52 protein-coding genes and 1 tRNA gene (2 of these 53 running past the window's edge) are annotated in these 56,427 nt (G+C 64.9%); 22 read left to right on the forward strand and 31 right to left on the reverse strand.

The window, feature by feature from the left end; genetic code table 11:
- Positions 1–1,188, reverse strand: the 5' portion of a protein-coding gene (locus AC1DT7_RS06585) for a TonB-dependent receptor (RefSeq protein WP_478035043.1). Its footprint begins 1,002 nt before the window's first position; only the first 1,188 of its 2,190 coding nucleotides appear in the window; its start codon is at positions 1,186–1,188; its stop codon lies beyond the left edge, outside the window.
- Positions 1,189–1,329: 141 nt separating this feature from the next.
- A complete protein-coding gene (locus AC1DT7_RS06590; RefSeq protein WP_478035045.1) occupies positions 1,330–2,640 on the reverse strand; it encodes an amino acid permease in 1,311 nt (436 codons plus the stop codon).
- Between the two features lie 75 nt (positions 2,641–2,715).
- On the opposite strand from AC1DT7_RS06590, the gene AC1DT7_RS06595 reads away from it, so the two are divergent.
- The 3 genes from AC1DT7_RS06595 to AC1DT7_RS06605 all read left to right on the forward strand — a co-directional run bounded on the left by AC1DT7_RS06595 (position 2,716) and on the right by AC1DT7_RS06605 (position 10,974).
- A complete protein-coding gene (locus AC1DT7_RS06595) occupies positions 2,716–4,332 on the forward strand; it encodes a tetratricopeptide repeat-containing sulfotransferase family protein (RefSeq protein WP_478035046.1) in 1,617 nt (538 codons plus the stop codon).
- 116 nt (positions 4,333–4,448) lie between these two features.
- Positions 4,449–7,028: a TonB-dependent receptor gene (locus tag AC1DT7_RS06600; protein WP_478035047.1), complete on the forward strand. Its 2,580-nt coding sequence runs from the start codon at positions 4,449–4,451 to the stop codon at positions 7,026–7,028.
- A gap of 205 nt (positions 7,029–7,233) precedes the next feature.
- On the forward strand, positions 7,234–10,974 hold the full coding sequence (locus tag AC1DT7_RS06605) for a LamG-like jellyroll fold domain-containing protein (RefSeq protein ID WP_478035351.1): 3,741 nt from the start codon (positions 7,234–7,236) through the stop codon (positions 10,972–10,974).
- Positions 10,975–11,334: 360 nt separating this feature from the next.
- Here the strand turns inward: AC1DT7_RS06605 and AC1DT7_RS06610 are convergent, their stop codons facing one another.
- Positions 11,335–12,237, reverse strand: coding sequence for a LysR family transcriptional regulator (locus tag AC1DT7_RS06610; RefSeq protein ID WP_478035048.1), 903 nt, complete (start codon positions 12,235–12,237; stop codon positions 11,335–11,337).
- Between the two features lie 105 nt (positions 12,238–12,342).
- Here AC1DT7_RS06610 and AC1DT7_RS06615 point away from each other — a divergent pair, with 105 nt between their 5' ends.
- Complete coding sequence (locus AC1DT7_RS06615; protein WP_478035049.1) at positions 12,343–13,959, forward strand: family 43 glycosylhydrolase; 1,617 nt, start codon at positions 12,343–12,345, stop codon at positions 13,957–13,959.
- A gap of 5 nt (positions 13,960–13,964) precedes the next feature.
- Here the strand turns inward: AC1DT7_RS06615 and AC1DT7_RS06620 are convergent, their stop codons facing one another.
- From AC1DT7_RS06620 to AC1DT7_RS06650, 7 genes are all read right to left on the reverse strand, one after another.
- Entirely contained in the window at positions 13,965–14,960 is a 996-nt protein-coding gene (locus tag AC1DT7_RS06620; RefSeq protein WP_478035050.1) for an alpha/beta hydrolase, read from the reverse strand.
- 75 nt (positions 14,961–15,035) lie between these two features.
- The gene (locus tag AC1DT7_RS06625) at positions 15,036–17,993 is read right to left on the reverse strand and encodes a TonB-dependent receptor (protein ID WP_478035052.1); all 2,958 of its coding nucleotides are present in this window, start codon (positions 17,991–17,993) and stop codon (positions 15,036–15,038) included.
- A 269-nt stretch (positions 17,994–18,262) separates the two neighbouring features.
- Positions 18,263–19,819 (reverse strand): carboxylesterase/lipase family protein, encoded by a 1,557-nt coding sequence (locus AC1DT7_RS06630; protein WP_478035054.1) that lies wholly within the window; start codon positions 19,817–19,819, stop codon positions 18,263–18,265.
- Entirely contained in the window at positions 19,806–20,813 is a 1,008-nt protein-coding gene (locus AC1DT7_RS06635) for a sugar kinase (protein WP_478035056.1), read from the reverse strand. Before AC1DT7_RS06635 ends, AC1DT7_RS06630 begins: the two co-directional genes overlap by 14 nt.
- A 106-nt stretch (positions 20,814–20,919) precedes the next feature.
- Complete coding sequence (gene kduD, locus AC1DT7_RS06640; RefSeq protein WP_478035058.1) at positions 20,920–21,675, reverse strand: 2-dehydro-3-deoxy-D-gluconate 5-dehydrogenase KduD; 756 nt, start codon at positions 21,673–21,675, stop codon at positions 20,920–20,922.
- A 137-nt stretch (positions 21,676–21,812) separates the two neighbouring features.
- Complete coding sequence (gene kduI / locus AC1DT7_RS06645; protein WP_478035060.1) at positions 21,813–22,652, reverse strand: 5-dehydro-4-deoxy-D-glucuronate isomerase; 840 nt, start codon at positions 22,650–22,652, stop codon at positions 21,813–21,815.
- Positions 22,653–22,746: 94 nt separating this feature from the next.
- The gene (locus AC1DT7_RS06650; RefSeq protein WP_478035352.1) at positions 22,747–23,766 is read right to left on the reverse strand and encodes a LacI family DNA-binding transcriptional regulator; all 1,020 of its coding nucleotides are present in this window, start codon (positions 23,764–23,766) and stop codon (positions 22,747–22,749) included.
- Between the two features lie 145 nt (positions 23,767–23,911).
- Between AC1DT7_RS06650 and AC1DT7_RS06655 the strand changes: the two genes are divergently transcribed.
- Positions 23,912–24,706, forward strand: coding sequence for a 2-keto-4-pentenoate hydratase (locus AC1DT7_RS06655; protein WP_478035062.1), 795 nt, complete (start codon positions 23,912–23,914; stop codon positions 24,704–24,706).
- A gap of 22 nt (positions 24,707–24,728) precedes the next feature.
- A complete protein-coding gene (locus tag AC1DT7_RS06660; protein ID WP_478035063.1) occupies positions 24,729–26,018 on the forward strand; it encodes an MFS transporter in 1,290 nt (429 codons plus the stop codon).
- Positions 26,019–26,061: 43 nt separating this feature from the next.
- Here AC1DT7_RS06660 and AC1DT7_RS06665 read toward each other — a convergent pair whose 3' ends face one another.
- Positions 26,062–27,258 carry a nucleotidyltransferase domain-containing protein gene (locus tag AC1DT7_RS06665; RefSeq protein WP_478035353.1) on the reverse strand — a complete coding sequence of 399 codons (1,197 nt, stop codon included), beginning with the start codon at positions 27,256–27,258 and terminating at the stop codon, positions 26,062–26,064.
- A 165-nt stretch (positions 27,259–27,423) separates the two neighbouring features.
- Here AC1DT7_RS06665 and AC1DT7_RS06670 point away from each other — a divergent pair, with 165 nt between their 5' ends.
- The 9 genes from AC1DT7_RS06670 to AC1DT7_RS06710 all read left to right on the forward strand — a co-directional run bounded on the left by AC1DT7_RS06670 (position 27,424) and on the right by AC1DT7_RS06710 (position 35,754).
- On the forward strand, positions 27,424–27,735 hold the full coding sequence (locus AC1DT7_RS06670; protein WP_478035354.1) for a TrbC/VirB2 family protein: 312 nt from the start codon (positions 27,424–27,426) through the stop codon (positions 27,733–27,735).
- Positions 27,736–27,738: 3 nt separating this feature from the next.
- Entirely contained in the window at positions 27,739–28,023 is a 285-nt protein-coding gene (locus AC1DT7_RS06675; RefSeq protein WP_272627477.1) for a VirB3 family type IV secretion system protein, read from the forward strand.
- Positions 28,002–30,374 carry a VirB4 family type IV secretion/conjugal transfer ATPase gene (locus AC1DT7_RS06680; RefSeq protein WP_478035065.1) on the forward strand — a complete coding sequence of 791 codons (2,373 nt, stop codon included), beginning with the start codon at positions 28,002–28,004 and terminating at the stop codon, positions 30,372–30,374. Before AC1DT7_RS06675 ends, AC1DT7_RS06680 begins: the two co-directional genes overlap by 22 nt.
- Positions 30,374–31,639, forward strand: a complete 1,266-nt coding sequence (locus AC1DT7_RS06685) for a type IV secretion system protein (protein ID WP_478035067.1) — start codon at positions 30,374–30,376, stop codon at positions 31,637–31,639. Before AC1DT7_RS06680 ends, AC1DT7_RS06685 begins: the two co-directional genes overlap by 1 nt.
- Entirely contained in the window at positions 31,636–32,493 is an 858-nt protein-coding gene (locus tag AC1DT7_RS06690) for a VirB8 family type IV secretion system protein (protein WP_478035069.1), read from the forward strand. The genes AC1DT7_RS06685 and AC1DT7_RS06690 overlap by 4 nt, the downstream gene beginning before the upstream one ends.
- Positions 32,490–33,185, forward strand: coding sequence for a TrbG/VirB9 family P-type conjugative transfer protein (locus tag AC1DT7_RS06695; protein ID WP_478035070.1), 696 nt, complete (start codon positions 32,490–32,492; stop codon positions 33,183–33,185). The genes AC1DT7_RS06690 and AC1DT7_RS06695 overlap by 4 nt, the downstream gene beginning before the upstream one ends.
- Positions 33,185–34,306, forward strand: coding sequence for a TrbI/VirB10 family protein (locus AC1DT7_RS06700; RefSeq protein WP_478035072.1), 1,122 nt, complete (start codon positions 33,185–33,187; stop codon positions 34,304–34,306). The genes AC1DT7_RS06695 and AC1DT7_RS06700 overlap by 1 nt, the downstream gene beginning before the upstream one ends.
- Positions 34,303–35,301: a P-type DNA transfer ATPase VirB11 gene (gene virB11 / locus AC1DT7_RS06705; RefSeq protein ID WP_478035074.1), complete on the forward strand. Its 999-nt coding sequence runs from the start codon at positions 34,303–34,305 to the stop codon at positions 35,299–35,301. The genes AC1DT7_RS06700 and virB11 overlap by 4 nt, the downstream gene beginning before the upstream one ends.
- Before the next feature lie 93 nt (positions 35,302–35,394).
- Complete coding sequence (locus AC1DT7_RS06710) at positions 35,395–35,754, forward strand: hypothetical protein (RefSeq protein ID WP_478035075.1); 360 nt, start codon at positions 35,395–35,397, stop codon at positions 35,752–35,754.
- Positions 35,755–35,806: 52 nt separating this feature from the next.
- Here AC1DT7_RS06710 and AC1DT7_RS06715 read toward each other — a convergent pair whose 3' ends face one another.
- Positions 35,807–36,127: a hypothetical protein gene (locus tag AC1DT7_RS06715; RefSeq protein WP_478035077.1), complete on the reverse strand. Its 321-nt coding sequence runs from the start codon at positions 36,125–36,127 to the stop codon at positions 35,807–35,809.
- 183 nt (positions 36,128–36,310) lie between these two features.
- Here AC1DT7_RS06715 and AC1DT7_RS06720 point away from each other — a divergent pair, with 183 nt between their 5' ends.
- Complete coding sequence (locus tag AC1DT7_RS06720; RefSeq protein ID WP_478035079.1) at positions 36,311–36,976, forward strand: DJ-1/PfpI family protein; 666 nt, start codon at positions 36,311–36,313, stop codon at positions 36,974–36,976.
- Positions 36,977–37,016: 40 nt separating this feature from the next.
- Entirely contained in the window at positions 37,017–37,220 is a 204-nt protein-coding gene (locus AC1DT7_RS06725) for a hypothetical protein (RefSeq protein WP_478035081.1), read from the forward strand.
- Positions 37,221–37,254: 34 nt separating this feature from the next.
- On the opposite strand, the gene AC1DT7_RS06730 is transcribed toward AC1DT7_RS06725, so the two are convergent.
- On the reverse strand, positions 37,255–37,689 hold the full coding sequence (locus AC1DT7_RS06730; RefSeq protein WP_478035083.1) for a hypothetical protein: 435 nt from the start codon (positions 37,687–37,689) through the stop codon (positions 37,255–37,257).
- A gap of 92 nt (positions 37,690–37,781) precedes the next feature.
- Positions 37,782–39,086 carry a nicotinate phosphoribosyltransferase gene (gene pncB, locus AC1DT7_RS06735; RefSeq protein ID WP_478035085.1) on the reverse strand — a complete coding sequence of 435 codons (1,305 nt, stop codon included), beginning with the start codon at positions 39,084–39,086 and terminating at the stop codon, positions 37,782–37,784.
- A 62-nt stretch (positions 39,087–39,148) separates the two neighbouring features.
- Between pncB and AC1DT7_RS06740 the strand changes: the two genes are divergently transcribed.
- Together AC1DT7_RS06740 and AC1DT7_RS06745 are read left to right on the forward strand one after the other, a co-directional pair.
- On the forward strand, positions 39,149–39,733 hold the full coding sequence (locus AC1DT7_RS06740; RefSeq protein WP_478035086.1) for a cysteine hydrolase family protein: 585 nt from the start codon (positions 39,149–39,151) through the stop codon (positions 39,731–39,733).
- Positions 39,734–39,859: 126 nt separating this feature from the next.
- Positions 39,860–40,342, forward strand: coding sequence for a hypothetical protein (locus AC1DT7_RS06745; protein WP_478035088.1), 483 nt, complete (start codon positions 39,860–39,862; stop codon positions 40,340–40,342).
- 45 nt (positions 40,343–40,387) lie between these two features.
- Here AC1DT7_RS06745 and AC1DT7_RS06750 read toward each other — a convergent pair whose 3' ends face one another.
- Genes AC1DT7_RS06750 through AC1DT7_RS06760 form a run of 3 tightly spaced genes read right to left on the reverse strand, consistent with a single transcriptional unit; the run spans position 40,388 to position 42,181 of the window.
- Positions 40,388–40,954 carry a transcriptional regulator gene (locus AC1DT7_RS06750; protein WP_478035089.1) on the reverse strand — a complete coding sequence of 189 codons (567 nt, stop codon included), beginning with the start codon at positions 40,952–40,954 and terminating at the stop codon, positions 40,388–40,390.
- Positions 40,955–40,984: 30 nt separating this feature from the next.
- Entirely contained in the window at positions 40,985–41,170 is a 186-nt protein-coding gene (locus tag AC1DT7_RS06755; RefSeq protein WP_478035091.1) for a hypothetical protein, read from the reverse strand.
- An 18-nt stretch (positions 41,171–41,188) separates the two neighbouring features.
- On the reverse strand, positions 41,189–42,181 hold the full coding sequence (locus AC1DT7_RS06760; protein ID WP_478035093.1) for a DUF2252 family protein: 993 nt from the start codon (positions 42,179–42,181) through the stop codon (positions 41,189–41,191).
- Between the two features lie 146 nt (positions 42,182–42,327).
- On the opposite strand from AC1DT7_RS06760, the gene AC1DT7_RS06765 reads away from it, so the two are divergent.
- Positions 42,328–42,795, forward strand: a complete 468-nt coding sequence (locus AC1DT7_RS06765) for a hypothetical protein (protein WP_478035095.1) — start codon at positions 42,328–42,330, stop codon at positions 42,793–42,795.
- A gap of 16 nt (positions 42,796–42,811) precedes the next feature.
- Here the strand turns inward: AC1DT7_RS06765 and AC1DT7_RS06770 are convergent, their stop codons facing one another.
- The 8 genes from AC1DT7_RS06770 to AC1DT7_RS06805 form a co-directional block, all read right to left on the reverse strand.
- Entirely contained in the window at positions 42,812–43,342 is a 531-nt protein-coding gene (locus tag AC1DT7_RS06770; RefSeq protein ID WP_478035097.1) for a dihydrofolate reductase family protein, read from the reverse strand.
- A gap of 233 nt (positions 43,343–43,575) precedes the next feature.
- Positions 43,576–47,157: an ABC transporter permease/M1 family aminopeptidase gene (locus AC1DT7_RS06775; protein ID WP_478035099.1), complete on the reverse strand. Its 3,582-nt coding sequence runs from the start codon at positions 47,155–47,157 to the stop codon at positions 43,576–43,578.
- Between the two features lie 13 nt (positions 47,158–47,170).
- Positions 47,171–48,049, reverse strand: coding sequence for an ABC transporter ATP-binding protein (locus AC1DT7_RS06780; RefSeq protein ID WP_478035100.1), 879 nt, complete (start codon positions 48,047–48,049; stop codon positions 47,171–47,173).
- An 84-nt stretch (positions 48,050–48,133) separates the two neighbouring features.
- Complete coding sequence (locus AC1DT7_RS06785) at positions 48,134–48,643, reverse strand: hypothetical protein (protein ID WP_478035102.1); 510 nt, start codon at positions 48,641–48,643, stop codon at positions 48,134–48,136.
- A 35-nt stretch (positions 48,644–48,678) separates the two neighbouring features.
- Positions 48,679–49,092 (reverse strand): hypothetical protein, encoded by a 414-nt coding sequence (locus AC1DT7_RS06790; protein WP_478035103.1) that lies wholly within the window; start codon positions 49,090–49,092, stop codon positions 48,679–48,681.
- Positions 49,093–49,215: 123 nt separating this feature from the next.
- Complete coding sequence (locus tag AC1DT7_RS06795; RefSeq protein WP_478035105.1) at positions 49,216–49,857, reverse strand: hypothetical protein; 642 nt, start codon at positions 49,855–49,857, stop codon at positions 49,216–49,218.
- On the reverse strand, positions 49,854–50,156 hold the full coding sequence (locus tag AC1DT7_RS06800; RefSeq protein ID WP_478035355.1) for a PadR family transcriptional regulator: 303 nt from the start codon (positions 50,154–50,156) through the stop codon (positions 49,854–49,856). Before AC1DT7_RS06800 ends, AC1DT7_RS06795 begins: the two co-directional genes overlap by 4 nt.
- A 210-nt stretch (positions 50,157–50,366) precedes the next feature.
- Positions 50,367–50,443 (reverse strand) — tRNA-Arg (locus AC1DT7_RS06805).
- An 85-nt stretch (positions 50,444–50,528) separates the two neighbouring features.
- Between AC1DT7_RS06805 and AC1DT7_RS06810 the strand changes: the two genes are divergently transcribed.
- The gene (locus AC1DT7_RS06810) at positions 50,529–51,272 is read left to right on the forward strand and encodes a queuosine precursor transporter (RefSeq protein WP_478035107.1); all 744 of its coding nucleotides are present in this window, start codon (positions 50,529–50,531) and stop codon (positions 51,270–51,272) included.
- Positions 51,265–51,603 (forward strand): hypothetical protein, encoded by a 339-nt coding sequence (locus tag AC1DT7_RS06815; protein ID WP_478035109.1) that lies wholly within the window; start codon positions 51,265–51,267, stop codon positions 51,601–51,603. Before AC1DT7_RS06810 ends, AC1DT7_RS06815 begins: the two co-directional genes overlap by 8 nt.
- A 406-nt stretch (positions 51,604–52,009) precedes the next feature.
- On the opposite strand, the gene purQ is transcribed toward AC1DT7_RS06815, so the two are convergent.
- The 6 genes from purQ to AC1DT7_RS06845 all read right to left on the reverse strand — a co-directional run.
- Positions 52,010–52,678: a phosphoribosylformylglycinamidine synthase subunit PurQ gene (gene purQ, locus AC1DT7_RS06820; RefSeq protein WP_478035111.1), complete on the reverse strand. Its 669-nt coding sequence runs from the start codon at positions 52,676–52,678 to the stop codon at positions 52,010–52,012.
- Positions 52,675–52,905 carry a phosphoribosylformylglycinamidine synthase subunit PurS gene (purS, locus tag AC1DT7_RS06825; RefSeq protein WP_478035113.1) on the reverse strand — a complete coding sequence of 77 codons (231 nt, stop codon included), beginning with the start codon at positions 52,903–52,905 and terminating at the stop codon, positions 52,675–52,677. Before purS ends, purQ begins: the two co-directional genes overlap by 4 nt.
- Positions 52,906–53,488: 583 nt before the next feature.
- Positions 53,489–54,268 (reverse strand): phosphoribosylaminoimidazolesuccinocarboxamide synthase, encoded by a 780-nt coding sequence (gene purC / locus AC1DT7_RS06830; RefSeq protein ID WP_478035115.1) that lies wholly within the window; start codon positions 54,266–54,268, stop codon positions 53,489–53,491.
- Between the two features lie 99 nt (positions 54,269–54,367).
- Positions 54,368–55,261, reverse strand: coding sequence for a DUF4349 domain-containing protein (locus AC1DT7_RS06835; protein WP_478035117.1), 894 nt, complete (start codon positions 55,259–55,261; stop codon positions 54,368–54,370).
- Between the two features lie 88 nt (positions 55,262–55,349).
- Positions 55,350–56,243 carry an alpha/beta hydrolase family protein gene (locus AC1DT7_RS06840; protein ID WP_478035119.1) on the reverse strand — a complete coding sequence of 298 codons (894 nt, stop codon included), beginning with the start codon at positions 56,241–56,243 and terminating at the stop codon, positions 55,350–55,352.
- 38 nt (positions 56,244–56,281) lie between these two features.
- Positions 56,282–56,427, reverse strand: partial view of a hypothetical protein gene (locus tag AC1DT7_RS06845; RefSeq protein ID WP_478035121.1) — the 3' portion only. Its footprint extends 37 nt past the window's final position; only the last 146 of its 183 coding nucleotides appear in the window; its start codon lies beyond the right edge, outside the window; the stop codon is at positions 56,282–56,284.

Here is a 56,427-nt window from a genome sequence, read left to right on the forward strand (position 1 = left end):
GATGAGCAGTTGCGCCGTATTGTCGGACAGGGCGTCGAGACCGGCGGTGAGCGTCAGGGCCTCGAGTCCGGGGACGGCGCGCTCGTAGGAGATTTTCGCCCCGATCTTGCGCGACCGGTTCTGCGACTGGTCGAGCAGCTGCAATGTCGGATCGATCTTGGGATCCTGGAAGGTCGCGATCGGCGTGAGCTCGCCGCCAAAGGTATCGCGGCTGCGGTTGAAGAAGACCTGGCTGACGAAGTTGCCGCCCCAGAGCGAAGTGTCGGTATAGGAAAGCGCGACGCTCTCGGTGCGGCTGGCGGCGGAGAGGCCCGGCGGGTCGCCCCGCACCGCGCTGGTGGGCAGGCCGGTCAGTCGGTTGCCGGGCACCGCGACATAGTCGCCGTCACCCTTCAGTTCGAAACGGCTCGCGATCAGGTCGATTCGGCCGGTCTCGCCGACCTGGTAACCCAGCCGCGCGAACAGCGAGAGAGTCCTGGAATCCTGCGATTCGCCCTGGGTCAGGTTCAGGCCGATCCGGCGGCCGTCGCCGTCATAGAAGACGCCGCGCTTCTCATAGGCGGCGCCGAATGTCGCATCGAACTTCCCGACCTTGTACTGGATGAGCCCGGCGGCCTTGCCGCCGATGCCGTCACTGCTGAAATCATTGTCGGCATTGGCCTGCAGCAGCGCGCGGCCGCTGAAGCCTTCCTTGCGCGGTGCGCCGACCGTCACCTGGTTGACGATGCCGCCGGTGCCGCCGACCCCCTGAAGGGCGTTCGAGCCATAGATCAGCTCGACCCGGTCTACGAAGAAGCCGTCGATGGTGAAGCCGTCCCGGCTGCCGTCACGTAGCGGCGTCGACTGGGGAATGCCGTTGATCGCGTAGAGCGGGGAACGCCCCCGCAAGGTCTCGCCGGCGCCGGAGAGCTTCTGCCGCGTCGGGGAGAAAGAGGGGGTCAGGTTGGCGACGGCGTCCGTGATCGAGCCCGAAATGGCGATTTGCTGGTCGAGTGTCGCCTTGTCGATCAGGTCGATCGTCAGCGGCAGCGCGTTGGGCGGCAGCACGGTACGGGCGGCGGTGACGGTGACCTCGCCCGCGGCATCGGCTTCATCGGCCGGTGCAGCCTCCTGTGCAAAGGCAGGGGTGATGGGCGCTGCGATCGCGAGCGCGACTAGAGACAGCGAAAAAGGCGACCGAAGCGACATGATGTTCCCCTCGCCCGTCTGGCAACGCGCCGCGGGCAGTTGCGGGCCGGCTAGCAGGGGGCAAATTATAATGCAAGTCACTCGCAGTAGCGTTGCGGATCGCTCCTCAGCGTCGAGCGGCGCTCTGGACGATGTGCGAGATCACGGCGTGGCGAGGGTGCCCGCGACCTGTTCGCGCCTTACCAGCCAATAAACCGGAAGGCCCAGCAGCAGCAGCGCCAGTCCCCAAAGGTCGGCCTTGAGGCCGAGGCCATAGACCATCCAGACGACGAACGCCGCGGCGATGGCGGCCGCGATGCGGAGCGGGATATCGCCGGGCAGCAGCCGGATCGCGGCGAGCGCGCAGGCGAGATAGGCAAGCATGCCGGAGGCGAGCGAGATCGAGGCGATGTCCTGGAAGAGCTGCCCCATCGAGCTGCTATAGTTCATCAGCGCGACGATGGTGACCAGTACGCCGGAGACGAGATGGGCGCGGGCCGGGGTGCCGCGCTTGCTCTCCTTCGCCAGCCAGCGGGGAAAGACGCCGCCCCGCGCCATTGCCCAGGGCACCTCGCCTTGCAGCAGGATGAAGCCGTTGAGCGCGCCGAACGCGCTGATCGCGGCGAACAGGGCGACGACCTCGGCGGTGCCCGATCCAAAACCGCGGCCCAGGAATTCGGCGATCGGCGAGGGAGAGGCGGCGGTGATCGCGGCCGGCATCAGGAACATCGTCGCGGCGGAGACCAGCACATAGACGAGGCCGGTCAGCATGGTGCCGATCAGCGTCACGCGCGGCACGACATAGGCTGCGTTCTCGACCTTGTCGGCCGGGACGGTCGCCGATTCGACGCCCAGAAATCCCCAGAAGGTGATCGCGGCTGCACCGGCGATGGCGCCCGCGCCGAGCGGCACCGGTGTGCTCGGCGCGATGGCCGCGCTGCCGTCGCGCAGCAGCAGCCAGGCGGCGAGCAGGATGACGGCGACCAGCGGCAGAAGTTTCAGCACGGTGGTGACGAACTGCACCTTGCCGGCCAGCGCCACACCGCGAATGTTGACGGCGATCAATAGCCAGATCGCCGTCAGCGCGGCGATGGCCGGGAGGCCCTGGGTCGATCCGAGTGCGGGGAAGATCAGGCTGAGCGCGCTGACCAGCGCGACGGCGACGGCGGCATTGCCGCACCAGATCAGCACCCAATAGCTCCACGCCACGGCAAAGCCCGCTACGGGGCCGAAGGCAGCCCGGGTAAAAGCATAGGGTCCGCCGGCGCAGGGCAATTTCGCGCCGAGCCGGGCGAAGACGAAGGCGAGGCACAGGGCGCCGCCGATGGTGACGAACCAGCCGATCATGCCGTTCCAGCCGAGCGGGGCGAGCGTCGCCGGCAGCATGTACACGCCCGATCCGATCATGTTGCCGACGACGAGCGCGAGACAGGTCCAGAAACCGAGTGCGGCGCGTGACGGCGATGCTGACATAAGGCCTGTTCTCCCCTGTTTCGTCACTCTACGGCTTGATCGGCGGCGCGCACCATGTTTCTTGGTGCCACCCACATGGCAAGCATCACCCCCTCGCAATCCGCCTGGCAGCCGCAGAGCAATCGCTGGCCGCCGCGTCTTATCGAGGCAGCGCTGGCGCTGCACGACAATGAATTGTCGGTCGCCGAGCCGCTGCTGCGCGCGCACCTGAAGGAAGATCCGTTCGACGTCGCCGCGATCCGTATGCTCGCGGAGCTGGCCGGGCGGATCGGGCGGTACAAGGACGCCGAAACGCTGCTGCGTCGCGCGCTTGAACTGTCGCCGGACTTCACCGCGGCGCGCGCGAACCTCGCCATCGCGCTCTACCGGCAGAACAGGCCGGCCGAGGCGATCGCCGAGCTCGATCTCGTCCTGGAGGACGAGCCGGACAATCCCGGCCATGCCAATCTGAAGGCGGCGGCGCTGGGGCGGATCGGCGGGTTCGACGAGGCGATCGAACTCTATGAGTCCGTGCTGAAGGACGCGCCGAAACAGCCGCGCGTCTGCATGAGCTACGGACATATGCTCAAGACCGTCGGCCGCCAGGCGGACGGCATCGCCGCCTATCGCAAGGCGCTGGCACTGGCGCCCGAACTGGGCGAGGCGTGGTGGAGCCTCGCCAATCTGAAGACGGTGAAGTTCGACGAGGCCGACATCGCGGCGATGCAGGCCGCTCTGGCGCGCGACGACATCTCGGACGAGGACCGGTTTCATCTCGATTTCGCGCTGGGCAAGGCGTTCGAGGACCGGAAGAACGCCGCTGCCGCGTTCGGTCATTATGCCGTCGGGAATGCCCTGCGTCGGACGAAGATCGTCTATGAGGCGGACGAGACCGAAGCATTTGTCGACCGCAGCATCAGGCTCTTCACACCTGACTTCTTTGCGGTGCGTGCAGGGCAGGGGAGCACCGCGCCAGATCCGATCTTCATCCTCGGCATGCCCCGCGCCGGGTCGACCCTGGTCGAGCAGATCCTGTCGAGTCATCCGCTGGTCGAGGGGACGTCCGAACTGCCGGACATTCCGGCCCTGGCGCTGCGCATCGCCGATTATCCGCTGGGCGTAGAAACCCTGTCAGCGTCGCGCCTGCGCGAGCTTGGGGAGGAATATCTGCGCCGGGCGAGCGTGCAGCGGCGCACCGACCGGCCCTTCTTCATCGACAAACTGCCCAACAACTGGGCGCATCTGCCCTTCATCCACCTGATCCTGCCCAATGCGAAGATCGTCGACGCCCGGCGCCATCCGCTCGGTTGTTGCTTCTCCAACTATAAGCAGCACTTCGCGCGGGGGCAGGCGTTCAGCTACGCGCTCGACGATATGGGGCGCTATTATCGCGACTATGTGCGGCTGCTGGCGCATGTGGACACGGTCCTGCCTGGTCTGGTCCACCGCGTGATCTATGAGCGCATGGTCGACGATACCGAGCAGGAGGTGAGGGATTTGCTCGCCGCCTGTGGGCTGGAATTTGACGCGGCGTGCCTCGATTTCCACAAGACCGAACGCGCGGTACGCACCGCCAGCTCGGAGCAGGTGCGCCAGCCGATCTTCCGCGAAGGCACCGAAAGCTGGAAGTCGTTCGAGCCGTGGCTCGATCCGCTGAAAGCCGCGCTCGGTGATGTCCTCACCAGCTATCCGGAAGTGCCGGACGCCATCTGAACGTTGCAAAACTGTCACGATCCGGTGGTGAAATGATTTTGCGCGCCGCACCCGATTGACGGATGTTGCGAGTGCGAACAGCATCCGTCCCAGACACATAATATCGGGGGCCTACGATGCTCGTTACCAAGCGTAAACTCGCCGTCGCCGCCTTGCTCGCGTCCGTCGCCAGCATCGGCACACCTGCCTTTGCGCAGTCCGCCGATACGCAGGAAGCGGCCGCATCAGGCCAGGATGACATCATCGTCACCGCGCAGAAGCGCGAAGAGAATATCCAGAACGTGCCGATCAGTATCCAGGCGATCGGCACGAAGAAGCTGGACCAGCTCAACATCGGCAACTTCGCCGAATATTCGCAGCTTCTGCCGTCCGTGTCCTTCCAGGCGATCGGCGGGACGCCGGGGACCAATGTCGTCTATATGCGCGGCGTGGCATCGGGTGGCGACGGCAACCATTCCGGTTCGCTGCCCTCGGTCGGCGTGTATCTCGACGAACAGCCCGTCACCACGATTGGCGGCAATCTGGACGTCCATGTCTATGACATTGCGCGTATCGAGAGCCTCGCCGGGCCGCAGGGCACGCTTTACGGCGCCTCGTCGGAAGCCGGCACGATCCGCATCATCACCAACAAGCCCGATACGAGCGGTTTCTACGGCCGCATGGATGGGGAGGTGAACACGGTCCACAAGGGCGGCGTCGGCGGCAAGCTGGAGGGTATGATCAACGTGCCGCTCTCGCAGGATATCGCCTTCCGCGCGGTCGGCTTCTACCAGCGCGACGCCGGCTATATCGACAATATCCCCGGCTGCCGCAGCTTCCTGCCGGAAACCAATCCGCTCGGCTGCACCGCGACCAACGGCGGCATCGTCGTCAACAATTCGAAATTCGTCGAGAAGAACTATAATGATACCGAGCTATGGGGTGGCCGTGCCGCGCTGAAGATCGACCTCGACGACAATTGGACGGTCACGCCGACTGCGATCTACCAGGATACGCGCTCGCACGGCAGCTATGGCTATGATCCCAGGCTCGGCGACCTGAACGTCCAGCATTTCTTTCCGGAATATCGGCGTGATCGCTTCATCCAGGCGGCGCTGACGATCGAGGGCAAGCTCGGCAATTGGGACCTGACCTATGCCGGCGCCTATCTCGACCGGAAGACCTTCTCCTCGACCGATTACACCGATTATGCCGAGCAATATGACAATCTTTATTCGTCGGTCGGCGGCATCGCGAGCTATTTCTATTTCAACAACGCGGCTGGCAACAGGATCGACCCGCGCCAGAATGTGATCGGCAGCGATCACTTCAAGAAGATGAGCCAGGAATTTCGGGTATCCTCACCGCAGAGTGAGCGTTTCCGCGTCACAGCCGGCGCATTCTATCAGCGGCAGAGCAACCTGATCCATCAGGACTATCAGGTGCCGGGCCTCGCCCCCGAACTTTCGGTAAACGGTTCCCCGGGCACCTTGTGGCTGACGCAGCAGCATCGCGTCGACAAGGATTACGCGATGTTCGGGGAGGCGGCGTTCGACATCCTGCCGAACCTGACGCTGACCGCCGGCGGGCGTGCCTATATCTACGACAACTCACTGATCGGATTCTTCGGTTTCGGACGTAACCCGGGCAACGGTTTCTCCGATGGGCCGCCCAACGCGGCGGGCAGCAACCGCACCGGCGTCGCGCAGTGCTTCACCACTGCCGGCGACCGGCTGTATGACCGCGACACCGATACCTATAGCAGCTCGCGCACGCTGCTTCCGGCGGCGGTGGCGGGCAGCCCCTGCACCAATCTGGCGGTCTATGCCGCCGGGCGTGGGCTGCAGCCGGTCAATACCCAGGGCCAGGGCTTCACCCACAAGCTCAACCTGACCTGGAAGCCGGTTCAGGACGTGCTGCTCTATGGCACATGGTCGCGCGGCTTCCGGCCGGGCGGCATCAATCGCCGCGGCACCATTCCGCCCTATGCGGCCGATTTCCTGACCAATTACGAGATCGGCTGGAAGACGACGCTGGCCGGTGGCAAGCTGCGCTTCAACGGCGCGATCTATCAGCAGGAATGGAAGGCATTCCAATTCTCCTTCCTCGGCCAGAACAGCTTCACCGAGATCCATAACGGACCGGATGCGCGCATCCGCGGCGTCGAGATGGATGCCAACCTCAACCTCGGGCCGCTCGTGCTGACGGCGGCAGGTTCCTACACCGACGCGAAGACCAAGAAGAATCTGTGCCTGTTCGACGATCCCAGCTTTGCCTGCACCCTGCCGGGGCCGGGAGGTGAGTCCAATCTTGTCTCGGCGCCGGCGGGCACGCGGTTGCCGGTTACGCCGCAGGTCAAGATCAACGGGACGGCGCGCTACACCTTCGATGTCGGTACGCTGAAGCCCTATATCCAGGCGCTGGTCGCGTATCAGAGCTCGGCATCGTCGGATATCCGCACCGCGGTCGTTCAGACGGGTACGTTGACGGTGGTCAATCCGGCCGCGCTGCAAGGGCGCCTGCCGGCGTTCACGACGGCCAATTTTGCGGTGGGCACCGAATTCTCCAACTACTCGCTGGAGGTCTTCATCCAGAACGCATTCGACGAGCGCGGTCAGCTGTCGCGCTTCCAGGAATGCGGGAGCTGCTCGCAACGCCCCTATGTCGTGCCGGTCACCCCGCGCACGATCGGCATCAGGGCCGGCGCGAAGTTCTGATCTGGCATGATGAAATGGGGCGGCCCGCACTGCCGGTCGCCCTTTTTCATACGTCGGTCGACAGCGTACGTCCGAGCTTAAAACGCACATTGATACCGGTGTCACCCGCTGCCATACTGACTTGAAGGAAGGCTGACATAATCGCCTCCCATGCAGGAGAGAGCGCGTGACATTGGCCCTTCGCACGTCTTGGATCGCCTTGGGGATGGCATTGGCGGCCGGCAGCGCGCACGGCGAGACGCCGCCCGACTCGACCGGGCTGTTGTTCCGCGCCTCGGCAGACAAGAGTCTGGTCGCCGACCGTGCGGGCGGCGACGCCGAGCCCAACTTCCAGAGCAATGTCGCGATCGTGCCGACCGGCAAGTCGGGTGGAGCGATCCAGTGGGAAGATGACGGCTATGTCGCCTGGCGTGCGCCGGGCAACATTTATGCCCAGCGCGGTACGCTCTCCTTCTTCTGGCGGCCGCGCACGCCGGTGGGCGAAGCACCTTTTGTAATCTTCCGCGTCGGTTTCGCCGATCATTCGAGCTGGGACATGGCGTTCCTGCGCATCGACTGGAACGGGCACGGCTTCGACGCCTTCGTGACGGATGCGAACCTCGCGCGTAGCCGAGTGTCGTTCCGCATCGATCAGCTGCCTGCCGCCGACCAATGGAAGCATATCGCTTTTTCCTGGGACGAGGGCGTCGGCGTCCGGCTGTTCGTCGACGGCAGGGAAGTCGCCCGCAAGGATGGCAAGGCAAACCTCGATTCAGGGCTCGACCAGTTCGGTCTGGCCGGGCGGATCATCTCGCCGCACCAGGTGCAGAGCCGGTATCACTTCATGCGCGGCAGCGATCTCGACGAGATCCGCGTGTACGATCATATGCTCGGCGCGACCGATGTGGCGGCACTGGCCGCCAATCGGGAGCCAGCCGCCGCACCCGGTGGTTCCGATGCATCGCGGAGAACGGCATGGCTGCATCGTTTCGGCTGGGACACGGCGTCGCCACCGGGGCTGACCAGCGACATCACCAGCATCCGCAAGGTCGAGTTCGCCGATGCGAAGGACCTGAAGCAGCGGAACTGGAAGGGGATCGACGGCATCCCGGAAACGACCTGGCCGGGCGTCTACAACCGGTCGCGGTTGTCGGGGCGGACCGACTATTTCATCCTGCCCGACTGGAACACCTATGTCGACGGCGGCAAGGCTTATGACCTGACCATACCCGTCGGCGTGCCGTTCAACCGGGTCGAGATCCGCGGCGCCGCCTATGGCGCGCTGACTTGGTCGGGCGACGGCACGTCATACACGACGCTGAGCCGGCGACCGCAGGGCGAGGCGCGGAGCTTCGACAGTTTCGGGCGCAAGACCGGGGGCACGCTGCGTTTCGCCAACACGGCGCAGGAAACGCCGATCCAGGAAATCTGGGCCTATGATATCGGCGACACGCCCGAGCCCGAGGGCAGCTTCAAGCTGAGCTATTCGGTGCAGGCCAATGCCGCGCCGGCCTTTGCCGCCCTGTCGTCGCTCAACGCCTATATCGCCGGCCGCTATGCGCCTGACGAGCGCACCACCGTGGTCGCGCTGCCTGCCGGGGCATCGGCAGGACGTGCCGCCGCGGGCGCCGGCAATGCCGCCGCGACGGCCGCGGCCCAGCGTGTCGAGGGCGCGGCGCCGATCGTCCATGTCCTGATCCCGTCGGGCTTTGGCGAGGCCTTTGCCGGCAAGCCTTCGGCGCGGTCGTGGAATTATGGCTGGGAGAATGCCCATGACGGGCTCGATGGCATCGCGCTCGACATCCCGGCGCTGAAGGCGACAGCCGGTGCCGACGGCCTGATTCCGCTCAACATCCGGGTGAAGGACCCGATCTGGCCTGGCCGCGACATGATCGATGTGTCGGTCTCGGTACGGCCGGGGCAGAAACGGACATTGTGGCTCGACCTGCGCGACCGTATCCTGACCGACGACAGCCTGTTCCTGACCATCGCCTCTGCTGCCGCCGATTTCGGCGCGCAGTCGCTGGATGGCATGAAGGTGCGGCTGGTGTTCAAGGATCGCGCGGCGGCGCTGCCCGAGCATATCGCCGACCGCTTCAACCAGGTGAAGGACAATTGGGGCTTCCTGGTCGAGGAGCACACCTCGTCCAAGCGCGCCGGCCTCTATCGTCGCCTCTATACCGACGTCTCGGACCTGTTGCGGGTCGACCCGAACAATGTCGAGGGGCGGCGTTACTGGGCCGATATCAGCTACGGCGATCAGAACCTTCCCGCCTTCACTCAACCTCAGGCGCCTGCCGGCGTGCCGCTGTGGGCGTTCCGGCAGCTCGAGGACCTGAAGCTGGTCCGTCAGTTCGTGACCTGGTGGATCGACAACCGTCAGGTACAGTATGGCGATTTCGGTGGGGGCATCTCGGACGACACCGATCTGGTGCAGCAATGGCCTGGTCTCGCGCTGATGGGCGTGGAGCCGGACAAGATCAACGCATCGGTCCGGGCGCTGTCGGACGCCGTCTATGCCAATGGTATGATGACCAACGGTCTGGGTACGATCACGACTGACGAGCTCCATGCCTATGAGGAAGGCATGAACAGCGACGCCGAGCGGCTCTATCTCAACTGGGGTGAGCCCAGGGCGGTCGAGCGGCTGATGGCGACGACCAGGGCGCTAAGCGGCGTACTCCTGAAGAACCCGGCCGGGCACCTCCACTTCGCCAGCAACTGGTATGGCGGGCAGAAGATGTACCGCGAGGGGCCATGGGAATGGCAGAAGCCCTACAGCTTCACCGTGATGCATGGCCCGATCCTGATGGGGCTCTACAACGGCAATCCTGCCGCGCGCGGACTGGTAACCGGCGTGGTCGATGGCTGGATGGCGCATGGCAAGCAGGACAAGGACGGCAACTGGGTCTATCCGAACGAAATCAACTGGCGCACCGATGCGGAGCGCGTCGGCGATGGCGGCGGGGTCGCAACACCGTTGCAATCGGCTTGGGCGGCGTGGCGGTTCACCGGAGACGAGACCTATCTTCGCCCCATATTGGCGCGCACGGGGAAGAGCGGTCCCGGGTCGCTTGCCGACATCAACGAGAATGCGGTCGATGCGCTCGGACGCGAGAAGGACTGGGGCAAGACCCTGACTGGCAAAGCGTCCGGCGGTGGGGCGTTCGAGCGCTACGCAGCGTGGAACGCGAGCGGCGACACCAAGTGGCTCGATGCGCTGCATGCCGATGCGATCGCCGACAAGGCGCAACATCAGTACATGTACACCGAGGGCCATTGGTGGTCCGACCGGGTCGATCAACCCAACGAGATCCTGCAGCGCGAGCGGCTTGGCGGGGTGGCCCTGCGCCGCAATCAGAGCTGGCCGGGCAACAGCGTGAGCTGGCGTTTTGCCGAGGCGGGTGCGGCGGAACAGGTCGCGATCCTGGTGCCGGGCGCGACGACGGGCAGGTTCAAGGTGACCGCCTGGAACACCAGCGGACGGCCGCAGAGCGCCGACATGACGGCCTGGAACGTGACAGCCGGGCGCTGGAAGATGACCGGACCTGCCGGTACGAGCGAGGTCGCGCTAGAGCGTAGTGCGTCGATCCCGCTGGTGTTTGCGCCGGGCGAAAACCAATTCGAGTTCGCGTTGGTGACACCGGGCCTCCCGACTGAGCAGAGAGCTGATCTCGGCATCGGTGTCGACGACATCGCGGTGGCGAAAAGGTTGGTGACGGTGACTGTGCATAGCCTCGGCGCGATCGACGCGGCGGGCGGGACGGTGTCGCTCGAGGATGCGGCAGGCAAGGTGCTCGCTACGGCTGCGGTGCCGCGATTGGCCGCACCGCTCGATCTTCAGCCCAGGATTGCGAAAGTGAAACTGAGCCTGCCGGCTGGCGTGGTACGGGTTCGAGTTGCGCTGGCGAAAGGCGCGCCCGAAACGACGCTGCTCAACAATGTCGTTGCGTTGCCTGCGAAATAGGGCGGGTCACATTCAACCGCGGGGCACCGGCTTGATTCAACGTCACCGCGAATCGTGGCAGCGTGGCATTGAACGGCGCCTTCCCGGAGACGTCGGCTCGCTCTTTCTCGACTTGAACAAGGGATATCCGGACAGGCTGATGCTGCCGATTAGTCGGCTGTTTGCTGGCTGTTATTCCGGAACAGCCAGAGTGGCGGCAAGGACTTGAAAGCACGTGGTAAATCCCGGATCGACATCCAACATAACAGCCAGAAAAAAATTATCGACCAGGAACAGCCAGAAATCCTGGCTCTTGTTGGATCCGATCCGAGTCCAGGGGCCCCTATAGGGTTGAGCGTCGCTTTACCTTGGTCGTGGTCGTCAGTTGATGGTCAGGCTGGCCCAAAAGCGCTCAGCGGCGGCGCCTTGCGGTGTGACCGGACGGAACAGGCCGATCTCGATCGGTACGTCCCAGTCGGGTCCTCCAGCGCGGACCAAGGCGTCGCTCGCCATGTCCTTCGCGGCGACCCCGACCGGAAGCCACGCGATGCCGTGCCCTTCGCGTGCCTTGGCGAGCAGGGTCGCTGCAAGCTGCGCGGAGAAGGCATTCTTCAGCGCCGGGGCGCGATCGGCGATGTGATGTGCCGCGAAAATCCGGCCGAGCCCGGACTCCTCGGTATAGGCAAGCAGGGGCAGGCTACCTTCAGTCTCATCGAGCGACCAGCGCGGCGCACCAACCGCATCCGGCGCCACGAGCGGAACCAGCGAATCCATGCCGACTGCGATCGAGGTGAAGCGGCTCGGCTCGAAGCGGCTCGCGGCCAATGCGTGGCGGTGACACAGCAGGAAGTGCGCCTGGCCCTGCATCATCAGCTCCTCGCAGGCGGCCAGCGTGTCGGAAAACAGGCGCATGGGGCCAATCGGTGCGCGTTGCTCGATCTGGCGTATCCAGCCAGGAAAGAACGTAAAGGCAAGCGCATGAGTCGCAGCGAAATGGAGCGTGATGGTGTCTCCGTCGCGGGCCTCGCCCGCCTGCCGCGAATCCCGGCGCAGCCGGTCGATCGTCTCGATCAGGCCTGCGACGCCGCGCTCGAACTCGAGACCGGCGCCCGTCAGCGTGACCCCGCCGGGCGACCGGGTGAATAAGGCAGTGCCGACCCACTCCTCGAGTGCGCGAATGCGGCGGCCAAAGGCTGGCTGGGCGATGCGGCGGGCTTCGGCGGCGCGCGAGAAGCTGCCGCTATCGGTAAGCGCCACGAAATCCTCGAGCCACGCCAGTTCCACTCTATGCCGACCTCGCAGTGCCCCCGATGCTCACCGACATAGCAGGGCCGGTCGCAGGGACCTAGCGGCGCGGCAGGTGCATATTCCCGATACAGGAGTCTGATGATGGCGGACGATACCAGTGGCATGATCAATCGGCGCGACGTGTTCGGCACCGCGCTTGTCGGCACCGCGGCGGCGCTGGTCGGCAGCGGCGACGCGGAGGCTGCGGCGCCGCCGAAATCGGCCGTACCCGACTGGCGGCGCGGTTACGACCATCAGCGCGTCGCCGATCTTGGTGACGGCCGCTTCCTCAATCCGCTGGTGGCGGGCGACCATCCGGATCCGGCGATCCTGCAGGATGGCAGCGACTATTACATGACCTTTTCCAGCTTCGATTCCTATCCGGGGCTGACGATCTGGCATTCGCGCGACCTGGTGAACTGGCAGCCGCGCACCGCCGCACTGACCCGCAATATCGGGTCGGTCTGGGCAGTTTCGCTGGAAAAGCATGACGGACGCTATTTCCTCTACATTCCGGTCAAGGCGACCCCGAACTCGATCTGGGTGATCTGGGCCGATCATATCGACGGGCCCTGGAGCGACCCGGTCGATCTTGGGCTGCATCGGCATATCGATCCCTGCCATGCCGTGGGCGAGGACGGATCGCGCTGGCTGTTCCTGTCGGGCGGTGACCGCATCCGGCTGAGCGCCGACGGCCTGGCGACGGTCGGGGAGGTCGAGCATGTCTATGACCCGTGGCGCTATCCCGACGATTGGGACGTGGAGGGCTTCTCGCCCGAAGGCCCGAAGCTGGTCCGTCACGTCGGCTGGTTCTACATGATCACCGCGGTGGGCGGCACCGCAGGCCCGCCGACCGGGCATATGGTGATCGCGGCGCGATCCCGGTCGATCCACGGCCCTTGGGAGAATTGCCCGCAAAACCCGCTGGTCCGCACCGTCGATAACGCCGAAAAATGGTGGTGCCGCGGTCATGCTTCGCTGGTGGAGGCGCCCGACAAGACCTGGTGGTCGATCTACCACGGTTATGAGAACGGCTTCTGGACGCTTGGTCGCCAGGCGCTGCTCGACCCGATCGAATGGACAGCCGACGGCTGGTTCCGGATGAAGGGCGGCGATCTCTCGTCGCCGATCGCGAAGCCCAAGGGCGGCCAGGCGTTGCCGCACGGCCAGCCTCTGTCCGACGACTTCAAGACGCTCGCGCTTGGCGGCAAGTGGAATTTCTTCAAGCCGCGGCCCGAGGAAAGCACCCGCGCGCGGGTCGAGAACGGGGCGCTGATCCTCACCGCCAGCGGCACGGCGCCGGTCGATTCATCGCCGCTGCTGCTGATCGCGGGCGACCTCGGCTATCAGTTCGAGTGCGATATCGAGATCGCGCCCGGCGGCACCGCGGGACTCGTGCTGTTCTATGACGAGAAGCTCTATTGCGGGCTCGGTTTCGATGAGAAGCGCTTCGTCACGCATCAATATGGCATCGAGCGCGGCAGGCCGGCCAATCCGCACGGGCGCAAGATGCGGATGCGGATCGCCAACAAGCGCCACATCGTCGCGATCCACACCAGCGGGGACGGCGGCAAGACCTGGGCGCGCTTCGATCGCGGGATGGAGGTGTCGGGCTATCACCACAATGTCCGTGGCGGCTTCCTGATGCTGCGGCCCGGGCTGTATTCGGCCGGAGCCGGCCAGGCGCGCTTCTCCAATTTCAGGTACCGCGCGCTGTAGCGATCTCAGGCGAAGCCCTGGGTTTTTGCCCATTCGATGAACAGTTCGGGCCATGCTTCGACCGGCTTGCCGATCGTCTTGCGCAGCCCGAAGCCGTGGCCGCCATTGGTGAACAGGTGAGTTTCGACCGTGATCCCCTGCGCCTTAAGCGCCGCGCGGAACAACAGGCTGTTCTCGACCGGCACGGTCGGGTCGTCCTCGGCATGGAGAAGGAAGCAGGGCGGGGTCTGTTTGGTGACATTGTCCGCCGGGGTGTGCGCGCGTTCCAGCTCTGGGCTGGCGTCCTTGCCGAGCAACTGCTCGCGTGAGCCGGCATGGGCGACCGGCAGGCTCATCGACTGCACCGCGTAGATCGGGGCGGCGACGAAAGGGCGGGCGCTGAGGCCGTCTGCAGCATCGACCGGATCATAGGTCTTCGCGGCGAAGCGTGTGGCGAGATCGCAACAGAGATGACCGCCGGCGGAAAAGCCCATCGCGGCGATGCGGTCGGGGTCGATCGCGAAATCCCGCGCGCGGGAGCGGATCAGCCGCATCGCGCGCTGCGCGTCCGATAGCGCCACATCGGGCCCGGCCTTCCATCCGTCGCCCGGCAGGCGATAGAATAGCACGAATACCGTGTAACCGCGCGCGCTGAGCCAGCGGGCGATCTCATACCCCTCCTTGTCGATCACGATGCGGGTATAGGCACCACCCGGCATCGCGAGCACAGCGGCGCCATTGGAAATGCGCGGTCGGAACACGACCAGGCGCGGACGGGTGATCCCGCGCACGGCACGGTCGGGGAGGTCGGGATCAGTGCTGCGTTGATCGACCGTCTCGACCGGCGGCACGGCAGGCATGCCCGGCGCGCCCTTCGGCCACAGGTCGATCGTCTCCACCGGATCCGGCAGGCCGGGCACTGGCGTGTCGCCGGCCTTGGCCGGAGGGGGCGTTTGCGACCGCGCGCTTGCCGCAAGGCTCGCTGCCAGGGTTCCAAGGATCAGGTCGCGACGATCGAACATGAAACCTCCGGGAAAAAGAAACGGACGCCGCCCTATCAGGCAGCGTCCGTCAGGATAGTCCAAGGGGAGACGGACTTACATCTTCACGCGCGCACCAACCAGGATGGTGCGGCCGAAATGGTTGTTCTCATAACTCCGGTTCGCGTCGGAATCGTTGTAACGGTAACGATATTCGTCGGTCAGATTCACACCCTCGACTGACATTTCCAGCCATTCAGTGAAGCGATAACGCACCGAGGCATCGATGTTGATCGTCGAGCCATAACCTTCGAACAGGTTACCGTTGGCGCTGCCCTGGTCGACATAGGGACCGCGGTAGCTGACCGAGCCGCGCGCGCTGAACTTTTTGTCCTCATAATAGAGCGTACCGTTTATCGCCGTCTTCGACAGTCCGTACAGAGTCGACGTGCGTGTCGTGGCGACGTTTGGCCCGAACGCGCCGGTCGCGGTTTTCACCACCGCCACCGGGCCGGCCAGCGTGTAGGATGCGGTCGATTCGATGAAGGTGGCGTTGGCAATGCCGCCGAAGTTCGAGAGGAAACCGGGCAGGAATTTGAACGGTGCCTGGATGGACAGTTCGATGCCCTTCAGGCTCGCACCCGTCCCGTTCACATTGCCTGTAATGGTGTAAATCTGGTTCGGATCGAAGTTGATATAGGCCGGTGAACTGGTGGGCAGCACCGATTTGGGGAGGCCGGTCGAGGCGAAGGTGCCACTAAAGGTCTGCGCGACCGGAAAGCTGTCCACATTCTTTTTGAACACCGCGACCGATGCGACCGACTGGGGCGCGAAATACCATTCGAGCGCGAGATCATACGCGGTGGCGCGGAACGGATCGAGCTGCGGATTGCCGAAGGTGATTCGATAGTTGAACCCGTCGACCGAGCCGCCTGGCGTCAGATTACCCAATGTAGGACGCGTGATGACCCGCGAGATCGCACCTCGCAACACGACGCTTTCCGTCGGGAACAGGGCGACGTTCAGTGACGGCAGCCAGTCGTCATAGTCCCGTGTGACCGTTACGCCGGTTCCGCTGTTCAACCCGAACGAAGACTGGTCCGTGTGGGCATAGCGGACACCTGCGTTGGCTGCGTAGCGAAGGCCGAAAATATCGCCCTTCACATCGACCTGGAAATAGCCGCCCTTGACGGTTTCCGTGACGCTGCGGGTATTGCCTGCATCGACCAGCGGGGTCCGATTATATAGCTTGGTGAGCGCAGCTGCGGCATCGATGTTCGGGACGAGCCAGCTCGTCGTCGTGCCGGACGGCTGGCCGGCGTCGCCCAGATGGACAGTGTCGGACAGGGCCGAGGTCGCCTGGAAGCCGTAGACCGCCGTTGGTCCGAACAAGGTGCTGGGTGAGCAGGAGAGGGTACCCAGCACAAGATCGGCGCCGCCATTGCCGCATACTGCCGTGTCGCGCAGGAAGCCTGCGGTGTTGAAGCTGAACCGACGATACACCGCGCCAGCCTTGAGCTTGAAGCCGTCGACCACGTCCCATTCGGTACGGAGTTGCGCCGTGCGGAACTTGTTGGTCGTATTCGATGGACGATCGCGGATTTCCGCGAGCTGGAAATTCGCCGGATCGGTCACGCTCGTGCCAAAGGTGAGCAGCGGACTGGCCGCGTTACGATAATCATATTTGTAACCGGCCGCGTCGCGATCGTCATAGACGAAGGTCGTTTCCACCGGAATATCAGCGTTGGACTTCGAGAAGCCGCCGAGCAGGGTGAAGCGGAACGTGTCGGTCACATCCTGATCCCAGCTGCCGCCGAGCTGATAGAATTCGGTCTGTGACTTGCGCAGATAATGCTCGGTGCGGACCCACGCGTCGTCCAGGGTGGCCGCGATCATGTTGTTGTTGCTGTCATACACAGGGTTGAGAACGTTGATCGAGCGCTCGTTGCTCCGCAGCAGGACTTCGGCCCACTTCTCTTCGCGATCTTCCTTGAAACGGGAATAGAGGCCGTCGATCGAGATCTTGGTCGAGTCCGTCGGCGCGAACTGTACGCTGGCGGTGATGCCGAGCCGTTCGCGCCGGTGATCGACCACGCCGTAGCGCGGGATACGCGGATGGAAGCTCAGCGCGGCCTTGTCGCAAGCAGCGCTCTGGAAATAGGTGCCGCCCGCATTGGGGCGTGCTGTCGTCGCATTGCCGCCGGCACCCGTGTTGAAGAAGCAGGGCGTTCCGTCGACCGAGTCGAAGCGTGCCTGTGTCCAGCGAACCGAATTGTTGCCCAACTCCAGGGTGTTGATCTTCGAATAGGCGGCGGAAACCGATGCGCCGAACGTGCCGGCATCGTTGCGCCACGACAGCAACCCGGCAAAGCGCGGGCCGACATTGTTGCTTAGATCGTTATAGGATGCCTGGGCGGAGAGGGCGCCTGTAAAGCCGGCCTTGCCAGCGAGCGGGTTGCCCGTGTTCAGATCGACCACCGCGCCGAGCGAGCCTTCGTCGAGCGACGCCTCGGCAGTCTTGTGGACGACCAGCGAACTGAACAGTTCGGAGGCGAACACGTTGAAATCGAACGCGCGGTCGCGGTTGGCGCTCGCGCCGTCGCTCGAGGTCGCGACCGTCTCCATGCCGTTGACGCGGACTCGGGTGAATTGCGCGCCAAGGCCGCGAACGGTGATCGCGCGGCCTTCGCCGCCGTCACGCTGGATCGTGATGCCCGGGATGCGCTGCAGCGATTCGGCGAGATTCTGGTCGGGGAACTTCGCGATATCCTCAGCGACGATCGCGTCGACGGAGGAAACCGAGTCGCGCTTCAAGCTCAGGGCCTGCTCGAGAGAGCGGCGGAAGCCGGTAACGACGATGTCCTGCTCGTTGGTTGCTGGCACGTCCTGCGCCGGGGTCTCCTGCGTCACGACTGGCTGGGCGGAGGCTGGAACGGCCGCCGCCGGTTCGGTCGCCTTGAGTTCCGCTGCGACCGCGGCGGCCGGCATCAACAGGCCGATCGCCAGTGCACCGAGCGACGCGCCTGCAATGTTGCGCGAAATCGTGCCCCGCGAAGCCCGAACTGAATTCCCCATTTAACCACTCCCCACCTGCGTCGCTTTGCGACGTTACTGACACCGGTAGCCGGATAGAGCGGTCAACTGCTCATCCGGTCCGTCGGCACGTCGGGAGAGGGGAGGCCATGACGCGGCCAGCGATTCGCCCTCTCCTTCGGTGACCAATCTCGGTTGATCTTCGACTATAACTTGTCGTCTTTGGTAACCGGTGTCAATGGTCATGGACAATGATCTGTATCAGTCTCCACGAGCGACGCCCCGCCCCTATGGCGGGCTTCTGGAGGCGCTTAGGTTCCGGGCTGGATGTAAGGGATGCGGGCGAACAGCTCGCGCTGCCATTGGCGCGGATCATTCTCAATATGGCTGCGCGTATCGAAGATCATCGTCGGGCGACGGATCAGGTCATAGACCGGCCATTTCGGCAGGCCGGCGTGGTTCGGATTGCCGGTCGTGGTAAAGGCAACGAAACTGTCCTGCATCGCGGTCGAGGCGGCGCGGGCATCGGCCGCGGTCCCGGTCTGAGAGCCCTTCGCGCTCAGCGTGCCGAAGACCAGAGCGATATCGAGCGAATGAAAGGCGCCGCGCCGCGGCTCCGTGCGCGAGGCGAAGTCGAGCTGATAGACCCAGGCATTGGTCTTCGCCTGCGCTCGGGCCTCTGCCTCGATCACCTGGCCGCGCCAGCTACGGCCGGCGGTGGTCGCTTGATAGAACACGTCCGTGGGCGACCATTCCGGGAATTTAGCGCGATATTCCGCGACCACCCATTCTGGTAGCGCGTCGACGCGCAGCTCGGGCGTCATGCGCTCGGCGAGATTGTCCCAGTTCAGGTCCTGCATGCGGGGCGATTCCGGCGGCACGAAAGCGCGCGTCTCGTCATGCGTATTGCCGAGGATCATCGGGATTGCGTTGGACTGCGGATTGGCACCCGGCCAGAAGGGGTGGCGGACCAGCCATTTCATGTCGAGCACCGGCCCGAAATAGACGCCGCCGCCAAGGATCGGGTCCGTCGCGTCGAGCCCCGCGACGAGCTTCTCTATCGGCATGGTCAGCAGCGCCGATAGATCGGCCGCGCCGAGCCTGGCGAGATAGGCCTGGGCCCGGCGCGTGGCGTTGAGCGGGCCGGAAGCCGTCACCTGCTGGCCGCTCATCGTCGCGGCACGGTGGAACAGGCCCTTGGCGGCGGACATGCCCATCATGGTCGCGATCTTCGCACCGCCGCCCGATTGCCCGAACACCATGACGCGTGACGGATCGCCGCCGAACGCGGCGATATTGTCGCGCACCCATTGCAGCGCGAGGATCAGGTCGAGCTGGCCGGCATTGCCGCTGTCGGGGAATCGCGGGTCAAGCCGCGAGAGATAGAGATAGCCGAAGGCGTTGAGCCGGTGGTTGACGGTAACCACCACGACGTCGCCGCGAGCGGCAAGCAGCTGCCCGTCGTTCAGCGGATCGGTGCTGCTCCCGTTCGAATAGGCGCCGCCATGGATGTAGAGCATCACCGGCTTCTTCGCCGCCGGGTTCGCCTCGGCGGTCCAGATGTTCAGGAACAGGCAGTCCTCGCTCTGCGCGCCGTACCGATCGTCCTTTTGCGGCGCTACCGGGCCGAATTCCAAGGCGGCAATGGTCTTGCCCGGGTTGGATTCGGGCCTTGGTGCCCGGAAGCGCCCGGCGCGGCCGTAACGGATACCGCGAAAGCCGAGCACGCCGCCTTCCAAACGCCCGGTGAAGTAACCCGAAGGTGCCCTGACCGAAGCCGGGGGCGCAGCGCGTGCCGATCCGGCGAGGATCAGGGCCGCGCCGGCGCCGATCACGCCGCGCCGGGAGAATCCATCAGCGTCTGACATCCAGTCCACCCGCAAGATAGGCGTCGATATCAGCCTGGCGGAACAGGCTGGCATCGCCCGGGAGCGAATGCTTCAGCGCAGTGAGGGCAAGGCCGGTACGGGCCGCCTCCGCAATATCGTCGCCGCGGCGCAGCGCGTGGAGCACGCCGACCGCAAAGGCATCGCCGGCGCCGATCCGGTCCACGATGCCGGCCAGCAATACCTCGTCGGTCTGGGCATGTTCGCCGCGGCCGTCGATCCGGGCGGAGAGACGGTGCCGGTCGGCATCCTCGACATGGCGTGCGGTGGACGCGATCAGCTTGAGCTTGGGGAAGGCGGCAAAGGCTGCCTCGGACGAGGCAAGCCGGCGGTCCTCGCCATCGCCGCCGAAATCCTTGCCGAGCAGCAAGGCGATATCGCGGTGGTTGCCGAACATGATGTCGGCATGCTGCACCAATTGGGTCAGCACGGCGCGCGGATCGCTGTCCCAGCTTTCCCAGAGGCGCGCACGGTAATTGCCGTCGAACGAGATCGGCACGCCGCGCGCGCTGGCGGCTTCGGCAGCGGCGATGGCGGCTTCAGCGGGAACCGGGCCAAGGGCAGGGGTGATGCCGGAGAGATGAAGACGGTCGGCGCCGGCGAGCAGCGTGTCCCAGTCCCAGGCGCTGGCCGGTGCCTCGGCGAAGCTCGAGCCAGCACGGTCATAGACCACGTCGGTTGCGCGCATACCGGCGCCGCTCGTGACGAAATACAGTCCCATGCGATGGCCGCCGAAGCGGATGCCCGAGCAATCGACGCCGTTGGCCCGCATGCCGGAAATGGCGGCGCGGCCGAGATCATTGTCGGGAACGGCGCTGACCATGCCGACATCGTGGCCGAGACGGGCCAGCCCGCTCGCCACATTGGCTTCGGCGCCGGCGATCCACACGTCGAACCTGGGTGTCTGAAGAAGCAATTCGCGTCCCGGGGGCGAGAGGCGCAGCATGATTTCACCGAAGGCGACAAATTTGGCCATGACAGTTCCGCTTATCCTTCCGCCTTCGCCCGTTCGAAGGCCGGCGCTTCCTGTGGAGGAAAGGACCGGGCTTCGACAAGCTCGACCGAGGGGGAAATCAGCAGAGTCATCGTGCCAGCCAGCCGCCGTCGACGGCGAGGATATGGCCCTGGACATAGTGTGCGGCGGAGGAGGCGAGGAACACGGCGGCGCCGCCAAGGTCACTGGCGTCGCCCCAGCGGCCAGCGGGAATCCGTTCAAGAATCGAGCGGTTGCGTGCCTCGTCGGCCTGGAGAGCGGCGGTGTTGTTGGTGGCGATATAGCCGGGCGCGATCGCGTTGACGTTCACGCCCTTGCTTGCCCATTCATTGGCGAGCAGCTTGGTCAGTCCGCCAATGCCGGATTTGGACGCGGTGTAGCTCGGCACGCGGATGCCGCCCTGGAAGGTGAGCATCGACGCGATGTTGATGATCTTGCCGCCGCCCTGCGCGATCATGTGGCGGCCGGCCGCCTGGCACAGGAAGAAGACGGATTTCAGATTGGTGTCGATCACCGCGTCCCAGTCCGCCTCGGTGAAATCTATCGAATCGGCACGGCGGATGATGCCGGCATTGTTGACCAGGATATCGAGGCCGCCGAGCTTCTCCAGCGTCTCGGCGATCACCCGCTGGACCGGCTCGATGGTGGACAGGTCGGCGGAGACGATCTCGGCACGGCGGCCAAGGGCGCGGACCTTGGTCACGGTATCCTCGGCGGGGGTGCGGCCGACCGCAGCGATATCGGCACCGGCGGCGGAGAGAGCGAGGGCGATCGCCTGGCCGATACCGGTATTGGCGCCGGTGACGATGGCGACCTTGCCGGTCAGGTCGAAGGGGTTGGTCATCTTGTGATTCTCCTGATCCCCCTCCCGCTTGCGGGAGGGGCTAGGGGAGGGCCTGTCAACGGAGGCAGGCGCTGCTTGGACAGGCCCTCCCCCGACCCCTCCCGCCAGCGGGAGGGGAGAAAGAAGAGCAGGGAGTCTTAGGCCAGCTGGCAGATATCCAGGACGTTCATGTCGGTATAATCCTGGTTCTCGCCGGCCATCGCCCAGATGAAGGCATAGGCCTTGGTGCCGGAGCCCATATGGATCGACCAGGGCGGGCTGATTACCGATTCCTCGTTGCCGACGACGATGTGGCGCATTGCTTCACCTTCGCCCATGAAGTGCATGACGCGGTCGTTGGGGCCGTCCAGCTCGAAGTAGAAATAAATCTCGCTGCGGCGCTCATGGATGTGCGGCGGCATCGTGTTCCACACGCTGCCTGGCTTGAGCACGGTGAGGCCCATGACGAGCTGCGCCGAATCGCACACGCCGGGGATGACGAGCTGGAAGATGGTGCGCTCGTTCGATTCCTCCAGGCTGCCGCGCTCGAGCGCATTGGCATCGGCGATCGAGAGCTTGCGGGTGGCGAAGCCCTTATGGGCCGGGCAGGAGGCGAGGTAGAAACGCGCACCTGCCCCGGAGAAGGTCACGTCCTTCGCGCCCATCGTCACATAGAGGCAGTCCTTGTTGCCGAGCGTGAAGGTTTCGCCATCGACCAGGACCGTGCCCTCGGTCTTGCCGACATTGACGATCGCCAGTTCGCGGCGTTCGAGGAAAGGGTGGCCCAGCGCCGAGGCAGGCTCGGTCTGGTCAGGCAGCCTGACCGGTGCTTCGGCCACCTCGACCCCGCCGATTACGAACCGGTCGGCATGGGTGTAGTTCAGCACGCACTCTCCGGCGCGGAACAGCCCCTGGATCAGGTAGCGATCGCGCAGCTCGTCGTTCGAGACACACTCCATCATGTCGGGGTGCGTGGCGTAATAGGTACGATCGAACATCAGAGTCCCTCCTGCTGCGCCGTTCTCGCGCATGGGTGTTTGGTAACCGGTGTCAGCGCTTCGCGCAATATCAAGTCTTGTCATCGACGGGTGATCAATCGCGTGGCGGCGCGACCGAGCCACGTCGGATCAGCGTCGATCTGAACATCGACGGTTCTTCGACCATTTCGTCGCCATCGGCTGTCAGTTTCAGCGCGGCGGAGCGTGCCATGGAGATGATCGGCCAGCGCACCGTGGTCAGCGGCGGCCAGATATGCGCGGCGATCGGCGTATCGTCGAACCCGACGATCGACAGGTCGCGCGGCACGTCGATGCCGCGCTGGCGTGCGGCATGCAGCACGCCGGCCGCCATCTCGTCATTACAGGCGAAGATCGCCGTCGGGCGCGGCATCAGGTCGAGCAGGCGGTCTGCCGCGTGCACACCGGATTCGAAGGTGTAGGTGCCTTCGGCGATCATCGAACGGGGCAGGGTGATCTTCGCGTTGCTCAACGCCTGCTCGAAGCCCTGACGCCGCTCTCGCGCCGAGCGGAAGCCATGCGGCCCAAGTACGAGGCCGATGCGCCTGTGCCCCTGGTCGATCAGGTAATCGACGGCGGCGGTCACCGCCTCGCAGTCGTTCGACGCGACCATGTGCGCCGCGTCGTCCAGCTCGGCCGAGCCCATGCGGACATAGCGGCACCCGATATCGTCGCAGAGCTGCGCGAGCTGGTTGTTCTCGCTGACGGGGGGCAGCAACACTACGCCGAACAGCCGCTGCCGCTCGAGGAAGTTGCGCACATCGTCGAGCATCGTCGCAGATCCGCGATCGATCGGACGCACGACCAGTTCGAACTCGGTGCCGTGCAGCGATTCGAGAATGCCCTGCTGGACGTTCATCACCATCTGCGCGTTCGGGTTGTCGTGGATCAGCCCGATTAAAAAGTTGCGCCGTAGCGCCAGCGCGCGCGCCTGGGGGTTGGGGACATAGCCGAGATTGCCGATCACGCCCTCGACATGCTTGCGTGTGTCGTCACTGAGCAGGGGCGACCGGTTAATGACGCGGCTCACCGTTTTCTTGGAAACGCCCGCGATACGCGCGACGTCGTTGATCGTGGGAAGACCCGTTTTACGCATCATTGCTTGGCATAGCGCCTATCCCGGCAAATCGCCAAATGAGCCGCATGCGGCAAACGGCACGCACACGTCCTTGTCATTGACACCGGTTTACCTTAGGGTCCAACAGGGAAGCGCCGATAGCGCGTGCGGGAGGGTTGTCAGGGTGGATTCCACCGATTTTGCCCATGAAGTGGGTCATATTGCTCAGTCATTCGTCGATGCGCGCCGCGCCGGACGGTCCTTGCCGGATTATCCCGGTCCGCTGCCGGCCGCACTCGCCGACGCCTATGCGGTACAGGATGCGGCGATCGCGTTGAACCAGGGCGAGATCGGCGGCTGGAAGGTCGGCCGGATCAACCCGCCGATCGACGGCGTCGACCGGCTCGCCGGCCCGATCTTTACCCATCAGATCGTCGAAGCGACCGATGATCCGGCGGCGATGCCGGTGTTCGTCGGCGGGTTCGCCGCTGCCGAGGCCGAATTCCTGTTGCGGATCGGCGCCACGCCGCCTGCCGGCCAAACCCGCTTCACGCATGAAGAAGCGGCGGCGCTGATCGACGCAGTGCATGTCGGGATCGAGATCGCCAGTTCGCCGCTGGCGGCGATCAACGATCTGGGCGCGGCGGTGACCATCTCGGACTTTGGTAACAATAACGGCCTCGTCATCGGGGTAGCCATTCCCGACTGGGAGAATGCCGACATCGACAGCTGGCCGCTCGCGGTCGCGATCGACGGAGAGGTGATCGGCACCGGCAAGGCAGAGAACATGCTCGATGGCCCGGTCGGCGCGGCGCGTTTCCTGTTCGAACTGATGGCGGCGCGCGGCATCGTGCTGAAGCCCGGCCAATGGATTTCGAGCGGCGCGGTAACCGGGGTACATGTCGTCAGGATCGGCGAGCGCGTCGAGGCACGTTTCGGCGCCGACCTCATGGTGGAATGCACGATAAAGGCCTCGTAAAGAGGCTCTTCGGGAGAAGATGATGGCTGAATCGACGATGCCGGAGGTTGCCGACGCGGCGGCGAGCCGGGTGGGCCGATATCGCTGGGTGATCTGCGGGCTGCTCTTCGCCGCCACCGCGATCAACTATGTCGACCGGCAGATGATCGGCGTGCTCAAGGGGCCGATCTCCGATGATCTCGGCTGGAGCGAGACCGACTTCGCTACCGTGATCATCTGGTTCCAGCTCGCTTATGCGATCGGGTATGTCAGCTTCGGCTGGGTCATCGACCGTCTCGGCGCGCGTATCGGCTATTCGATCGCCTTCATCATCTGGACGCTCGGCCACACCCTGTGCGGCTTTGCCGGCAGCGCAGCGCAATTCTCTGCCGCGCGCTTCGTGCTCGGCATCGGCGAATCGGGGAACTTCCCCGCCGGCATCAAGGCCGTGTCGGAGTGGTTCCCGGCGAGGGAGCGGGCGCTCGCCACCGGCATCTTCAACGCCGGCGCCAATATCGGCGCGATCGTGACGCCGGCGGTGGTGCCGTTCATCGTCGTGTCGATGGGGCTCGGCTGGCGCATGGCCTTCATCATCACCGGGGCGGCTAGCCTTGTTTGGCTGGTCGCCTGGATCGTGGTCTATCGCCGCCCGCGCGAGCAGCCGCGCGTCTCGGCCGCCGAACTCGCCTATATCGAGAGCGACCCCGCCGACCCGGCCGAAAAGATCGGGTGGCTGAGCCTGCTCGGCTACCGCGAGACCTGGGCCTATGCGCTGGGCAAGTTCCTGATCGACCCGATCTGGTGGCTGTTCCTGTTCTGGACGCCGGACTTCCTGTCGAAGACCTATCATCTCGACCTGAAGAGCTTCGGGCCCCCGTTGATCGTGATCTATCTCATCTCCGACATCGGCAGCATCGCCGGCGGATGGTCGTCCTCGACGATGATGAAGCGCGGTTTCTCCGCCAATGCCGCGCGCAAGCTTACCATGCTGGGCTGCGCCTTTCTGGTGATGCCGATCTTCTTCGCGCAATATGTCGACAATCTCTGGCTCGCGGTCGGCATCGTCGGGCTCGCCACCGCAGCCCACCAAGCCTTTTCCGCCAATCTCTACACCATACCGTCGGACATGTTTCCGCGCGGGGCCGTTGGGTCGGTCGTTGGCATCGGCGGCACGGTGGGCGCGGTCGGCGGGATGGGGATGGCGTGGTTCACCGGCTATATCCTGCAGACGACGGGCAGCTACACGCTGATCTTCGCGGTTGCGGGGAGCGTCTACCTGATCGCGATCGGGGTGGTGCACCTGTTATCGCCGAGGCTCGCCCGGGTTCGATAGCGGTCTTTCGACCTCGCGCGAAACGACGGAGGAATGGGCTGCGTCAGGCAAGCCGCCGGCGCGGCGACCAAGGGGATCGTTTCCAGATCCACAGCGGCAGGCGCAGCACCGGATAGAGCAGGCCAAGTCCCGGCGGCAGGCGCAGAAGAACGACGTCCTCGGCCGGGATTGCCACGCGCTTGACCTGAGCCCAGGCATCGCGCCAGCGTGAGAGGGTGAGCAGGGTCGCACTTGGTTCGACCACCGAGTTCCAGGGCGTATCGGCCAGTTCGCGCGCACCGCCGCCCGCCGCCATCACCCGCAGGGCGAGCTTGTTGAGCAGCCTCAACCGGATCGATTTTGGCGGGACAAAGCCCGGGGGCAGGGGCGTTCCCAATACCGCATTGGCGAGCATGATCGCCGACGCTGCCGGCCGCGCCGCGCCGTCAGCCTGCGCCGCCGCCCATAGCGCCGCGCCGCCATCCTCGCTGGTGCCGAGCAGCGCGGCGATATCCGCCAGCCATTTCAGCCGGGCCCAGGCATGGCCGGAGCCGTGCACGCAGAGATAGGTGAACAGCGCCGGGTCGGCGAGCGTCCTGAGGGCGCCGGCTCCTGGGATCTCGACCATGCGCCTGTCGCGCGGCGGTGGCATGCCCGTATCGCCCGAGGCGTCGGAAAGCCGCCAGTGGAGTTCGAGCCGCACCCTGCGCTGGCGATGATGATGCGCGCTGTCCTTGGAGATCGCCTGATAGGTTCTGAGCGGACCCGGCGGGAGCGGACGGGCCGGCGCTGTCATCACATACCCGGCCTCGTCGAGCATATCCCATGCGCGGGCAACATCCCCGGGCGCGACGACCATGTCGATATCGACTGAATCGCGAACCGCGATCGAACCATAAGCGCGCACGGCAAGCGCCGACCCCTTGAGGAACAGCGGCTCGACCCCGGCCTTTTCGAGCAATGCCTGAAGGCGCAGGGCCTCGCCCGCGTTACGAAGCGCCGATATCATGGTCCGCTGCGCGCCGTCGGTCACACCGGGCGGTACCGCCAGGCCGGCACGGATCAGGCCTTCGCGGACGAGCCCGGCCACACGATGCCGCGCGGCAATCCGTTCGACACACCCCCAGTCGATTCCCGCCGAGGCCAGCGCGACGATCCGGCTGGTGCGGTCGTCCGAAAGCGGCCGGGCGATACAGTCGCAGACGAATGCGAATTCAGGAGAGGACTTGGGACGAATTGTAATGCTGCCTGATCGTGCAATGGGTCATGGCAGCATAGCATCAACGATAAAAAGGGCGATTGGCAATCGTCCCGCCGCCGGAAAGCCGCCGCTGAAAGCTGTTGGCAAGCGTCGGCCGAGCGCGCAAAGTCGAGGCCGGGCGAATCAGACTGTTACGCGGGGATGTACGGGTTGAGCGGCAAGAAAATACGCAGCAGCGGCTGGCTTGCCGCTGCTTGGGCAACTATCCAGTCGAGCGCAGCACTGGCACAGGATTCGCTCGCCGACCCACAGGGTTCAGGCGCGATCGTCGCGGCGGTTCGGTGGCTTCAGGGAACGCTGCTCGGCACGGTCGCGACCGTCGTCGCGGTGATCGCGGTCGCCTCGGTCGGCTTTCTCATGCTGACGGGGCGGATCAACTGGCGCTACGGCGCAACGGTGATCCTGGGATGCTTCATCCTGTTCGGTGCGGCCAGTATCGTTGCCGGCATCCAGTCAACCGCCAGCGCCGGATACTGATCCATGAACGGGCTCGAGCGGGACCCGCTGTTCGTCGCGCTCACCCGGCCGCAGATGTTCGCCGGCGTCACCTACAGCTATTTCGTGTTCAACGCGGTCATCGCGACCGAGCTGTTCCTGATCTTCCACGCCTTTTGGGTGCTGGGCGTCGCGCTGATCGTGCATCTCGTCGGCGTGGTGCTGTGCGTGCGTGAACCGCGCATCTTCGATCTGTGGCTGACCCGCCTTGGCCGCTGTCCGCGCGTGCGCAACCATAAGATCTGGCGATGCAACTCCTACCGCCCCTGACATCCGATCCGCGGGCGGTCGCCCGCGAGAAATCGGCGGGGTCTCATCTGCCTTATGCGCGCCACGTCGACGATCACACGATCGAGACGCGCGACGGGCTGCTCATGCAGTGCATCCATCTGCGCGGGTTGCTGTTCGAGACGGCCGACACCGACGAGATCAATTATCGCAAGGTGCTGCGCGACGCGATGCTGCAGGCGATCGGATCGTCGCGCTTCGCCCTCTATCACCATGTCATCCGCCGCCAGGCCGAGGTCGAACTGCCGGCGACCTTCCCCGACGAGTTCTCGGGGCAGCTCGACGCTGCCTGGCGGGCGCGGCTGGCGACCAAGCAGCTTTACGTCAACGACCTGTTCCTGACGCTGATCCGGCGACCGTTGCAGGGACGCGTCGGCATCGCGGACCGGGTGCGCGGCGTGTTCGGGCGGGCCACCACGGCGCCGGAGGCGACATCGGCCAACGAACTGCGCCAGCTCGATGGCGCGCGCGACGCGCTTCTGGCGCAACTCGGCAGCTACGCGCCGCGGCTACTCGGGGTGTATGAGACCAAGCAGGGCGTATGCTCGGAGCCGCTCGAATTCCTGTCTGCGCTCTACAATGGCGAGATGCGGCCGGTCCTGATGCCGTTGCAGGACGTAGGCGACTATATTCCCTATCGCCGGGTGAGCTTCGGTGAGGAGACGGTGGAACTCGCCCCGGCGGGGAACACCGCGCGCGGATTTGTCGGCATGGTCTCCATCAAGGATTACCCGGCGCAGACGGCGCCCGGCATGCTCGATGAATTGCTACGGCTACCGTTCGAGCTGACCGTGTCGCAATCCTTCGGCTTCGTCGATCGCCAGGCGGCGCTCGGCAAGATGAACCTTGCGCTCCGTCGCATGCGCTCTGCCGAGGACGAAGCGGTGAGCCTGCGCGGTGAGCTTTCCAGCGCCAAGGACGAGGTCGCGGCGGGTCGTGCCGGGTTCGGCGAGCATCACATGACCGTCGCGGTGCGTGGCGACACGCCTGCTGCGGTCGATGCCGGTGTGGCGGAGGTGCAGGCGTCACTGGCCGATCTCGGCATCATCGCGGTGCGGGAGGAGATCGCGCTGGAGCCAGCCTTCTGGGCGCAGTTTCCGGGCAACTTCAAATATATCGCGCGGCGGGGCCTGATCTCGACCGGAAACTTCGCCGGCTTCGCCAGTAGCCATAATTTCCCGCTCGGCCGGGCTGAGGGCAATCACTGGGGCGACGCGGTGACGTTGCTCGAGACGACGGCGGCCGGCCCCTATTATTTCAACTTCCACCAGGGCGATCTGGGCAATTTCACCGTGATCGGGCCGTCGGGCTCGGGCAAGACGGTGGTGCTCAACTTCCTGCTCGCTCAGGCGCGGAAGTTCCACCCGCGCGTGATCTTCTTCGACAAGGATCGCGGCGCCGAGTTGTTCATCCGCGCCATCGGCGGGCGCTATGACCTGCTCCGTCCCGGGGAAGCGTCGGGCCTCAATCCGCTTCAGATCGAGGATAATCCCGCCAATCGCCAGTTCCTGATCGACTGGGTCGCCCAGCTCGCGGGCGGCGCCGATATCGACGACATGGCGAAGATCAAGGACGCAGTCGACGCGAACTTCGCCCAGCCGCGCGAGCATCGCCGGCTGCGCCATTTCGCCGAGCTGTTCCGTGGCGGGCATCGCCCGCACGCCGCCGATCTCTGGGCCCGCCTCAGGCCCTGGTGGGGCGAGGGCGAGCGGGCCTGGCTGTTTGACAATGAGGAAGACCTGACCGATCTTTCCGCCGACGCGGTCGGGTTCGACATGACCGCGATCCTCGACGATCCGGCGGTGCGCACGCCCGCCATGATGTACTTGTTCCACCGCGTCGAGGAACGGCTCGACGGCACCGCAGCGATCATCGTCGTCGACGAAGGGTGGAAGGCACTGGACGATGACGTCTTCGTCCGCCGCATCAAAGACTGGGAAAAGACGATCCGGAAACGGAACGGCATCGTCGGCTTCGCGACCCAGAGCGCGCAGGACGCGCTGGAGAGCAAGATCGCCAGCGCGATCATCGAACAGGCCGCGACGCAGATCTTCATGACCAACCCGAAGGCGCGGGCGGCGGACTATGTCGACGGCTTCGGCCTGACGCCGCACGAATATGAGATCGTCCGGACCCTGCCGGACGATGCGCATTGCTTCCTGATCAAGCATGGCACCGACAGCGTGGTCGCGCGGCTCAACCTGTCGGGCGAGCGCAATATCCTGACGATCCTGTCGGGCCGCGAGCGCACGGTGCGGCTGCTCGACGAGATTCGTGCCGAGAGCGGCGACGATCCGCAGAGCTGGATCCCGCGCCTGCTGGAGCGTGCCTGATGGCATGCCCCTCGATCTCGCCCGGCGGCGCGTTTCTTAGCGGCGTGCTGAACTATGTCGATTGCCAGGCGCAGGCGATCGGCGAGAATGGCTATCAGGCGCTGACGGCACCGGGATCGACCGTGGCGGTGCTGTTGACCGGGCTGTTGACGATCTTCGTCGCCCTGTTCGGCTATCGCATGATCCTGGGCCAGACGCCCGGCGCGCGCGAGGGCGTGCTGGCCCTGGTCAAGATCGGGGTGGTGCTGGCGCTGGCGACCAGCTGGCCTGCCTTTCGCACGCTTGCCTATAATGTCGCGATGCATGGACCGGCCGAACTGGCCGCGAGCATCGGCGGGGCCGCCGGTCTGCCGGGGGCGGATGGTGGCCTGGTCGCGCGGTTGCAGGGGATCGACAATGGGCTTGCCGAGCTTCAGCGGATCGGCACCGGCAAGCCGCCTGACGCCGACGAGATCGTCGGCCCGACCCAGCCACTGACGCCGCAGCAACAGCAGCAGCAATATCAGCGGCTGCAGCAGCTCCAGCAGAAGCCGCGCTGGGATCCGACGCGCGATGCGACGATGCTCAGCCAGGCGCGCACCCTGTACCTGACCGGGGCGATCGCCTCCTTCTCGTCGGTGCGGGTGGTTGCTGGACTGCTGCTCGCGCTCGGGCCGTTGTTCGCCCTGTTCCTGCTGTTCGACACGACGCGCGGCCTGTTCGAGGGTTGGGTGCGCGGGATCGCGGGAGCGGCGCTGGGTGCGCTATCCACGTCGATCGTGCTGGGCGTCGAACTGGCGCTGATGGAGCCCTGGCTGATCCAGATCCTGGAACTGCGCCGCCAGAATATTTCCACGCCATCGGTGCCGACCGAATTGCTCGCATTGACCCTGGTGTTCGTGCTGACCCTGCTGGCGGCACTGATCGCCACCGCGCGTGTGGCCCAGGGGTTCCGTATGCCAGACGCGGTCCGCCATGCCGCGTCGCGTCTGGTCGAGGGCTTGCGCGACCGGGCACCGCAGCCTGTCATGGCAGGCGCCGAACGCCACGAGGTCGCCGATCCGCGGACACGCGCCCATTCCGTTGCGGATGCGGTCGTCTCCAGCCAGCGACGCGAGGCGGGCATGGCATCGCCGCCGCCGACGCAGCTTGCCCAGCAGGGGACGACCCAGGCGATCACGCGTGATATTCCGGTGGCGGCGCCGGTGCCGCTCGGCCAAAGCTATCGGCGCCGCACGCGCGGGCGCGTATCGGCCGGCGCGTCCCGGCGGGACAGGAACGCATGAAGAAGACCTCACGAGAATCGCTCGATGCTTATTATCGCGATGCGGAAAGTTGGGCGAGCGACCGGCAGGACCTGCTGCGCGCATCGCGCCGCACTGCCTGGATCGTCGCGGCGGCGATGGGCACGGTGGCGGTGTGCGAAGCGATCGCGCTGATCGTGCTGATGCCGCTGAAGACGGTCGAGCCCTATACGCTGCTGGTCGACCGCCACACTGGGTTCGTCGAGGCGCTGAAGCCGCTCGATGCGAACAAGATCGCGCCGGACAAGGCGCTGACTCAGTCCTTTCTGGTGCAATATGTCATCGCGCGCGAAAGTTTCGACATCGCCGCGCTTCAGTCCAATTACCGCAAGGCGACCCTGTGGTCGGCCGATCCGGTCAAGACCGACTATGTGACGAGCGTTCAGGTGACCAACCCGGCCAGCCCGCTCGCCCGCTATCCGCGGTCGACCGTGGTCAGCACGCGGGTGAAGAGCATCTCGCCGCTAGGCGGTAATTCGGCGCTGGTCCGCTTCGACACGCAGCGCGTGGATGCGGGTGGGCATGTCGTGCCGGCGCAGTCCTGGGTCGCGGTGATCCGCTATCGCTTCTCGGGTGAGCCGATGACGCGTGAGGACCGGTTCGTGAATCCTCTCGGCTTCCAGGTGACCGGCTATCGCAAGGATGCAGAGGATGTGACGCCGCCCGAACCGGCTACCCCGGCCCAGCCCTCCACCGCGATCGATTCATCGACCATAACGACCACGACGACGACCCAGCGGCCGGTGCAGAATGGCCTGCCGGCAACGACGGTACCCAATTTCCCGCCACCTCAGCGGGCACCGAACCGTCCCTCCCGCCCGGAGGTCGAGCTTTGAGGCTCGTCCTGTTCCTGCTTGTTTTGCTCATGCCCGTCGCGGCGACGGCGCAGGTGCGTCCGAAACCGGGCCCGGGCGATCCGCGTATCCAGTCGGTGCTCTACGACACCAACCAGGTCGTGCAGCTTCAGGTCGCGACCGGCTATCAGCTCACCATCGAGTTCGCGCTCGACGAGCGGATCGAGAACGTCGCGGTCGGGGATAGCGCTGCTTGGCAGATCACGCCGAACAAGCGCGGCGACCACCTGTTCATCAAGGCGCTGCAGTCCGGCGTCACCACCAACCTTACCGTGGTGACCGACGCGCGCAGCTATATGTTCGACCTGCTGCCGCTCTACGGCCCGCTGCCCGACATGGCCTATACGGTGCGCTTCACCTATCCGTCGACCGCAGTGGCGACACTTGCCGATGCGACGCCGGCCGTCGCGCCGGGCCGGTACAGGCTGGGCGGTACGCGCGCGATCCGCCCCTCGCAGATCGATGACGATGGCGAGAAGACCTATATCGTCTGGCCCTCCGACAAGCCGCTGCCGGCGGTCTTCGCGATTGACGAGAAGGGGCGTGAGATGCTGGTCGACGGCTATATGCGTGACAGCCAGTATGTGATCGACAGCGTCAAGCCGAAGCTGCTGTTCAGGCTCGACAAGGATCTGGCGACCGCCGTGCGCGTGAAGCAGAAGGCGAAGCGCTGATGGCGACACTCCAGACCACAGGCGGCGATCCGCGGATCGGCCCCGACGGAGAGGCCAGCGTCAGGCCGGTCGTCGCGCTGCCGTCCTCGGGCATGCCCTGGTGGATATTCGCGATCGGCATCGGCCTTGTCGCGATCCTGTTGTTCACGGTGCTCGATACGCAACGGCGCGCCCGCACCGCACCGACGATCAGGCCGCGCGTCGACGACGTGCTGGGTGGTGCCGCGCCGCAGCCGGCGCCGCTGTTCATCCCGCCCGAACCGGCACCACCGCCGGTCGGGGTCGAGACGCCGGCCCCGCCACCGCCGCCTCCGCCACCATCACCGGTGCGCATGCCGCAGCCGCAGATCGTCTACGTGCCGCAGCCGATGCCGCAACAGCCCGTCATGCCGCCGCAACCGGCCCAGTCGCGGGCCACGAGCGATCCCGCGCTGATCATCGACACGACCGTCGGTGAAGCGGCTGCGCCGCAGATTGCCGCCGACGGCGCGGCGGGCGCCGGTGCCGCCGGAGAGGGCGGCGGTACCGCGCTCGCCACCCGGGCGCGGGCCTCGGTGATGCGACATCGCCCGACCACGGTGCCGCAAGGTACGCTTATCCCCGCCGTGCTGGAGACCGCGCTCGATTCCACTCGCCCGGGCCTGGCTCGTGCGCTGGTGCAGCGCGACGTGCGCGGCTTCGACGGCAGCAAGGTGCTGATCCAGCGCGGCAGCCGCCTGATCGGCGAATATCGCGCCGACCTGCAGCCGGGCCAGAACCGCGCGAATGTGATGTGGACTCGCCTCGTGCGTCCCGACGGCGTGACGATCGCGCTCGGCTCGCCCGCTGCCGATCCGCTTGGACAGGTTGGTATCAAGGGCAAGGTCAACACGCATTTCTTGGCGCGGTTCAGCTCGGCGATCCTGCAATCGACACTCGATGTCGGCGTCAACCTCGCCTCGCGCATCGGCAATTCCAACTCACCCGTGGTCGTCGCGCTGCCGGGCACCTTGCAGAACGCGACGAGCGGGCTGACCCAGACCCAGCAAATCCAGCCGACCCTGAAGGTCAAGCAGGGCACCGCGATCAGTGTGTTCGTCGCGCGCGATCTCGATTTCACCGGCGTCGAGACGAAGCGATGAGCGCGCCCGCGCGGGACGACCGCCCGGTCTATCTGCGCAGCTATCTGTCGCCGCTGTCGGGTGTGCTCGAGCGGGCCGATGTGACCGATATCTATGTCAATCGCCCGGGCGAGGTCTGGGTCGAGACGACCAGCGGCACGATCGAGCGGCACGAGGCGCCGGGGCTGGACGAAGCGACCCTGTCGCGGCTCGCCCGCCAGATCGCGGCGCTGTCGCACCAGGGCATCAGTCGCGAACATCCGCTGTTGTCGGCGACCCTGCCGGACGGCGCACGTGTGCAGGTGGTCGGGCCGCCGGCGACGCGCGGGCCGCTCGCGCTGGCGATCCGCAAGCATGTCTCGCCCGATCTGGCGCTGGGTGATTATGTCGCGAACGGCGCCTTTGCCGATACGCGGCATGGCGAGGAAGATACGTCTGACATCGACCGCGCGCTGACGATGATGCTCGATGCGGGCGACATCGCCGGCATGCTCGCCACGGCGGTAAGGGCACGCAAGAACATCCTCGTCTCCGGCGGCACCTCGACCGGCAAGACGACCTTCCTCAACGCGCTGATCCGCGAGATCCCGGCCGACGAAAGGCTGATTCTGATCGAGGACACGCCCGAGCTTCATCTGCGGCATGAGAATGCGGTCGGCCTGCTCGCGGCGCGCAGCGCGCTTGGCGAGGCGCGGGTGAGCGCCGACGATCTGCTTGGCGCGTCGCTGCGCATGCGGCCCGACCGCATCATCCTGGGCGAGCTTCGCGGCGAGGAGGCCTATGCCTTCCTGCGTGCGGTCAATACCGGCCATCCCGGATCGATGACGACGGTCCACGCCGACAGTGCCGAGCGCGCGGTCGAGCAGATCGCGCTGCTGGTGTTGCAGACCGGCACGCGCCTCAATCGGGAAGACGTGCTGCACTATGTCCGCAGCACGGTCGACGTGTTCGTGCATCTCGCCCGGGTGGGCGGCCGGCGTCATGTAACCGAAGTGGTGCTGCGCCGTCGGGGTTAGGGTTTGAGCGCGGGGCACCGTAGTGATGCTTCACTCGGTTGCATCGTTTTGGTCACCCTCGCTTCCCCGCAGGGGCCGGTTTAGGAAAATCCAATGAACGAAGCCGCGAAAGAATGGGACGGCGAGATCGTCCGAAAATGGCTGGAAAGCCGTTTGAGCGCGTCACTGAACGAGCAGGCTCGGGCGGACAAGTACGGCCGGGGACATGAAGATGATTATGACAAGGCGGCAGCCGAAGAATGGGCCTGCCGCGCAGCCAGGAGCAACGAAGCGACGACCAGTCAGGATCGATTCGCTCACCGGCTCAAGGAACTTCTCGACCAGGATGACTATCGTCGGCCGGGCGTTCACGATGACAGGCGGTTCGAGAGGGAGGTGCGGTCCTATCTCAGGAAGCTGATCAAGATGACGAAGACGAACACCGGCTTTGGAAATACCGCGCGCTATCAGTGATCTCCGGTGCGGGTGCGACCCGCGTTGAGCATGGACGCGGGCGGGCGTTGTCTCAGGTGTCAGCAAGGTTCCTGCGCGGGCGGAGCAGATTGCGCGGGCGCATCATGTGTGCGCAGGTGGCATGGTCGCCCGTCTTGCCTGAATCGTCCGGCGGCAGCCGGCCAGTATCGGGGAGCGCCATCCAGGTCACGCCTTCAGCCGAGCAGATCTCTACGAAATGCTGCCCCGGTCCTGCCGCCTCGACCGGTGAGGCCGACAGCACGACGAGCGCCGGCACGACGAGGATGAGGCCCGCGCGCCTACCGCACAGGCGAGGGCGCAAAGGCGCCTCGTCCTCTACGTGGCTGCAATAGGCGCTTTCCCCGGCCGTCACGCGAGGCCCTTTCTTCACGAGGCAATGCCGATCCGTAGCACAGGGACAGGCGGCTACCTGCGCGCATCATGTAGCGGTTTGCGTCACGCTACGACCGCAACAAGCCCCGATTTGGCGTCAACATCCCGCCGGACGCGGCAAGAAGGGGATATGGTACGCCGACACGGGGGTGAGGAGGGCAGCATGGAGAGCGATGTCAGGCCGATCATCGGTATGCCGGTCTATGATTCGGTCGATATGCTCGACGTGACCGGACCGTATGAGATGTTCACCTGGGCCGGTTTCGAGATCGAACTGGTGGCGGCGGAAAGCCGTATGCATTGTTTCCGTGAGGGCTTCCGCTTCGAAGTACTCAAGAGCTTTGCCGATGCGAGCCCGGACTATGCGGCCCTGTGGGTACCGGGCGGCGATCCGGCCGCGCTGAACGTGCTGATGAAGGACGAAACCTATCTCGGTTTCCTGCGCGCCAAGGCCGCGGTGACGCCGATGGTCGCCTCGGTCTGCGAGGGCGCGATGCTGTTGTCCGCGGCCGGACTTCTTGATGGTTACGAGGCGACCACACACTGGGCGTTCATCCCCTGTCTGAAGCGCAACCAGAAGGTGAAGGTGGTCGAAGGCCATCCGCGCTATCATCTCGATCGCGACCGGCTGACCGGGGGCGGCATTTCGTCCGGGCTGGACGAGGCGCTTCGGCTGATCGAGCTGCTCAGCGGCACCTCGGCGGCGGAGCAGGTCCAGCTCATGACCCAATATTATCCGTCCCCGCCGGTCGGCGGCGCGATCCCGGATACCGACGATTGTCCGCTCGACACCGCCGGCGATCAGGTGCCGCTCTGCATTCCCTGCTGAAGGGCTTGCGGTCGGAGTCCCCGCGCCGCATCTAGCGTCGATGCGCACCACCTCTGAAACCGTGTCAGTCCGCCTGTATCATCTTTCCGACGGCAATGACGGGGGAGGGGCCTCGACCCTGTTCTACGGCCCGCTCGGCGAGGCGATGGCGATCGCCGCCGCGCAGCCTGAAGAGGTGCAGGAAGGGCTTTTCCTGGCGACCGACAATGACGTGGTGGCCTATCTCGACCTGCTCGAAGGCTGACCGGGGTTCGACGCGTTAGGAGCGGTGTTTCCGGTCAGCGCCAGACCCGTATGTCGAACCAGTCGGCCGCGTCTTCGCCATAGAGCAGGAGGATGGCGAACGCCTCCACGGTCAGCTGGAGGATCGACACCATCAGGGCCGTCATGCCACCGTCGTTCACCGGGTCGACCACGCCGATGCTGCGCAGAAAGGCGACGCTGGTCACCACGCCGAGCACCCAGCGCGCGACCAGCGTGCCACGCGCGGACCGCGACTTGAAGCAGACGATAAGCAGCATCAGCGACAAGGCGAACGCGACACCGAACATCCTGATCGCGAGGATACGGCCTGCCAGGGTCGCGGCGGCTTCCGGCGTGATCGGGAAACCGAAGGTCATCGATCGGGCGGTATAAAAGGCGAGCAGGGCGGAAACGGCTATCGAAAAGCCGAACAACACCGCGAAAAGCCGGATCGATATCGGTTGCGCCACGCCAGTCCCCCGCGCTTGGGCACCTCGTCCGGTGCCCGTCTTCTAGCCGGTAGGGGAGCGCGATTAAGAGGGCGTAAAACGAGCGCCGTTCGCTAGACGATCACCTCGCTCACCACACGATCCGCGTCGCCGAAAACGCGCAGGTAGCGCTGGATCTCGGCCGGGTCGCCGGTCGCCTTGGCAGGATTGTCGGAGAGCTTTACCGCCGGATGCCCGTTGGCGCTCGTCACCTTGCACACCAGCGAGATCGGTTCGAGCCCGGCACCGCCATGCGGATCGCAACCACGGAAATCATTGGTGAGGTTGGTCCCCCAGCCGAAGCTCATGCGCACCCGGCCGCGGAAATGGCGATAGGTGCGCTCGATCGAATCCACATCCATGCCGTCCGAGAAGATCAGCAATTTCTCGCGCGGATCGACGCCCTTGCTCTGCCACCAGGCGATGATCTGCTCGCCGGCCTCGATCGGCGGCGCGCTGTCCGGGCGGAAACCGGTCCAGTCGGCGACCCAGTCAGGTGCATCGGCCAGAAAGGCGGTGGTACCGAAGGCGTCGGGCAGCACGATCAGCAGGTTGCCGGCATAATGCTGGCGCCATTCCTCCAGCACGCGATAGGGAGCGGTGGCGAGCTCGGCATCGTCGCGGGAGAGGGCGGCGGCGACCATCGGCAGCTCATGCGCATTGGTGCCGATCGCCTCCAGATCGGCATCCATCGCCAGCAGCACGTTCGACGTGCCGATGAAGCGATTGCCTAGCCCTTCCTTCAGCGCCTCGACGCACCAGCGCTGCCACAAATGGCCGTGCCGCCGCCGCGTACCGAAATCGGAAAGAACCAGGTCGGGCAATTGCTTCAGCCGCTCGACCTTGTCCCACAGCCTGGCCTTGGCACGGGCATAGGTGACGTCGAGTTCGAACCGGTCGTGATTGCGCAGGGCGGTACGCGATCGCAGCTCGTTGATGATGCAGAGCGCCGGAATCTCCCACATCGTCGTGTGGGTCCAGGGGCCTGCGAACCGCAGCTCATATTGGCCGTCGACCGTGTGAAGCTCATAGGGCGGCAGCTGGAAGTCGGCGAGCCAGGCGATGAAGTCCGGCGCGAACATGCGCTCATTGCCGTAGAAGCTGTTGCCGGCGAGCCAGATCAGCTCCTTCTTGCTGAACCGAACGGTGCGGGCATGATCGAGCTGGGCGCGCAGTTCTCCCTCGTCGATGACATCGGCGAGCCTGACCGACCTGGTGCGGTTGAGGACCGAGAAGGTCACCTCTACATCGGCATGCAGATGCCGGATCATCTGCAGCATCAGCAGCTTGTAGAAGTCGGTATCGAGCAGGCTGCGGACGATCGGGTCGAGCCGCCAGCCGTGATTGTAGGAGCGTGTCGCGATATCGGTCAGAACCATGACAGCCTTTTCCCGGCAAAAGCCGCGAACGTCTACAGCTGGAAGTGCCGCAGGAGCATGAAATGAAGAAGATCGTGATCGTCGTCGATACCCAGGCCGATTTCATGAACCCCGACGGGGCGCTGTCGGTCACCGGCGCCGACGCGCTGGCCGGGCCGATGAACGCCTGGCTGGCGGCGCTCCGCCCCGAGGAGACCGCAGCAGTTTTGTTCACCTTCGATACGCATTTCGCCGACACCTATCCGCTGTCGGAAGAGGCGAAGGAATTCCCGATTCACTGCGTCCGCGAGACGCCTGGCTGGCACAATGTGCTCGATGCCGGCCGGATCGATCCCGCCATACCGGCCTATCGCCTGGAGAAGGGCGTGTTCGCGATGTGGCAGGAAGACGGGCTGTCGGTCGAGCCGATCGGCGGTGGCGCGCCGATCGACCGCGACGCATTCTTCAGCGACCTGAAGGCATCGGGTGCCGGGGAGGCGATCGTGGTCGGCGTGGCAGCGGATTATTGCGTGCGCTGGGCGATCGACGGCCTGGTTGGGCGCGGCTTCGCCGTCACGGTGCCCGAAGCGCTGACGCAGGGCATCGTCCGCCCGATCGATCAGGTGCTGCGAGACGATTTTGCCGGGCAGGCGGTGGCGCTGGCCTGAGCCATCGTGCGTCACGCCATGACCGAGGGGAGCGTGCCGCTTTGGGATGCGGCGGGCCGTGCTTGCCCGTGGAGTGTTGGCTGGCTGCGGGCTATTGTCGCCCCATGACATTGCAGGAGGCGTCGCATGAAGCTGGTCAGTGAACGCTCCGAAGATGATATCGCGCAGGAGGCTGCAACGACCTCCGTCGCATCCGCCATTCGCGAACTGACGGCCAATCTCATCCGCGTGTCGCGCGGCGCCGGAAATGCACAGGATGTCGGCCGGCAGGCGGTGACGTTGATCGAATCGTTCCAGGACTATCATGACGCGTTCGGCCGGCTGCCGGGTGCTGAGCTCACCGAGTTCCTCGACCATGATCGCCTCTGGGGCGATGTGGACTGGTCCCGGTTCGACGACGATTATGCCGACCGGCATTTCGCCACGATCAAGATGGTGCGCGGCGCATTGCAGATGACGGCCGCGAGCCTGATGGGGCAGCGCGCCGACTATCTCACCGGTGAGCGCGAATTGTACGATGGCAGCCGTGCCCGCCAGGATACCCTTGCCCGCGCCGATGCTCCGGCCGCGAAGACTTCCCGGTGGCAGCTAAGGCGAACCGCGAAATAGCGCGATCGATCCTGCCGCCATGACACCGACCAGGCGCGATATGATTCAGAACCGGCCCTGTGCCCGATCGTTCGCCAATCGGCGCGCTGCCTCTCGTACCGCGAGCCAGTGGCAATGCTCCTCCTGCGCATCGGCAAGGGCGCGATGTGCGGGTGCAGTTCCCGGGGCACGGACATCGATCGATTCGATCAGGCCAGCAACCGTGACCGCCAGCGCCTCCGTCGGTACGAACCCCTCCAGAATGTCGGTCGCGGTTTGGTGAAGCGCCTCGTCTCTGTCGCGAAGTCGCAGCAGATGCCGGGGATAGCCCGCCGCGCGCAGCAAGGCGCTCAGCCATTTGCCGTCCCATGACGGCGCGCTCGCAAAGAGATCGTGACCGGTAAGCTTGTCGACCATGGCCGCGGCAACCATGTCGTGCGGGCACCCATCCCGGAGGAGCGTGGGGCGATCGATGCGATGGATCGCTTCGGCCCTCGGATCCCAATCGTCCCAGTCCGGTGCCGGCCGGATCAGATAGGCCGCCGATCGTCCATCCTCGAACACCCAGGCAACCTCGATCGGCACGCTCTTCTTGCCGAGCGACGATGCCTCGAAGTCGAGGAACACCTTCATCGGATCGCTGGCCCGGGCGGCCCGGCGCTATCACGCCGCCTGGGCGAGCGCGTAACGGCGGCAATGTTCGAGATATCCGGCCTCGTGACTTGCGGTGAGATCGACGACACTGTCCCACAGCCAGGTCGGCGCGTCGATGTTCGCGCTTTGCCGGCGTGCGATGGCATCGCCCCAGTGCGCCCGTGTCGGCCCATCCATCTGGCGCGCATGCGCCACGCCGACGACATAAGCGAGTTATCGCGCTGCGCGCGTCGCCTCGCTGCGGGAGAATTGCTCGATCTCCAGCTTGAGATCCTGGGGTAGCAGCTCGCGCAGCACCATCGGTTTGCCGAGCAGTCTGGTCGCCAGCATGCGCTCGCCGAGATTGGGCGCGAGGGCAGTCGCACCGGTGACGACCCGCACCGCAGGATCGTGTGGCATGTCCGCACCTCTGGCCGCGGGCGCTGCGGCCGCAACCGCTTCCTTCAGGTCGATCAGGGCATATTCGGCGGGCGCCTTTTTCGATCCGCCGATCGCGACGAGTGCGGCGAACCGCAGATTGCCCAGCGAGCTGCAGCCCTTCTTCCAATAAGCGGCATCGACCAGGCATACGCGGTGGCCGTCTTCCCGCCGATTGAGAGAAAGGATCATCGCAACGACCGCCGGTTCCCTGAACAGCGTCTCCAGCGCGGCGCGTTCCTCGTCCTCAAGCGCCCAGAATTTGCGCCCCAGCGGCAGGCGCGGCTCGACATCGTCAAGCCGCTCGTCGGCGAGATGGCGCCAGCGGCGTCCCAGTGCGCGCCTGCGCACGGCGCGGACGACATTGGGTTCGGGCGCCATCTCGGCATCGCCTTCGGCCATGGCGTGCGCATAGCCCTCCACCATTTCCTCGATCATGCGCGCCGTGGTGACTCCCGGCAGGTCCGATCCTCGCGCCGCGGTCGCAAGGCTCAGGCCCAGCCGGATCAGGTCGTGCGCCGGATTGCCGATGACCGACTGGTCGAGATCGCGGATCTGGACGTCGACCCGTCCGTCGGCATGGGCGACCGGCCCGAGATTGCCGAGATGGCAGTCGCCGCAGATCCAGATCGCGGGCCCCTTGGGAAGGCGTCTCGCCGAGCGCGAGTCGGCCAGCCATTCGTAGAATTTGACGGTGTTGCCCCGCACATAGGCATGGGTCGATCGTGCCATCTTGAGCGCGCGGCTGTGTTCCAGCGCATCAAGTCTTCCACCGGGGATACGCTTCATCGAGGCTCCTTCAGCGAGGGCAGCAACACCTGCACAGAAGTCGGCAACGCATCAGCAACAATAATGGCTCGCGCGGCGGTACCCTATCGCCCTTGGGGCGCGTTGTTGCTCCGGCGCCATCCCGGCGGACACGGAGTTTGCCTCTCATGCTCGATCCCTTCACTTTCTACCGGCGCATGGTGTCCGCCACGCTCGACATGATCGGCACGGCGCAACGCGTGTCGCAGACCATGGTCGCGTCGAACGAGGTGATCGCCCGGCGCACGTCGATGATGCGGGACGCAGCACGCTCGCCGCTCGACGGCAATTATGCCGAACTATCGCGCATGGTGCCCGAGAAGGTCGATGCGTTCGGCAAGGCAGGTGCGGCGATCGCCGGCGACTGGTGGGCGATCCAATCCACCATCCTCGCCCAGGCGCAGCAGGTCGGGGTACTGGCGATGAGGGGCCGCGCGCCGAGCCTGGCCGAGTTGTCCGATCTTTCGGCAAACAACATGATGCTGGGACTACGCATGTTCGAACGGGCCGGCGCGATGGGTGCCAAGGGGCTAAAGCCGATCCATGCCAGCGCGACGGGCAATGCGCGGCGCCTGAAGCGCCTTCCAGCCCCATGACACCCCGTGATCGACGTCAGGCTGGAATATAGGTGAGCCTGATCACGTCCTCGCCCATCCGGTCGCAGGTCGCGAGGCGGAGCGGCGGCCGGGCGCCGGCGAAATAGGGCTTGCCGCGACCGAGCACGACCGGATGCAGATAGATTCGATACTCATCGATCAGGCCAAGCTCGGTAAGGCTGTGCGCCAGGGTAGGGCCGGCAACCTCGATCTCCCCGTCGCGCCCGGCCTTCAACGCGCGGATCGCACCCTCGAGATCGTCCCCGACAAGCGTTGCATTGGGCCCGACCGAGGTCAGCGAGCGTGAGACGACCCATTTCGGCTGCTTCCGCCACGCCGCAGCGAAAGCGCGTCTGTCCGCATCCCATTCGGAATGCTCGTCGTCCCAATACCGCATGATCTCGTACATCTCGCGACCATAGACGCTGCCTGTCTGTCCCTGCGCTTCGTCGACGAAATGGCGGAACAGCGCTGGGCCAGGCGCGAAACCCATATGGTCGACATAGCCGTCCAGGGACTGGTTCATGCCGAAAACGAGCTTGGCCATGCCGCCTCCTCCCTTCACCCCGCATCGATGACTAATTCCGATTGCGGTATGCAATCGGTTATAAGTCCAACTGCTTTTATACCGCAATCGGATTTTGGAGTGCTCATCTTGGCCTGTTCGACCCCAGCACTGAGCAGCCTGGAAGACGTAGCAGCTTGATGGCCGCTCTGCGCCTCACTCCTGGCTATTCGCGTCCGTCGTGTCGCATCTGGAAGGCCGATATTCCCGACTCATCATCCTGTGGTCGCGATAACATTGTCGTCAGCGTTGCGATCGATCAGAACAGCGAAGGGATCCGCGCCCGCATAGCTGGGCCTCGCGGCGGTGACGAATTTGATCTGCTGCACCCCGCTATGGATCGCGACAGACCGTAGCGCTAGCACATTCCGTGCCGCAAACGGGCCCCGGTCGGGCATGGCGGTGAACAGGCCGAAGCCCATAGGCTCCGCGAGCGGCGCTTCGGTCTCCTTTCCCTCGCCATCGGCATAATATTTATGCGCCTCGACGGTCAGGGTCGTTTCAAAGCGACTGTCGCGCATCTTCCGGACATTCGCTCCCGTAGTCCTTACGTCATAGAGGGTGATCTTCTCGAACAGGTCGGTGATCAACTGGTTCTCCGCCGGGCTGGCGCCTTTGCGGAATTCGGCGATGAGGTCGAGCGATCGCGGATACGGGGCGGGACGAAACCTGAAGCGCTCGAGATAGCGCCGCAGCGCGGCGTTGACGCGTTCGTCGCCGAGCACATTGCGCAGGCGATACATGACCAGCTCGCCCTTCTGATACGCGATATATTCCTGGTTCTCCACCCGTGCGAGCGGCAACTCCTGCCCAACTTCGAAGCCGCGGGAGAACAGATATCGGTCGAGCTCCTGGCGGAGAAAGCGGCGGGCCTCGTCGCGTCCCTTGGTCTTCTCCATCACCAGCAGGGCGGCGTCCTGCGCCAGCGTTTCGTCGAGCATCCTCGCGCCTTGCATATCTGCCGGCGTCGCCTGGTTTCCCCAATATTGATGGGCCAGTTCGTGCGCGACGACCTGACTTATATAGTCGATCCCGCTCCTGTCGGAGAGGTCGGCGATGAAGCCGAACCCTTCCGAATAGGGGAAAGTCCCCGCGACGGATGTCGCAAACGTCGCGTAGGTCGGGAACTCGACGATACGCATGTGGCTGAACTGGTACGGGCCGAAGGCGGCACGATAGGTATCGAGCGCGTGCGCTGACGCGGCCAGCATCCGATCGACGTTTCGGCCGTGCCTTGCGTCGTAATAGACCGCAAGGTCGACGCCTCCGTGGCGAATGTGACGCTCCTGATAACGGGCGGACTGGATTGCGAGAAAATTCTGCGTCGGCACTTGGACGACAAAGCGCGCGGTGCGGCGGCCGCCGGTCGTGCTGTCGGCAACCTTGGTGCCGGGGGCGATGGGCGTCTGTTCGGCATCGGTCGTGAGCGTGACGTCGGACGTGATCCAGTCGCTATGATTCCGGTTGGCCCGCGTAGCGGACAGATCCTCCAGCCTGGCACGGGCGAGGTCCGCGGGCAGGCCGTATCTGCGCCTTTTTAACGGATCATCGAGCAGGCGCGAGCGATCCATGCCGATTGCGGGAAGAAACTCGGCGCTCGGGATCATGGTGCCGTTGTCGAACACGCGTGTATCGTCGCCTTCATTGCTGAAACCGATCTGCCGGTAAACGGTGGTGAAGGCGATCTGCGCCACCGCGCCGGGCGCCAGCGGCGTCGCGAACCGGTAAATCCGATATTGGAAATCGGGATAATCCTTGGCCAGGCGCGCGCCGGAGACCGTAAGCCCAGTCCATTTCACGTCGGATGAGCGCATGCGAAGATGGACTTCGGACAAGGGCACCACCTGCCGGTTGACCAGATCGAGCGTGCCGCGCGTGATCATCTCGTGCTGGTGGGGCCACAGATCGATCTTCGCGCGCACCATGGTGACCGCTGGCTGGAGCGTGTTTTCATACGGGAGCAGCTGCCTCTCATAGTCGGCAGAGTAACGGTCGTCGCCGGACGATGTGCGATAGACGTTCCAGACATGGGTGTTGATGAAGCACCAGGTGCCGATCCCGGCGAAGGCCAGCAACGCCGCCGCCGCCACACCGCCCGCCCGTCCATGCAAGCGGCGGGGAAGCCGTTTCAAGCGGTCGGCCAGCCGCGTCTCGGCACCCCGCCGCCACAGGGCGTGGCTCAGCACGAGCAACAGGACGGCGCAGGCTGTCCAATAAGCCCGAAAGCTCCAGGCGCCGATCCAAAGCTGGCCTTGCCCGTTCATGTCGGACAACGGCACCGCCGGACCCTGCGCGTAGGTGAAGAGATGATCCTCGAACCCGAGCAGCCCCAGCCGCCAGAGTTGAGATCGCGAGATCGCGAAGAGCAGCATGATCCCCCAGCCGACGAACTTGTGGGGACTGATCGTTTGTACGAACACGGCGAGGATCGCGATCAGCACATAGTCGACCGCGTTGGGCAGCAGGTACCACAACAGGTAATGGCCCAGCTCCAACTGCGTGTAGCCGTGGAACAGCTGGATACCCACAGCGCCGATCATGCTGACCAGCAGCGTGGAAAGCAGCACCAGCGTAAGCGCCACGATCTTGGGTACGACATAGGCCCAGTCGGGAATGGCGCTCGCGCCGATGATTTCGTGAATGTTGCGGTCGCGCTCGCGCCAGACCAGCTCGCTGCTGTAATAGATCGCGATGATGAGCGGGATCAGTTGGAAATTGTCGTTGAGTAGCTGAACCATCAGCCGCGTAACGGGCAAGGACGGGGTTCCCCATGCGGGATCGAGGTCGTGCAGGCCGGCTACCGAGAATATCAGGCCGAGCACCAACAGCACGCCATAGGCCGGACTGCGGAATATCTGGGCCATATCCAGTCGCGTACGAACCCGCAGCTGCGCCCAGGCCGTCGCCGTGCCGAAATGCGGCCTGGCCGTGGGAATGCCGCCGCCGGCGATGGCGACGGTCGCGGGCGACGCATCCTCGGCACTGCGGCGGCGTGCTGCGCGGGGCGCCCGGTCGCTGAAACGGAAGCGAGCATGGGCCAATGACAGGAAGGCCGCGGCGATCGCGATCCAGAGGATCCGGTTCCAGAGCACCACACTATAGATCGGCGTGCCGAAGGTGTTGAGTTCTTCGGAAGTCCAGGAGCGGGTGATCCAGGTGACAGCGCCGAGACCGAACGGATCGATATAGGCGGCCAGCAGGCCGTGACCGTTATGCGAGGCGATGGTCGCGGCCAGCCAGAACATCAGGAGCGCGATGACGCTCACATAGGTGGCCATCATCGAGCGTGTCATCGTCGCCAGCGCGAAGAACAGCGCCGAACTTATGAACAAATCGGGCAGCGCGAAGCAAAGATAAGGCATCAGATAGGCAGCCAGATCGTTCGGCCCGAACAGCCTGGCATCGACCCATGTCATCAGCGTCCCGAGCCACAGCGCCGTCGGAATGGCGAGGAAGCCCAAAGTGGCCAACAGCAACGCGCCGGCATAACGGCCGAACAGATACTGGACCCTGGAAATGTGCGTGGTGCGCAGGATCGGCCCAAAGCCGGTCTCGTCATCACGCACGATCGCGTTGGCGACAAAAGCCGCCGACACGAACATGTAGAGGACCGACAGCATCAAATAGAGCTGCGCCACCTTGTACGGCGCATTCTTGTGAAGGCCGGGCCCCGCTCCGATCGAGCCCGGCCCGATCGTGACGCAGAACACCAGTACCGCGAACACGGCCACCGCGATCCAGAATAGCGGGTTGCGCAGTTGGTAGCGCAGCTCGAACCCGGCGATCTTGAGCAACATCGTCCTGTCCCCTTCAGGCAGCGCGGCGCGCTGCGTCGAGCGTCGAGAAATAGACATCCTGAAGGCTGCCTGCGGCCGGCACGAATCCATCGCCCGGCGACGTGTCGGACGCGACGTGGATGATGGTGTGCCCTGCAAACAGACGGGTGGAGATCACGCGATGATCGGCTGCATGGTCGTCGAAGGCGGCCCGGTCGATCGTCTTTTCCCAGATTCGGCCATGCATTTTCGCGACCAGCTCCTGCGGCGCGCCCTCCAGCAGGATATGGCCCCCTGCCAGCACCGCCATACGCGTGCAAAGATCGGCGACATCGTCGACGATGTGAGTGGACAGGATGATGACGACCGTATCGCCGATCGCCGCGAGCAGGTTGAGGAAGCGGTTGCGCTCCTCCGGATCAAGGCCGGCCGTCGGCTCGTCGACGATGATCAGGCGGGGATTGCCGATCAGCGCCTGCGCGATGCCGAACCGTTGCCGCATGCCGCCGGAGAAGCCGGCCAGCGCCTTTTTGCGCACGCTCCACAAATTGACCTGGTGGAGCAGTGCCTCGACCGTATCCTTGCGTTCGGCGCGATCGGCGAGACCCTTCAGCACCGCCATATGGTCGAGCATCGCATAGGCGGAGATACGCGGATAAACGCCGAATTCCTGCGGCAGATAACCGAGCATCCGACGCAGCGCCTCGGGTTCCCTGACGACGTCGATCCCATCGAAAACGATTCTACCCGATGTCGGTGTCTGCAGCGTCGCGATGGAGCGCATCAGGGTCGACTTGCCGGCACCGTTGGGACCGAGCAGGCCAAACATGCCTGTGGGGATCGATAGGGTCACATCGTCGAGCGCGCGGGTGCCGTTGGCGTAGACATGGCTCAGATTGGCGATGGCAATCATTTCGCTCTCCAATATTATGGCGATATATGTAGAATTAATATTTGAGCAGCGGCCTGACCGGAGTGTTGCGACGTCCGCCCAAATTCATTTGGACTTCCCGAGGCAATTGAGCGCCTGCGCGATTTCACGGTCCATCTGGCGCTGCAGTTTACCGGTCCTGTTGCGGGCATACCGGGCGGCTGTCGATGCCGTCCTCTGGCTCAATATGGCAGTCACATCCGGCGGCTTGATGCGAAGTTCCTGCCCCGTCGCGTAGGCGAAGAATCTAAAATTCTCGACACGGTCATACACGGTCGAATCATCGGCGGCCTGCCGCACCGCGGGCAAATGCCGCAGCGCCACGATCTGACCATAGCATACCGTGGATTCGTCGAAGGTGCCTCTCATGGACCGCGCAGCACTGGAGGCGATCAGCAACGCCAGCGGGACGAACACCGAGAACGCTATGATGAGGAGTGCCGGCTCTCCCGCGCGGAGGCGCTCCGGAAAGCTGATCGCGGTAAGCCCGAAGCCCGGTTTTCTGGCCAGCGACATGCCCACCAGCTTCAAGGCGGCATAGCCGAACACGAACCAGGTGAGAGCAGTGAGCATCATATCGTCTTGTCCTGAGGTCGTGCAGCACTCTCGACCTATCGCCGCGCCACCCTGCGCCGGAAGCTGGATGGGCCGTCGGCGTCCGGGAACTCGATCCGGTTTGGGCGCGGGAGGGTGTCGAGCCTCAGCCGGCGCGGAGGCCTGCTCCCGTCGGCCTCGACGCCTCGGTTCAAGGTTCCGACGAAGGTATCCGGAAGAAGATAGGGGCCGCGTTCGTCCCGCCTGACGACATAGCCGGTCAGGCGCGCGCTATTGGCGTACAGGTCGCCAGCGCGCAGCTCGATATTCCCGCAGCAATAGCTGGAATATTCGCCGTCGGCGGCGTCGTACGCCAGGTGCGGCACCCGGTTAGCGCGCCATATTAGACCCGACGGCACGACTGCCAGAGCGACCGCCAGCGCGATCCATCTGCGAGGTCCGACCAGTATCAACGATCGAAGCGCTTTCATTCCTCACCATCCCCATGAGCGACGCGACTTCACTCTTCGGCATGGGCGTATCACGACATATGTAGATTTAAGAGTCAAGCTTCCCGGGAGCGTCGTTGAAGCCGCGGGCGCCTCGCTTCGGAGTCAGGCGATCCCTGCCGAAGGTGCATCCGCGAACAGCCGGGCATGCCATGTCGAAAAGGCGTGAATGGCGCCCAGCTCGACTGCCGATGCCATAGCCTGCCACCCAGCGCCCGCATCATCGAGGAAAAGCACCACGGTGAAGATGACCAGCGTCGCCGATACCGCGACGTTGAACGCCGCCATCTTTACGGCCTGTGGCCAGTTGCGATCGAGGAGCGACCAGGCAAGGCGCAGATGCCCGATGCCGATCAACACCCAAAGCACTAGCAGCGACGGTACGGCCGCCAGATAAGCGCCCGCCGAATAGGGGTCGCGCATGCTGTGTTGCGCCAACACGCCAAGCGATCCGGCTTGCCCCGGAGCCGGAAAGGGCATTGCCGCCACATTTTCGAACTGAAGAAGGGCAATGGGCAGCATCAGGCAGAGCGCGACGGCGTAAATCGCCAGAGCGAAGCGTCCTTCTGCCTGTCTGGGCATTTCCCGCCACGCTGCGACAAGGCAGCCCATCGCGAAACCCAGGGCCCTTCGATCCTCGATCGCCGCGTCGAATTCACCGCGCATCGCGCATGCCCATTCGCGATGATGTTCGGCCAGACTGGTGATCGCAACCGCAAGGATTGCCCGGGCCAGACCGGTCGTCACGCGAGCGCCGTTCGTGTGGAAGGGGCGTTACCTGCGACATCGTTGGTCCGGGCGACAGCGATTCCGGCCGCCGTGATGCGGTACGCATGACGCGCGGGCCGGCCCAGCTGAGCCGGCTCACGCCATTCCGCTTCGACCAGACCCTGCTCATTCATCCGCATCAATAGGGGATAGAGCGTGCCGGACATGAGCCCGGTCTCCTTCATGAGGTCATAGCCATGGCGCCATTGCCGCCCTCCCGCGGTCAGCGCCTCTAGGAGGGCGAGCATTTGCTTCGATGGTCGGCGGTTACGCGGCATGGCTTCAAACAACCTATGTAGAGTTCGGAGTCAAGACATGGCCTAGCGTTCGCATATGCGGTTTGGCCGGCGGCCGACTTCTGAAAGTTCTTGTAGCCAGTCATCGCGGTCCAGCCGAACGTTCCATTAGACGCGCCGAGCGCCGCCATGCTCACAGCCCAGGCCAAACCGGTCTCCGCGCCCACCGCTCGCCCGCCGGTTTGACGATGATGGCGCGCCCGAGTGGATTCGAACCACTGGCCTCAAGATTAGAAGTCTCGTGCTCTATCCAACTGAGCTACGGGCGCGCGATGGCGCGGGGATTAGCGCGGATTGCGCGGGCGCGAAACCGGCTTCATAAAATGATCGCGTCAAAGATGGGGGAATGCCGGCATGGCGGGTGTAAACGGGCTGAAGGCGGTCAGCGCGGGCGATGTGGCTGGCGGCCATTTTCGATATTATGATTTCGTGATGGCCGCGTTCGTCGCGATCATCCTGCTGTCCAACGTACTCGGCGCCGGCAAGGTCGCCGTGGTGAACCTGCCGGGCATCGGCTTGTGGCCGTTCGGCGCCGGCATCCTGTTCTTCCCGATCAGCTATGTGATCGGCGACGTGCTGACCGAGGTCTATGGCTATGCCCGCGCCCGCCGCGTGATCTGGGCAGGCGCCGTCGCCGTCGCCTTCATGGCCTTCATGTCCTGGGTCGTCGTCGCGCTGCCGCCATCGCCCGACTGGAAGAACCAGGCCGCCTATGAGGTGATCTTCGGCCAGGTGCCTCGGATCGTGTTCGCCTCGATGGTGGCCTTCTGGGCGGGCGAGTTCGTCAATTCCTATGTCCTTGCCCGAATGAAGGTGTGGACCAAGGGCAGGCATCTCTGGACCCGCACGATAGGCTCGACGATCGCGGGGCAGGGGGTGGACAGCCTGATCTTCTATCCGCTCGCCTTCCTCTACGCCGAGGGTTGGACCAACGATCTCGTGCTGAAGGTGCTGGTCACGCAGTGGGTGCTGAAGGTGTCGTGGGAAGTGCTGCTGACGCCGTTCACCTATCTCGCGGTCAATTTCCTGAAGCGAAGCGAGGGGGTCGACATATTCGACCACGGCACCGATTTTACGCCGTTCAAAGCGCGTGTTTGACCATCTAAGCGCCTTCCAGACGGCAAAGCTCTGGCTGACCGATCATACCGGCCTCGCGAAGGACGCGCTCCATATCTATATCGGCCTGCTGGTCCTGTTCGGGGCGGCGCGATTGTTCAAATGGCGCGTCGGCGACTGGCGTCCGGTGATTATCGTCTTCGCCTGCGCGCTGGCCGGCGAAGCGTGGGACCTGCGTGACGTTCTGGTCATCGGCGACAAGCCGGATTTTCCCGCGAACTGGCACGATATCTGGAACACCTGCTTGTGGCCGGTAACGCTGACGCTGCTCGCGCGCTACAGCCACGTGTTTCGAAGTAACGAAATAACCTAATAGGTTATATCCAAGGGAGCTCCAGGCCCTCATCGCAACCGCCGAAGGCGAATTGGCGGTCGCCTGCCTTCCCATGTCGCCACGCCGGCTCTGCTGCCCTCAGGGGTGGCCGGCGGGATTTGCACCCGCTTGCACCGGAATCACAAACCGGCCGCGCACTGTATTGCGTTCGGCCACACCTGAAGGCAGCAGAAATTCGGGAGTTTTGTATGTCGGGCAGGATCGTGATGCTCCGCGCGCGGAGCGATGTCCCATCCCGCCGCACCCCTGAAAACGGGCGCGGTTACGCGAGCGTCAATGTCGACGGCTGGCGGGGCGCGGTTGCGCGTAGGGAATGGTCATAGCCATGGTCCATGGTATGACGTGGGGGGATTGGAAATGCAAGTACCTATTTGGATGGTTGGGGTCAGGCCCCGACCGTCTCCAGCAGGCCCTCGAACAGGCGTCGGCCGTCGGTGCCGCCATGCGCTGCCTCGATACGGCGTTCCGGGTGCGGCATCATGCCGAGCACATTGCCGGCCGCGTTGAGCACGCCGGCGATCTTGCGCGCCGATCCGTTGACCTGGCCGGCATAGCGGAAGGCGACCCGGCCTTCGCCTTCGAGCCGGTCGAGCGTTTCGGCATCGGCGAAGTAATTGCCATCGTGATGCGCAACGGGAACGGTGATCGTCTCACCCTGGCCATAGCGGCTGGTGAAGGTCGACTGGGCGTTGGCGACGGTCAGCTCGACATCGCGGCAGACGAAATCCAGCCCTTCGTTGCGCATCAGCGCGCCGGGCAGCAATCCGGTCTCAGTCAGCACCTGGAAGCCGTTGCAGACGCCCAGCACCGGCAGGCCGCGCTCGGCCGCCTCGACGACCGCACGCATCACCGGCGATCGCGCCGCGACCGCGCCGGAGCGGAGATAGTCGCCGTAGGAGAAGCCGCCGGGCAGGGCGACCAGGCCGACGCCGTCGGGCAGGCTCGTCTCGCCGTGCCATACCATGGCTGGCTGCTTGCCGGTGACGGCCTCCAGCGCGACGGCGAGGTCGCGGTCGCAATTGGAGCCCGGAAAGACGATGACCGCGGTCTTCATGCGCGTTCCACCCGGTAGTTTTCGATCACGGTGTTGGCGAGCAGCTTGCGGCACATCTCGTCGATGCTCGCGTCGCTCGTGTCGTCCGCCACGTCGAGCTCGATCAGCTTTCCGGCGCGGACATCGTTGATCCCGGTAAAGCCGAGGCCGTCCAGCGCCTTGTGGATCGCCTTGCCTTGCGGATCGAGCACGCCGTTCTTCAGCGTGACGAAGATGCGAAGCTTCATGGGCGTTTCCTGGCTTGGGATTGAATGGCGACCCTATGGCGAGGGTAGCGCGTCGCCGCAAGCTTCATGGAAGATTTCCGCGGCCGGATCAGCCTTGTCCGGGCGGGGCGGCGCTGATGCACATCGCGGAACGGCCTGATTGCGGCGCAGCATCATGGTTCGGGCAAGGCGCTGAGGCGCAGAGTGCGGCCGGCTTATGGGGCGGCGCCCTTCCGCCACTCTATTCCCAAACAGCTAGCCAGGGCGCGATGATGAGCGCGCCGCTTGTCTGAATCGCCAGGGTCCCTTTTTGCTGCCGTCATGCTGAACTTGTTTCAGCATCCATCGCGCAGCGGCCGACGACATCGCGGTGAAGAGTTGGACCCTGAAACAAGTTCAGGGTGACGGCGGTGTGGTGATGGGGGCGGGCACCACCCGGCTGCCGGCGCCTCGTGCACCCTGCCTCGGTGAGGCAGCCGATGGATATGGGCGTCGGGCAGCGCAAAAGCCATTGCGTCCGGCACGCGACTGGTCGCCGAGAGCGGCAACCACTGCATCCAGCGCGCGATGGTCGCGCACGACTCCGGCGATTGGCCCCGAAGCGCTACTTGCCCTTGCTGAGCCGGTGCTTTTCCAGATCGAGCACGGCGCCATCGGCACCCTCGGGCAGCAGGCCGAGTCGGCGTGCGACCTCCTGATAGGCCTCGACTTCGCCGCCAAGGTCGCGGCGGAACCGGTCCTTGTCGAGCTTCTCGTTGGTTTCCATGTCCCACAGACGGCAGCCATCGGGGCTGATCTCGTCGGCAAGGATCACCCGGGCATAATCATTGTCCCAGATGCGCCCGAATTCGAGCTTGAAGTCGATTAGGCGGATGCCGATCCCCGCGAACAGGCCGCACAGGAAATCGTTCACGCGGATCGCCAGGTCGGCGATGTCGTGCATCTCCTCCTGGCTCGCCCAGCCGAACGCCGCGATATGCTCGTCGGTGATCATCGGATCGCCGAGCGCGTCGTCCTTGTAATAATATTCGATGATCGTGCGGGGTAGCTGCGTACCCTCCTCGATCCCGAGCCGCGTCGACAGCGATCCGGCGGCGACGTTGCGGATCACCACCTCGACCGGAATGATCTCGACCTGGCGGATCAGCTGCTCGCGCATGTTCAGGCGGCGGATGAAATGCGTCGGCACACCGATATGGCCGAGCAGGGTGAAGATATGCTCGGAGATGCGGTTGTTGAGCACGCCCTTGCCGCTGATCGTGCCCTTTTTCTGGGCGTTGAATGCGGTCGCATCGTCCTTGAAATACTGGATCAAGGTGCCGGGTTCGGGACCCTCGTAGAGGATCTTGGCTTTGCCTTCGTAGATCTGGCGGCGGCGAGCCATGATGGCATTACCCTCGGAAAATGAGCAGCCCCGGCGGCGCGGAAGCGCAGGCCGGGGCCGGAAGACCGGGGCTATATCGGAAGGGGCCCATTGGCGCAATCAGCTTGGCTGCCCGACGGGTTCCAGGTCGCTCGTCGGGGCGTCGGGCCGGGAGCGGCGGAAGCGGCGCCAGCCCCAGAAGCCAAGGCCGACGAAGATCAGCCAGGGAACCGCGAAGATCAGCACGCGTGTCATGCCTCCCATGGCGATCGCAAAGGCGCTGGCCGATGCCGCGACCGTATCGCCGATGCTGGCGTCGACATGCTCGATCGATGGGACTGCGGCGGTATAATCCACGTCCATCGTCGACATCGCGACGCGGCTTTGCAGTTCTGCCAGCCAGCCCTTGGCCTGGTCGATTTCCTCCTGCGCCGTGGCGACGCTCCGTTCTGCCTCGACCAGTTCAGCGACACTGCCCTTGCGCGTTCGCAACACCTCCATGAGGCGCTCGACCAGCAGCGCGCGCTGGCGCAGCCGGGCTTCGGTGTCCGAGATGTCTTTCGATACGTCTTCGGCGGAGATCGAGCGGCTGGTTGCCCGGCCGCCGGCGCCCGAGACTGCCTGTTCCAGCGATGTGCCAAACTGCCGGGCGATCGCACTTGCCACGCGCAGCTTGAGTGTCGCCCTGGCAATACCTTCATCCGCCATGCCGTTGCTCAGCGCGAGCACCTGGCAGCGTGAGGGACCAAGCCTGTCGCAAAGCGCGACATGCGCTTCCTGCGCCTTGGTGATCGTCGTTCCGGGCAGGGTGAATGCATAGCGATAGGCATAGGCCATTTTGGGCACGGATACGGCGATTGGTTTCGCGGCCCGCTGAGTGGGTCGCTCCGGTGCGGGTGGGAGGGCGGGCGCCTGTACATCATACATTCTCATCGCTTGCGGTGCTTGCTTGTTCTGCACCTTGTTGCACGCAGGGAGTCCGAAGCAGATCGGCAGGATCAACAACAAACGCATCGTCGCTCTCCTTATGGTATGTTGTAACATTACAACATCATTCGAAGATCACGTCAATGCTGGGGCAGGACGAGCGGGTGGTTCGGCGTTATCGGCCCAGAGCAGTGTGGATCAACTGCACGGTTTCGCGCCAGGCGTCGGTGTCGGGTGTCACCAACTCGACATGGCCGGTTGCGGGCACGAAATGCAGCGCGACACGGTCGCCGGCCTTTTTCGCCTGCGCCACGTATCCGGTGCCGAGCCGGACCGGAATGATCTTGTCCTCGCGGCCATTCACCAGATCCTGCGGCACGCCGATCGGCAACAGGCGCGGAACCGAGGTGTCGGCATAGATGTCCGGCCGCACGCCCGGCTTGCCGACGAGTTCTGTGACGACACCCACGCCGCAGCCATTGTCGGGGCTTGCGGCGGTCGCCTCCAGATCGGGCAGGCCGCCAAGGCTGATGACATGTGCGATCGGCAGCGGTGCCGTGCTGTTGAGCGGGCTGTCCTTCGGCAGCCTGGGTCGCGCCGCGAGCCACAAAGCGAGATGGCCGCCGGCCGAATGACCGACCGCGACGATACGTTTCGTGTCGAGGTGGAAGCGTGCGGCATTCGCCAGCAACGCGTCGGCCGCCGCGGCTGCGTCGAGGAAGGTGCCGGGATAGCCGCCGCCCGGGCGATCGACGCCGCGATAGTCGATGTTCCAGACCGCGTACCCCCGGTTGCGGAGGTCGCCGGCGACCCAGTTCATCAGGCTGCGATCGGCGATACTGGTCGTCCAGCAGCCGCCATGGACCATCAGGACTGTCGGGAAGGGGCCTTTGCCCTTGGGTGTCCAGACATCGACCTTCTGCATCTCGTCGCTGCCATAGGCGACCGTCGCGTCGGGACTGGGCTTGGGCCGGGCCGAAAGATCGTCCCAGGTGAGCAGGGGAGGGTTGGTGGCGGCCATCACCGCGGGAGCCAACGCGAGAAGCGCGATCGAGGCAAGCCTGAACATGTCGGACCGATACGCGCTTCACGCGCTACTGTCGAAGGTCAGGCGGCGCGCTTGTAGGCTGTCTTGTTCCGCCTAGCCGGACGGGCATGCCACGGCGCATCGAACTGCTGGGCATGCAGCGCGTCGAACGCGGCGATCACCGAACGACCCAGCTTATGGATCGCGTCGCTGATCTGACGGTGAT

The sequence above is a fragment of the Sphingomonas sp. P3_C6 genome, assembly GCF_056402595.1.

What these genes read in the sequence shown, in the direction of transcription:
- AC1DT7_RS06685 (WP_478035067.1), top strand. Translation starts at nt 30,374, where the DNA reads ATGGCATGCCCCTCGATCTCGCCCGGCGGCGCGTTTCTTAGCGGCGTG.
- AC1DT7_RS06770 (WP_478035097.1), bottom strand. Translation starts at nt 43,342, where the DNA reads ATGGCCAAGCTCGTTTTCGGCATGAACCAGTCCCTGGACGGCTATGTC.
- AC1DT7_RS06680 (WP_478035065.1), top strand. Translation starts at nt 28,002, where the DNA reads ATGCAACTCCTACCGCCCCTGACATCCGATCCGCGGGCGGTCGCCCGC.
- AC1DT7_RS06595 (WP_478035046.1), top strand. Translation starts at nt 2,716, where the DNA reads ATGGCAAGCATCACCCCCTCGCAATCCGCCTGGCAGCCGCAGAGCAAT.
- AC1DT7_RS06840 (WP_478035119.1), bottom strand. Translation starts at nt 56,243, where the DNA reads ATGTTCAGGCTTGCCTCGATCGCGCTTCTCGCGTTGGCTCCCGCGGTG.
- AC1DT7_RS06780 (WP_478035100.1), bottom strand. Translation starts at nt 48,049, where the DNA reads ATGATTGCCATCGCCAATCTGAGCCATGTCTACGCCAACGGCACCCGC.
- purQ (WP_478035111.1), bottom strand. Translation starts at nt 52,678, where the DNA reads ATGAAGACCGCGGTCATCGTCTTTCCGGGCTCCAATTGCGACCGCGAC.
- kduI (WP_478035060.1), bottom strand. Translation starts at nt 22,652, where the DNA reads ATGTTCGATCGTACCTATTACGCCACGCACCCCGACATGATGGAGTGT.
- AC1DT7_RS06615 (WP_478035049.1), top strand. Translation starts at nt 12,343, where the DNA reads ATGGCGGACGATACCAGTGGCATGATCAATCGGCGCGACGTGTTCGGC.
- AC1DT7_RS06785 (WP_478035102.1), bottom strand. Translation starts at nt 48,643, where the DNA reads ATGATGCTCACTGCTCTCACCTGGTTCGTGTTCGGCTATGCCGCCTTG.
- kduD (WP_478035058.1), bottom strand. Translation starts at nt 21,675, where the DNA reads ATGACCAACCCCTTCGACCTGACCGGCAAGGTCGCCATCGTCACCGGC.
- AC1DT7_RS06630 (WP_478035054.1), bottom strand. Translation starts at nt 19,819, where the DNA reads ATGTCAGACGCTGATGGATTCTCCCGGCGCGGCGTGATCGGCGCCGGC.
- AC1DT7_RS06720 (WP_478035079.1), top strand. Translation starts at nt 36,311, where the DNA reads ATGGAGAGCGATGTCAGGCCGATCATCGGTATGCCGGTCTATGATTCG.
- AC1DT7_RS06725 (WP_478035081.1), top strand. Translation starts at nt 37,017, where the DNA reads ATGCGCACCACCTCTGAAACCGTGTCAGTCCGCCTGTATCATCTTTCC.
- AC1DT7_RS06635 (WP_478035056.1), bottom strand. Translation starts at nt 20,813, where the DNA reads ATGGCCAAATTTGTCGCCTTCGGTGAAATCATGCTGCGCCTCTCGCCC.
- AC1DT7_RS06710 (WP_478035075.1), top strand. Translation starts at nt 35,395, where the DNA reads ATGAACGAAGCCGCGAAAGAATGGGACGGCGAGATCGTCCGAAAATGG.
- AC1DT7_RS06605 (WP_478035351.1), top strand. Translation starts at nt 7,234, where the DNA reads ATGGCATTGGCGGCCGGCAGCGCGCACGGCGAGACGCCGCCCGACTCG.
- AC1DT7_RS06760 (WP_478035093.1), bottom strand. Translation starts at nt 42,181, where the DNA reads ATGAAGCGTATCCCCGGTGGAAGACTTGATGCGCTGGAACACAGCCGC.
- AC1DT7_RS06620 (WP_478035050.1), bottom strand. Translation starts at nt 14,960, where the DNA reads ATGTTCGATCGTCGCGACCTGATCCTTGGAACCCTGGCAGCGAGCCTT.
- purS (WP_478035113.1), bottom strand. Translation starts at nt 52,905, where the DNA reads ATGAAGCTTCGCATCTTCGTCACGCTGAAGAACGGCGTGCTCGATCCG.
- AC1DT7_RS06690 (WP_478035069.1), top strand. Translation starts at nt 31,636, where the DNA reads ATGAAGAAGACCTCACGAGAATCGCTCGATGCTTATTATCGCGATGCG.
- AC1DT7_RS06675 (WP_272627477.1), top strand. Translation starts at nt 27,739, where the DNA reads ATGAACGGGCTCGAGCGGGACCCGCTGTTCGTCGCGCTCACCCGGCCG.
- AC1DT7_RS06765 (WP_478035095.1), top strand. Translation starts at nt 42,328, where the DNA reads ATGCTCGATCCCTTCACTTTCTACCGGCGCATGGTGTCCGCCACGCTC.
- AC1DT7_RS06810 (WP_478035107.1), top strand. Translation starts at nt 50,529, where the DNA reads ATGGCGGGTGTAAACGGGCTGAAGGCGGTCAGCGCGGGCGATGTGGCT.
- AC1DT7_RS06590 (WP_478035045.1), bottom strand. Translation starts at nt 2,640, where the DNA reads ATGTCAGCATCGCCGTCACGCGCCGCACTCGGTTTCTGGACCTGTCTC.
- AC1DT7_RS06650 (WP_478035352.1), bottom strand. Translation starts at nt 23,766, where the DNA reads ATGCGTAAAACGGGTCTTCCCACGATCAACGACGTCGCGCGTATCGCG.
- AC1DT7_RS06745 (WP_478035088.1), top strand. Translation starts at nt 39,860, where the DNA reads ATGAAGCTGGTCAGTGAACGCTCCGAAGATGATATCGCGCAGGAGGCT.
- AC1DT7_RS06660 (WP_478035063.1), top strand. Translation starts at nt 24,729, where the DNA reads ATGGCTGAATCGACGATGCCGGAGGTTGCCGACGCGGCGGCGAGCCGG.
- AC1DT7_RS06775 (WP_478035099.1), bottom strand. Translation starts at nt 47,157, where the DNA reads ATGTTGCTCAAGATCGCCGGGTTCGAGCTGCGCTACCAACTGCGCAAC.
- AC1DT7_RS06790 (WP_478035103.1), bottom strand. Translation starts at nt 49,092, where the DNA reads ATGAAAGCGCTTCGATCGTTGATACTGGTCGGACCTCGCAGATGGATC.
- purC (WP_478035115.1), bottom strand. Translation starts at nt 54,268, where the DNA reads ATGGCTCGCCGCCGCCAGATCTACGAAGGCAAAGCCAAGATCCTCTAC.
- virB11 (WP_478035074.1), top strand. Translation starts at nt 34,303, where the DNA reads ATGAGCGCGCCCGCGCGGGACGACCGCCCGGTCTATCTGCGCAGCTAT.
- AC1DT7_RS06740 (WP_478035086.1), top strand. Translation starts at nt 39,149, where the DNA reads ATGAAGAAGATCGTGATCGTCGTCGATACCCAGGCCGATTTCATGAAC.
- AC1DT7_RS06700 (WP_478035072.1), top strand. Translation starts at nt 33,185, where the DNA reads ATGGCGACACTCCAGACCACAGGCGGCGATCCGCGGATCGGCCCCGAC.
- AC1DT7_RS06625 (WP_478035052.1), bottom strand. Translation starts at nt 17,993, where the DNA reads ATGGGGAATTCAGTTCGGGCTTCGCGGGGCACGATTTCGCGCAACATT.
- AC1DT7_RS06750 (WP_478035089.1), bottom strand. Translation starts at nt 40,954, where the DNA reads ATGAAGGTGTTCCTCGACTTCGAGGCATCGTCGCTCGGCAAGAAGAGC.
- pncB (WP_478035085.1), bottom strand. Translation starts at nt 39,086, where the DNA reads ATGGTTCTGACCGATATCGCGACACGCTCCTACAATCACGGCTGGCGG.
- AC1DT7_RS06800 (WP_478035355.1), bottom strand. Translation starts at nt 50,156, where the DNA reads ATGCCGCGTAACCGCCGACCATCGAAGCAAATGCTCGCCCTCCTAGAG.
- AC1DT7_RS06600 (WP_478035047.1), top strand. Translation starts at nt 4,449, where the DNA reads ATGCTCGTTACCAAGCGTAAACTCGCCGTCGCCGCCTTGCTCGCGTCC.
- AC1DT7_RS06835 (WP_478035117.1), bottom strand. Translation starts at nt 55,261, where the DNA reads ATGCGTTTGTTGTTGATCCTGCCGATCTGCTTCGGACTCCCTGCGTGC.